51 protein-coding genes and 2 tRNA genes (1 of these 53 running past the window's edge) are annotated in these 56669 nt (G+C 61.2%); 27 read left to right on the top strand and 26 right to left on the bottom strand.

What is annotated here, in order from left to right; all coding sequences use genetic code 11:
* Together AKL28_RS09410 and ppc are read right to left on the bottom strand one after the other, a co-directional pair.
* Positions 1-283 carry the beginning of a dienelactone hydrolase family protein gene (locus AKL28_RS09410; protein ID WP_231602380.1) on the bottom strand. Its footprint begins 599 nt before the window's first position, so only the first 283 of its 882 coding nucleotides appear in the window; it begins with the start codon at positions 281-283; its stop codon lies beyond the left edge, outside the window.
* 495 nt (positions 284-778) lie between these two features.
* A complete protein-coding gene (ppc, locus tag AKL28_RS09405) occupies positions 779-3682 on the bottom strand; it encodes a phosphoenolpyruvate carboxylase (protein WP_050467927.1) in 2904 nt (967 codons plus the stop codon).
* 201 nt (positions 3683-3883) lie between these two features.
* On the opposite strand from ppc, the gene hemC reads away from it, so the two are divergent.
* From hemC to ppa, 5 genes are all read left to right on the top strand, one after another.
* Positions 3884-4840, top strand: coding sequence for a hydroxymethylbilane synthase (hemC, locus tag AKL28_RS09400; protein ID WP_050467866.1), 957 nt, complete (start codon positions 3884-3886; stop codon positions 4838-4840).
* The gene (locus AKL28_RS09395) at positions 4824-5618 is read left to right on the top strand and encodes a uroporphyrinogen-III synthase (protein ID WP_050467865.1); all 795 of its coding nucleotides are present in this window, start codon (positions 4824-4826) and stop codon (positions 5616-5618) included. Before hemC ends, AKL28_RS09395 begins: the two co-directional genes overlap by 17 nt.
* Positions 5615-6808: a uroporphyrinogen-III C-methyltransferase gene (locus tag AKL28_RS09390; RefSeq protein WP_050467864.1), complete on the top strand. Its 1194-nt coding sequence runs from the start codon at positions 5615-5617 to the stop codon at positions 6806-6808. Before AKL28_RS09395 ends, AKL28_RS09390 begins: the two co-directional genes overlap by 4 nt.
* A gap of 20 nt (positions 6809-6828) precedes the next feature.
* Positions 6829-8028 carry a heme biosynthesis protein HemY gene (locus AKL28_RS09385; RefSeq protein WP_050467863.1) on the top strand — a complete coding sequence of 400 codons (1200 nt, stop codon included), beginning with the start codon at positions 6829-6831 and terminating at the stop codon, positions 8026-8028.
* A gap of 299 nt (positions 8029-8327) precedes the next feature.
* Positions 8328-8864 (top strand): inorganic diphosphatase, encoded by a 537-nt coding sequence (gene ppa / locus AKL28_RS09380; protein ID WP_050467862.1) that lies wholly within the window; start codon positions 8328-8330, stop codon positions 8862-8864.
* A 163-nt stretch (positions 8865-9027) separates the two neighbouring features.
* Here the strand turns inward: ppa and AKL28_RS09375 are convergent, their stop codons facing one another.
* On the bottom strand, positions 9028-10704 hold the full coding sequence (locus tag AKL28_RS09375; protein WP_050467861.1) for a peptide chain release factor 3: 1677 nt from the start codon (positions 10702-10704) through the stop codon (positions 9028-9030).
* Between the two features lie 270 nt (positions 10705-10974).
* Positions 10975-12339 (bottom strand): DUF3300 domain-containing protein, encoded by a 1365-nt coding sequence (locus AKL28_RS09370; RefSeq protein ID WP_050467860.1) that lies wholly within the window; start codon positions 12337-12339, stop codon positions 10975-10977.
* Between the two features lie 276 nt (positions 12340-12615).
* On the opposite strand from AKL28_RS09370, the gene AKL28_RS09365 reads away from it, so the two are divergent.
* Together AKL28_RS09365 and AKL28_RS09360 are read left to right on the top strand one after the other, a co-directional pair.
* Positions 12616-13077 carry a GNAT family N-acetyltransferase gene (locus tag AKL28_RS09365; RefSeq protein WP_050467859.1) on the top strand — a complete coding sequence of 154 codons (462 nt, stop codon included), beginning with the start codon at positions 12616-12618 and terminating at the stop codon, positions 13075-13077.
* Positions 13078-13135: 58 nt separating this feature from the next.
* Positions 13136-13534: a DUF3224 domain-containing protein gene (locus AKL28_RS09360; protein WP_050467858.1), complete on the top strand. Its 399-nt coding sequence runs from the start codon at positions 13136-13138 to the stop codon at positions 13532-13534.
* Between the two features lie 164 nt (positions 13535-13698).
* On the opposite strand, the gene AKL28_RS09355 is transcribed toward AKL28_RS09360, so the two are convergent.
* The 11 genes from AKL28_RS09355 to AKL28_RS09305 form a co-directional block, all read right to left on the bottom strand.
* Positions 13699-13775 (bottom strand) — tRNA-Arg (locus tag AKL28_RS09355).
* A 105-nt stretch (positions 13776-13880) separates the two neighbouring features.
* A tRNA-Pro gene (locus tag AKL28_RS09350) sits at positions 13881-13957 on the bottom strand.
* A 53-nt stretch (positions 13958-14010) separates the two neighbouring features.
* Positions 14011-14409 (bottom strand): hypothetical protein, encoded by a 399-nt coding sequence (locus AKL28_RS09345; protein ID WP_050467857.1) that lies wholly within the window; start codon positions 14407-14409, stop codon positions 14011-14013.
* Positions 14410-14482: 73 nt separating this feature from the next.
* Positions 14483-17266, bottom strand: coding sequence for a nitrate reductase (locus tag AKL28_RS09340; RefSeq protein WP_050467856.1), 2784 nt, complete (start codon positions 17264-17266; stop codon positions 14483-14485).
* A 13-nt stretch (positions 17267-17279) separates the two neighbouring features.
* Positions 17280-18518 (bottom strand): NAD(P)/FAD-dependent oxidoreductase, encoded by a 1239-nt coding sequence (locus tag AKL28_RS09335; protein WP_082221429.1) that lies wholly within the window; start codon positions 18516-18518, stop codon positions 17280-17282.
* 1 nt (position 18519) lies between these two features.
* Positions 18520-18882, bottom strand: coding sequence for a nitrite reductase small subunit NirD (nirD, locus tag AKL28_RS09330; RefSeq protein WP_050467855.1), 363 nt, complete (start codon positions 18880-18882; stop codon positions 18520-18522).
* Positions 18883-18905: 23 nt separating this feature from the next.
* Positions 18906-21479 carry a nitrite reductase large subunit NirB gene (nirB, locus tag AKL28_RS09325; protein WP_050467926.1) on the bottom strand — a complete coding sequence of 858 codons (2574 nt, stop codon included), beginning with the start codon at positions 21477-21479 and terminating at the stop codon, positions 18906-18908.
* 19 nt (positions 21480-21498) lie between these two features.
* Positions 21499-22806 (bottom strand): MFS transporter, encoded by a 1308-nt coding sequence (locus AKL28_RS09320; protein ID WP_050467854.1) that lies wholly within the window; start codon positions 22804-22806, stop codon positions 21499-21501.
* 382 nt (positions 22807-23188) lie between these two features.
* Positions 23189-23506: a YnfA family protein gene (locus AKL28_RS09315; protein WP_050467925.1), complete on the bottom strand. Its 318-nt coding sequence runs from the start codon at positions 23504-23506 to the stop codon at positions 23189-23191.
* 39 nt (positions 23507-23545) lie between these two features.
* Complete coding sequence (locus tag AKL28_RS09310) at positions 23546-24037, bottom strand: MgtC/SapB family protein (protein ID WP_050467853.1); 492 nt, start codon at positions 24035-24037, stop codon at positions 23546-23548.
* A 176-nt stretch (positions 24038-24213) separates the two neighbouring features.
* Positions 24214-25137 carry a LysR family transcriptional regulator gene (locus tag AKL28_RS09305; protein WP_050467852.1) on the bottom strand — a complete coding sequence of 308 codons (924 nt, stop codon included), beginning with the start codon at positions 25135-25137 and terminating at the stop codon, positions 24214-24216.
* 211 nt (positions 25138-25348) lie between these two features.
* Here AKL28_RS09305 and AKL28_RS09300 point away from each other — a divergent pair, with 211 nt between their 5' ends.
* The 9 genes from AKL28_RS09300 (at position 25349) to AKL28_RS09260 (ending at position 34937) form a co-directional block, all read left to right on the top strand.
* A complete protein-coding gene (locus AKL28_RS09300; protein WP_050467851.1) occupies positions 25349-26698 on the top strand; it encodes an MFS transporter in 1350 nt (449 codons plus the stop codon).
* A gap of 40 nt (positions 26699-26738) precedes the next feature.
* Positions 26739-27404, top strand: a complete 666-nt coding sequence (locus AKL28_RS09295; RefSeq protein WP_050467850.1) for an RraA family protein — start codon at positions 26739-26741, stop codon at positions 27402-27404.
* A gap of 189 nt (positions 27405-27593) precedes the next feature.
* Positions 27594-28751, top strand: coding sequence for an alpha-hydroxy acid oxidase (locus AKL28_RS09290; protein WP_050467849.1), 1158 nt, complete (start codon positions 27594-27596; stop codon positions 28749-28751).
* Between the two features lie 89 nt (positions 28752-28840).
* Positions 28841-29740, top strand: a complete 900-nt coding sequence (locus tag AKL28_RS09285; RefSeq protein ID WP_050467848.1) for a LysR family transcriptional regulator — start codon at positions 28841-28843, stop codon at positions 29738-29740.
* A gap of 121 nt (positions 29741-29861) precedes the next feature.
* Positions 29862-31052 carry a CaiB/BaiF CoA transferase family protein gene (locus tag AKL28_RS09280; protein ID WP_050467847.1) on the top strand — a complete coding sequence of 397 codons (1191 nt, stop codon included), beginning with the start codon at positions 29862-29864 and terminating at the stop codon, positions 31050-31052.
* Positions 31053-31068: 16 nt separating this feature from the next.
* Positions 31069-32046: a hydroxymethylglutaryl-CoA lyase gene (locus AKL28_RS09275; protein WP_050467846.1), complete on the top strand. Its 978-nt coding sequence runs from the start codon at positions 31069-31071 to the stop codon at positions 32044-32046.
* Positions 32043-32426 carry a VOC family protein gene (locus AKL28_RS09270; RefSeq protein WP_050467845.1) on the top strand — a complete coding sequence of 128 codons (384 nt, stop codon included), beginning with the start codon at positions 32043-32045 and terminating at the stop codon, positions 32424-32426. The genes AKL28_RS09275 and AKL28_RS09270 overlap by 4 nt, the downstream gene beginning before the upstream one ends.
* Positions 32427-32476: 50 nt before the next feature.
* Positions 32477-33499 carry an SMP-30/gluconolactonase/LRE family protein gene (locus AKL28_RS09265; RefSeq protein ID WP_050467844.1) on the top strand — a complete coding sequence of 341 codons (1023 nt, stop codon included), beginning with the start codon at positions 32477-32479 and terminating at the stop codon, positions 33497-33499.
* A 121-nt stretch (positions 33500-33620) separates the two neighbouring features.
* Entirely contained in the window at positions 33621-34937 is a 1317-nt protein-coding gene (locus AKL28_RS09260; protein WP_050467843.1) for an MFS transporter, read from the top strand.
* A 121-nt stretch (positions 34938-35058) separates the two neighbouring features.
* On the opposite strand, the gene AKL28_RS09255 is transcribed toward AKL28_RS09260, so the two are convergent.
* Entirely contained in the window at positions 35059-35262 is a 204-nt protein-coding gene (locus tag AKL28_RS09255; protein WP_050467924.1) for a hypothetical protein, read from the bottom strand.
* A 248-nt stretch (positions 35263-35510) separates the two neighbouring features.
* Here AKL28_RS09255 and AKL28_RS09250 point away from each other — a divergent pair, with 248 nt between their 5' ends.
* The 4 genes from AKL28_RS09250 (at position 35511) to AKL28_RS09235 (ending at position 38828) form a co-directional block, all read left to right on the top strand.
* Entirely contained in the window at positions 35511-35990 is a 480-nt protein-coding gene (locus tag AKL28_RS09250; protein WP_050467842.1) for an SgcJ/EcaC family oxidoreductase, read from the top strand.
* Between the two features lie 196 nt (positions 35991-36186).
* Entirely contained in the window at positions 36187-37089 is a 903-nt protein-coding gene (gcvA, locus tag AKL28_RS09245) for a transcriptional regulator GcvA (RefSeq protein WP_050467841.1), read from the top strand.
* A gap of 86 nt (positions 37090-37175) precedes the next feature.
* A complete protein-coding gene (locus AKL28_RS09240; RefSeq protein WP_050467840.1) occupies positions 37176-38003 on the top strand; it encodes an EamA family transporter in 828 nt (275 codons plus the stop codon).
* A 63-nt stretch (positions 38004-38066) separates the two neighbouring features.
* On the top strand, positions 38067-38828 hold the full coding sequence (locus AKL28_RS09235) for an SDR family oxidoreductase (RefSeq protein ID WP_050467839.1): 762 nt from the start codon (positions 38067-38069) through the stop codon (positions 38826-38828).
* A gap of 191 nt (positions 38829-39019) precedes the next feature.
* Here the strand turns inward: AKL28_RS09235 and AKL28_RS09230 are convergent, their stop codons facing one another.
* Genes AKL28_RS09230 through AKL28_RS09215 form a run of 4 tightly spaced genes read right to left on the bottom strand, consistent with a single transcriptional unit; the run spans position 39020 to position 43157 of the window.
* Positions 39020-40213, bottom strand: a complete 1194-nt coding sequence (locus AKL28_RS09230) for an acetyl-CoA C-acyltransferase (protein WP_050467838.1) — start codon at positions 40211-40213, stop codon at positions 39020-39022.
* 58 nt (positions 40214-40271) lie between these two features.
* On the bottom strand, positions 40272-41036 hold the full coding sequence (locus AKL28_RS09225) for an SDR family NAD(P)-dependent oxidoreductase (protein WP_050467837.1): 765 nt from the start codon (positions 41034-41036) through the stop codon (positions 40272-40274).
* Between the two features lie 9 nt (positions 41037-41045).
* Positions 41046-42404 (bottom strand): MFS transporter, encoded by a 1359-nt coding sequence (locus AKL28_RS09220; protein ID WP_050467836.1) that lies wholly within the window; start codon positions 42402-42404, stop codon positions 41046-41048.
* 27 nt (positions 42405-42431) lie between these two features.
* Positions 42432-43157: a nitroreductase gene (locus tag AKL28_RS09215; RefSeq protein ID WP_050467835.1), complete on the bottom strand. Its 726-nt coding sequence runs from the start codon at positions 43155-43157 to the stop codon at positions 42432-42434.
* 244 nt (positions 43158-43401) lie between these two features.
* Here AKL28_RS09215 and AKL28_RS09210 point away from each other — a divergent pair, with 244 nt between their 5' ends.
* Positions 43402-45060: an acyl-CoA synthetase gene (locus AKL28_RS09210; protein WP_050467834.1), complete on the top strand. Its 1659-nt coding sequence runs from the start codon at positions 43402-43404 to the stop codon at positions 45058-45060.
* A 48-nt stretch (positions 45061-45108) separates the two neighbouring features.
* Here the strand turns inward: AKL28_RS09210 and AKL28_RS09205 are convergent, their stop codons facing one another.
* Positions 45109-45801 (bottom strand): Crp/Fnr family transcriptional regulator, encoded by a 693-nt coding sequence (locus AKL28_RS09205; RefSeq protein WP_050467833.1) that lies wholly within the window; start codon positions 45799-45801, stop codon positions 45109-45111.
* Positions 45802-46295: 494 nt separating this feature from the next.
* Between AKL28_RS09205 and AKL28_RS09200 the strand changes: the two genes are divergently transcribed.
* Positions 46296-46958 carry a dihydrofolate reductase family protein gene (locus tag AKL28_RS09200; protein ID WP_050467832.1) on the top strand — a complete coding sequence of 221 codons (663 nt, stop codon included), beginning with the start codon at positions 46296-46298 and terminating at the stop codon, positions 46956-46958.
* 356 nt (positions 46959-47314) lie between these two features.
* Here AKL28_RS09200 and AKL28_RS09195 read toward each other — a convergent pair whose 3' ends face one another.
* From AKL28_RS09195 to AKL28_RS09180, 4 genes are all read right to left on the bottom strand, one after another.
* A complete protein-coding gene (locus tag AKL28_RS09195) occupies positions 47315-47584 on the bottom strand; it encodes a hypothetical protein (protein WP_050467831.1) in 270 nt (89 codons plus the stop codon).
* A 226-nt stretch (positions 47585-47810) separates the two neighbouring features.
* Positions 47811-48392, bottom strand: coding sequence for an antibiotic biosynthesis monooxygenase (locus AKL28_RS09190; RefSeq protein WP_050467830.1), 582 nt, complete (start codon positions 48390-48392; stop codon positions 47811-47813).
* 90 nt (positions 48393-48482) lie between these two features.
* Positions 48483-49664 carry an FAD binding domain-containing protein gene (locus AKL28_RS09185; RefSeq protein WP_050467829.1) on the bottom strand — a complete coding sequence of 394 codons (1182 nt, stop codon included), beginning with the start codon at positions 49662-49664 and terminating at the stop codon, positions 48483-48485.
* 132 nt (positions 49665-49796) lie between these two features.
* Positions 49797-50729, bottom strand: a complete 933-nt coding sequence (locus AKL28_RS09180; protein WP_050467828.1) for a LysR family transcriptional regulator — start codon at positions 50727-50729, stop codon at positions 49797-49799.
* Positions 50730-50803: 74 nt separating this feature from the next.
* Between AKL28_RS09180 and AKL28_RS09175 the strand changes: the two genes are divergently transcribed.
* The 5 genes from AKL28_RS09175 to AKL28_RS09155 all read left to right on the top strand — a co-directional run bounded on the left by AKL28_RS09175 (position 50804) and on the right by AKL28_RS09155 (position 55214).
* Positions 50804-51517: a DsbA family oxidoreductase gene (locus AKL28_RS09175; protein WP_231602379.1), complete on the top strand. Its 714-nt coding sequence runs from the start codon at positions 50804-50806 to the stop codon at positions 51515-51517.
* Between the two features lie 48 nt (positions 51518-51565).
* The gene (locus tag AKL28_RS09170; RefSeq protein ID WP_050467826.1) at positions 51566-52516 is read left to right on the top strand and encodes a TIGR03571 family LLM class oxidoreductase; all 951 of its coding nucleotides are present in this window, start codon (positions 51566-51568) and stop codon (positions 52514-52516) included.
* 652 nt (positions 52517-53168) lie between these two features.
* Positions 53169-54383 carry a tyrosine-type recombinase/integrase gene (locus AKL28_RS09165; RefSeq protein ID WP_082221428.1) on the top strand — a complete coding sequence of 405 codons (1215 nt, stop codon included), beginning with the start codon at positions 53169-53171 and terminating at the stop codon, positions 54381-54383.
* Between the two features lie 169 nt (positions 54384-54552).
* Positions 54553-54897, top strand: a complete 345-nt coding sequence (locus tag AKL28_RS09160) for a type II toxin-antitoxin system RelE/ParE family toxin (RefSeq protein WP_050467825.1) — start codon at positions 54553-54555, stop codon at positions 54895-54897.
* Positions 54894-55214 carry a helix-turn-helix domain-containing protein gene (locus AKL28_RS09155; protein WP_050467824.1) on the top strand — a complete coding sequence of 107 codons (321 nt, stop codon included), beginning with the start codon at positions 54894-54896 and terminating at the stop codon, positions 55212-55214. Before AKL28_RS09160 ends, AKL28_RS09155 begins: the two co-directional genes overlap by 4 nt.
* Positions 55215-56476: 1262 nt before the next feature.
* Here AKL28_RS09155 and AKL28_RS25025 read toward each other — a convergent pair.
* Positions 56477-56669, bottom strand: a 193-nt coding sequence (locus AKL28_RS25025; RefSeq protein WP_231602378.1) for a hypothetical protein, incomplete at its 5' end; no start/stop codon positions are given.

The following is a 56669-nucleotide window of genomic DNA, read 5'->3' as shown; positions in this document are numbered from 1 at the left end:
TGTAGCCGGCATCGGTCAGCGCGCGCGCCATGGCCAGGTGGCGCGGCGTGAATTCGCCCTTGCCGTCGCGGATCATGCTGTACAGGCCGCCGCAGCCATGCAGGGCGATCACGGTCGGGAACTTGCCCTTCTTGTCCGTGGGCAGCGACTTGCGCGCCTTGATCCACACGCCATACAGCGCGGTGGCTTTGCCGCCTTTGCCATCGACGCTGGTCAGCGAGACGCGTTCGGCGACCAGCGGCGGCGGTGGCGGTGCGGCGTTGGGCGCAGCCTGGACGAGCATGGGCGTGGCCGCAAAAAAGAGAGCGCCGACGCAAAACGAGACGAGAGATTTTCCCGAGATACGCATGTTGTGTAATTCCCCGTATCGATACCCGCGCCGCCGTTCTCGACTTGTCCCCACGGGCCGTGAATGTTGATTTTTCAATAAAACCAGCATCCCGGCTGCGGCAGCTGCGGTTGAAACCTTGATGAGATTCCATTTTACAAAATTGGAGGGCTGCGCAGAGGTTCCGGCCGATTTTTGCAGTGCAAAAAACTGATTCGGCGCATGAAAAAAACTCAGCTGTACGGCAGGCGCAACACAGTTGCCTGATCGTCCAATACAACCCTGACCAAACGTTAACGGCAAGGAAACGGAGTTCTTGAGACGGAGCGTTTCATCTTTTTGAAAAGCCGCTGATGGACGGCACGCGCCGGCCTGTCATGGGGCGGCGTCAAGGGGGAAGGGAGGAACGGTATGGCCGGCGTGGCCATACCGTGGTACGAACAACAACAATCAGCCGGTATTGCGCAAGCCGGCGGCGACGCCGTTGATGGTGAGGTGAATGCCGCGCTGCACGCGCTCTTCCGGCGCCCGGCCTGCGGCGATGGTGGTGCGGTAGCGCTTGATCAGTTCGACCTGCAGGTGGTTGAGCGGGTCGAGATAGGCAAAGCGGTTCTTGATCGAACGCGCCAGCAGCGGGTTGGCGACCAGGCGTTCCTTGCTGCCGGTGATGGTGCTGAGCATGGCGCTGGTGCGTTCATGCTCATCGGCGATGCGTCCAAAGATGGCGTTGCGCAGCTTGCGGTCGGCCACCAGCCCGGCATAGCGCGACGCCACGGCGAGGTCGGTCTTGGACAGCACCATGTCCATGTTGGACAGCAGGGCGGCGAAGAATGGCCATTCCTTGCACATTCCGCGCAGCGTGGCCAGGCGGCGGGCGGTTTCCTTGGCATTGCCGGCATCGGCCAGCCAGCCCGAGACCGCGCTGCCAAAACCATACCAGCCCGGGAACAGCAGGCGGCACTGGCCCCAGGAGAAGCCCCAGGGGATCGCGCGCAGGTCTTCGATGCGCTGGGTTGCTTTGCGCGAGGCCGGGCGCGAGCCGATGTTGAGCTGGGCGATCTCGGCGATCGGCGTGGCTGCGAAGAAGTAGTCGGTGAAGCCCGGCGTTTCGTAGACCAGGTTGCGATAAGCGCGGTAGGCGCGTTCGGAAAGCTCTTCCATCACGCGTTCGTATTCGGCCAGCTTGCGGGTTTCCTTGGCATCGGTGGCCTGCGGCATCAGGCTGGCTTCCAGCGTGGCGGCAACCAGCAGTTCCAGGTTGCGGCGTCCGATTTCCGGATTGGAAAACTTGGAGGCGATGATTTCGCCCTGCTCAGTCAGGCGGATCTGGCCGTTCACGGTACCCGGCGGCTGCGCCAGGATGGCCTGGTAGCTGGGGCCGCCGCCGCGGCCGACGGTACCGCCGCGGCCGTGGAACAGGCGCAGCTTGACGCCGGCCTCATTGAACAGCTCGACCAGTTGGTTCTCGGCCTTGTACAGCTCCCAGTTGGAGGTCAGGAAGCCGCCATCCTTGTTGGAGTCCGAATAGCCCAGCATGACTTCCTGCAGCTTGCCTTGCTTGGCGATGAGCGGCTTGACCTGCGGCAGCGTCAGCCAGCCACGCATGATGTCGGACGCGCAGCGCAGGTCGGGGATGGTCTCGAACAGCGGGATCACCATCAGCTCCAGTTCCTTCAACTGGTTGCCTTCGATGTGCAGCAGGCCGGTTTCCTTTTGCAGCAGCAGCACTTCCAGCAAGTCGGACAGGGTCTCGGTGTGCGAGATGATGTAGTTGCGGATGGCGCGCTCGCCATAACGGCGGCGGATTTCGCGCGCAGTGCGCAGGATGGTCAGCTCGGAATTGGTTTCGTCGGCGTATTCCAGGTAAGGCGAGTACAGCAGGCGCGGCTTGCTTAGCTCGCTCAGCAGCAACGCCACCTTGCGCTCTTCGGCCAGGCCCGCGTAGTCGCTTTCGACCTGGGCCTTGGCGAATAGCTCGGCCAGCACGCGTTCGTGGATGTCCGAGCTCTGGCGCATGTCCAGCGTGGCCAGGTGGAAGCCGAAGATTTCCACCGCACGCTTCAGGCCGGCCAGGCGCGGCTTGACCAGCACGGCGCCGTGGTTGGCCTGCAGCGAGGCGACCAGCACGTCCAGTTCGGCCACGCATTCCTGCGGTGCGCCGTAAGGGGCGGCGGCGCCCACTTCCTGGCGCAGGATGTTGACTACGCCCAGCGCGCGGGCGGTGGCCGCCAGGCGCGCGTACACGCCGATCAGCGCACGGCGGTAGGGTTCGTCGGCGCGGTGGTCGGAATGGTCGGGCGAGGCGGCGGCCAGCGCCAGCAGTTCCGGGCTGGCATCCACCATCAGCGTCGAGATCGACAGCTCGGCGCCCAGCGTGTGCACTTCTTCCAGGTAGTAGTCGAAGATGGTGGTGGACTGGCGCTTCAGCGCATGCTGCATGGTGCCGGCGTTGACGTTGGGATTGCCGTCGCGGTCGCCGCCGATCCAGCTGCCCATCTGCAGGTAAGGCGGCAGTTCGGCGATGGCGCGCGATTTGGTGCGCGAGGGGAACTGGCTGTCGATTTCGCCTTCGATGTCGTCGTACAGCGCGGGCAGTTCGCGCAGGAAGGTGATGCGGTAGTAGGACAGGGCGTTTTCGATTTCATCGGCCACCGTCAGCTTGGTGTAGCGCAGCATGCGCGTCTGCCACAGTGTGGCGATGCGCGCGCGCAGCAGTTCGGTATTGTGGCGCAGCTCCTTGGGCGTGAGCGGGCTGTCGCGTTCGGCCACCAGGCGCGCGATTTCGTGCTCGGCATCGAGGATGCTCTTGCGCTGTACTTCGGTGGGGTGGGCGGTCAGCACCGGCGAGACCAGCGCATCCTTCAGGAAGGAGCGCACCTGCGCGCCGGAAACGCCGGTATCGTCCAGCCGCGAGAGCGCATAGGCCACGCTGCCGGGCTGCGGCGCCGAACCGGCCAGCAAGTGCGCGCGGCGACGGCGGTTGTGGTGCTGGTCTTCGGCAATATTGGCCAGGTGCGAAAAATACGAGAATGCACGCACCACGGAATTGGTCTGGTCGCGTGTGAGCTTCTTGAGCAGCTTGTCGAGCTCGGCGCCGGCCTTGGCGTCGGATTCGCGGCGAAAGCGCACGGCAGTCTGGCGGATGGTTTCGACCACATCGAAGACCTCATCGCCTTCCTGTTCACGCACCACTTCGCCGAGCAGGCGGCCCAGGAGGCGGATGTCCTCTTTCAGCGGCGCGTCTTTGTCGGTGCTGCGGGCGGTTTTGGTGGCGGTGACGGCGTTGGAGTTGCCGGAACGAGCGGTGGATGGGGCGGAGCGGGCACTGCGTTTAGTTTGATTTGTAGTTGCCATGATCAACGATTGCTGCGGTTTTCAAAGGAGAAAGTCGTGCTTGTGGATCGAACTGCCGAAATGCTGCGTGACTGCTGCGTGCTAGAATTTGTCTCGATATTTTTATGTATTTAAATTTAAATTTCAGTCTGGAATCGCCGGTCGCCTGCTTTGCTCTGCCTCCTCTGCCGCGGGTGCCACGACTGAATTGGAAAGCCCGTCTTGAAAGAATCCCTTCCTTCCAGCATCGTCATCGTGTCCCGTGAAAGCCGTCTTGCCATGTGGCAGGCTGAATACGTGCGCGACCGTCTCGCGGCATTATATCCGCAGTGCAGCATCAGTATCCTCGGCACCACCACGCGCGGCGACCAGATTCTCGACCGCACGCTGTCCAAGGTCGGCGGCAAGGGCTTGTTCGTCAAGGAACTGGAGGTGGCAATGGCCGAAGGGCGTGCCGACCTCGCCGTGCATTGCCTGAAGGATATGCCGATGGAGTTGCCGGAAGGATTCGAGCTGGCGGCCATCCTGGAGCGCGAAGACCCGCGCGACGCCTTTGTCTCCAACGACTTTGCCTCGCTGGACGAGCTGCCGGCCGGCGCCGTCGTCGGCACCAGCAGCCTGCGTCGCCAGGCCATGATCGCCGCGCGCTATCCGCAACTGGTGGTCAAGCCGCTGCGCGGCAACCTCGATACACGCCTGTCCAAGCTCGACCGCGGCGACTACGCCGCCATCATCCTGGCCGTGGCCGGCTTGAACCGCCTTGGCCTGAAACAGCGCATCCGCGCCTATCTCGATCCCGAACAAAGTTTGCCTTCACCGGGCCAAGGCACGCTGGCCATCGAAATCCCGGCCGGCCACGACGACATCAAGCGCTGGCTGGCGCCGCTGCATGACGATATCGCTGCCGTGGCTTCGGCCGCCGAGCGCTCGGTGTCGCGCATCTTCGGCGGCAGCTGCCAGATTCCGCTGGCGGCGTACGCCACCGTCGACGGCCAGCGTTTGCATTTGCGCGCCATGATCGCCACGCCCGATGGCAGCCGCATCGCCGCGGCCGAGGCCGAGGGCTCCGTCGACGCGCCCGAGGCATTGGGCGAACAGGTTGCAGGCTTGCTCAAGGCGCAGGATGCCGATGCGATTCTCGCGGCCTGCAAGGCGCAGGCCGATGCCGATCCATCCTGATCCGTCCGCCGTTGCGCCGGTCGTCGTCACGCGGCCGCTGCAGCAGGCGACGGCTTTCGCCGCCCAGGTCGAAGCGCTGGGGCGCCGGGTTGAAATCTTTCCCTTGCTGGCCATCGAGCCGGTAGAAGACACGGCCGAACTGCAGGCCGCGCTTGGCCGGCTGGACGCATTCGCATTGGCGGTGTTCGTCAGCCCCAATGCCATCGATGCGGCATTGCGTCTGCTGCCCAGATGGCCGCAACAAGTGGCGATCGGCATTGTCGGCGAGGGCAGCCGCGTCGCCTTGCGCGCGCATGGCATCGATGGCGGCAATGCCGTCATCTTTGGCCCGCAGCGCACCGACAAGATGGATTCCGAGGAATTGCTCAAGGCGCTGCCGCTGGAACAGTTGCGCGGCAAGCGCGCGCTGATCGTGCGCGGCCAGGCCGGCCGCGATTTCCTTGGCGAGGCGTTGCAGGGGCAGGGCATCGTGGTTGAATACGTCACGGCCTATCGCCGTCTCATGCCACCGCTGGATGCGCGCAATCGGGCGCAATTGCTGGCGCTTGCGGATGCCGGCGCCGACTGGGTCATCACCAGTTCCGAGGCATTGCGCAATTTGCTTGAGTTGGCAAGACTAGCCGGAGGGGATGATCGTGTGGTAAAACTGCAACGACAGAGAATCTTCGTTTCGCACCACAGGATCGCGCAGACCGCCCAGTCATTGGGCTTTTGCAGCGTAATCCTGACCGGTTCGGGCGACGAACGACTACTTGCCGCGTTACAATCCAGCCCATGAACGAACAGCAATCCACACCAGAGCCAAATCTGCCGGAGACTAAGCCGGAGGCGAGTTATACCAGCCCTGCGAGCTCCCCTTATTTTTCATCCGCGCCGGACGGCACTGCGGTATTGCGCAGGAGGATGCGCATCCTGACCGTGCTGCTGTTGCTGGTGATCGCCGCATTGGCTGCGCAATGGTGGGTGTCGCACACCGAACTGCGCAGCTTGCGCAACGAGGTCGCCCAGCGCCTGCAAAGCGGCGACAACACCAATAACGAGGTCAAGGGCGTACTCAAGGCCGTTCAGGAAAACACCAAGGAACTCCAGGCCAAGGTCAGCGTGCTCGACAGCAAGCAGGCCGAGTCGCAAAGCCAGCAACTGGCCCTGGAGCAGATGTACCAGGACCTGAACAAGAACCGCGACGACTGGGCACTCTCCGAGATCGAGGAAGTGCTGTCCACCGCCGACCAGCAGCTGGAGCTCGCCGGCAATGTGCAGGGGGCGCTGATCGCCCTGCAGAATGCCGACAAGAGCCTGTCGCGTTCCGACAAGCCGCAATTCATCGCCATCCGCCGCGCCATCGCGCGCGACATCGACCGCCTGAAGGCATTGCCGACCGTGGACATCGCCGGCATCGCCGTGCGCCTGGACAGCGCCATCGGCCAGGTCGACAACATGCCGCTGCTGGTAGATGAGAAGCCGGTCGAGTCGGCCACCGAACCCAAGCGTTCGCTGCCGGTGAAGCCGGCCAAGGCCGCCAACGGCAAGGCTGCCAAGGACGGCAAGGCGGCAGATACTCCCGTCGAGCCATCGGTCTGGTCGCAATGGCTGGCCAGCGCACAGGGCACATGGCAGAGCATGAGCACCGAGATGTGGGCCGAATTGAAGCAACTGGTGCGCATCCGCGAAGTGCAGACGCCGGATGCGATCCTGCTGTCGCCGGGCCAGGCCTACTTCGTGCGCGAGAACCTGAAGCTGCGCCTGCTCAACGCGCGCCTGGCGCTGCTCTCGCGCAACGAGTTCGCCTTCCGTAACGACTTGTCGGCCGCCCAGGACAATATCGCCAAGTATTTCGACACCCGCGCCAAGCAGGTACAGACGACGCAGGCGCTGCTCAAGCAAGTGCAGGGCAGCAACCTGTCCATCCAGATGCCCTCGCTGGCCGAAAGCCTGAATGCGGTGCGCAACTACAAAGCCCGTCGCTGAGCGGATGACGGAATAGCGATATGAAAATACTGCTCTGGCTTCTTACCCTGTTCGCGTCCGCCATCGGCCTGGCCGTGCTGGCGCGCTTCAATCCGGGCAACGTGGTGCTGTTCTACCCGCCGTACCGCCTGGATCTCTCGCTGAACTTCTTCATCTTCCTGGCGCTGGCGCTGTTCCTGGCGATCTACGTGGTCATCCGCGCCGTGCGCCTGACCCAGAAACTGCCCGGCCGCGTGATCGCCTACCGCCGCGCCAAGCGTGAGAACGAAAGCAACAAGGCCTTGCGCGATGCCCTGAAAGCTTACTTCGAGGGCCGTTTCGGTCAGGCTGAAAAGTCCGCCACCCGCGCCTCCGAGCTGCTTGAAAACGCCGGCATCTCGGCCCTGATCGGCGCCCGCGCCGCGCACCGCATGCGCCAGGGCGACCGCCGCGATATCTGGCTGGCCAGCACCGAGGTCGATCCCACGCTCAAGGCCGCGCGCCTGATGACCGCACTTGAGCTGCAAGTGGACGAACACCAGTTCAAGCAGGCACTGGAAACCGTGGAAGAGCTCAACGCCAACGGCACGCGCCACATCCAGGCCCTGCAATGGGCGCTCAAGGCCAACCAGCAAGCCAAGAACTGGACCGAAGTGCTGCGCCTGGTGCAGACGCTGGACAAGCGCAATGCGCTGCATCCGGCCCTGTCCAACCGCCTGCGCGAAATGTCTTACGACGCGTTGCTGTCGGACCGTTCGCACGATGCCGAGTCGATCCGCCTGCTGTGGGCGGGCGTGCCTAACGCCGACAAGCTGAAACCCTTCATTGCCGCGTGCGCGGCCCATGCCTTCTCCAGCCGCGGCTTGCACGATGAGGCGCGCACCTTGCTGGAGCGCGCCCTGGCCGCCGATTGGGATATCCGCTTGCTGCGCGCCTACCGCGAGTCGACCGCCGAAGCCGGTTCTGCGGCTTTGCTGGCGCAGATCGAGCATTGCGAATCCTGGCTGGCCAAGAACCCGACCGATGCCGAGCTGGCGCTGACGCTGGGCATGTTCTGCCTGCGCCAGAAGCTGTGGGGCAAGGCACAGCGCCATCTGGAGCAGGCGCTGTCGGACGCCATCGAGCCGCGCACCGTGCGCGAATCGCACCTGGCGCTGGCGCAGCTGCACGAGGCACTGGACCAGTTCGAACAGGCAGCGGCGCATTACAAGCAGTGCGCGCTGGCGACGGCGATCCGCTGATCGCGGACGTTACCGGTTGAGAACGAAGGCGGAAGAGGCTGCGGCCCTTCCGCCTTTTTCTTTGGCGTCACGGCATCGTCATGCTGGCGTAAGTTGTTGCCGGCATAGTGTGCCTATGCGTTGGCAATGGCGGCTTGCGGCCGGGTTCTTGGCCGGATTGCACGGCTTTTCCTGTCGGACAGGGCCTGAATTCGAACAGAAAGCCGCTATAATTGCCGTTTTCTGCGTAATTCGGCGGTGTATTCGCCAATCCAGAAGCCTGCTTTCCGTTTTCTTTCCCCTTTAGTGAGAAATCTCCCATGAGCCTGAACAACGTCCCCGCCGGCCGCGACCTGCCGAATGACTTCAACGTGATCATCGAGATCCCGATGAACGCCGATCCGATCAAGTACGAAGTGGACAAGGACACCGGCGCGATCTTCGTCGACCGTTTCATGGGCACCGCCATGCACTACCCGTGCAACTACGGCTACGTCCCGCAGACCCTGTCGCAAGACGGCGACCCGGTGGACGTGCTGGTGATTACCCCGTTCCCGCTGTTCCCAGGCGTGGTGGTGCGCTGCCGCCCGATCGGCGTGTTGAAGATGACCGACGAATCCGGCGTCGACGCCAAGCTGCTGGCCGTGCCGGTCGACAAGATCCTGCCGATCTACACCCACTGGCAAAAGCCGGAAGACATGAACGAACTGCGCCTGAACCAGATCAAGCACTTCTTTGAACACTACAAGGACCTGGAAAAGGGCAAGTGGGTCAAGGTCGACGGCTGGGAAGGTCCGGAAGCGGCGCGCGCCGAGATCCTGGCTGGCGTGGAAGCGTACAAGAACGCTGCCAAGTAAGTTGTTGGTTGAGTCAGTATCCGAATGCCGGCCAGTGGCCGGCTTTTTTTATGCGTAGCTTCTTTGCACACCATGCAAGTACGCTACTGGAGCAGAATGAAAAACGCCCGGTCAGGTATTGCCTGCCGGGCGTTTTTTACTGCATCAGGCCGATAGCCGGTACTCAATCCAGCTTGGCCGCATGCTCCCGTGTCGCATGGAACACGACTTCGGGCCAGCGTTCCTGCGTCAGGCGCAGGTTCACGCCCGAGCTGGCCAGGTAGGCCAGGTTGCCGGCCGCATCGAACGCCAGGTTGGCGCCCGCCGAGGATTTTTCAAAGTCGGCCAGTTTCTTCTTGTCGTCGCAAGTGATCCAGCGCGCACTGCTGATGCTGGTGCCTTCGAACACGGCATCGACGCCGTATTCGTTCAACAGGCGGCTCGCCACCACTTCGAACTGCAGCACGCCGACCGCGCCCAGGATCAGGTCGCTGCCGGTGACCGGCTTGAACACCTGCACCGCGCCTTCTTCACCCAACTGCTGCAGGCCCTTGTGCAATTGCTTGATCTTCAGCGGATTGCGGATACGCGCCACGCGGAAGAAATCCGGCGCGAAGTAGGGGATGCCGGTGAACTGCAGCATCTCGCCTTCGGAGAAGCTGTCGCCGATCTGCATGTTGCCGTGGTTGGGCAGGCCGATGATATCGCCGGCATACGCTTCTTCCACCTGTTCGCGGCTGGAAGCCATGAAGGTCACCACCGACGACACCTTGATGTCGCGGTTCAGGCGCAGGTGCTTCAGTTTCATGCCGCGTTCGAAGCGGCCCGAGCACACGCGCAGGAAGGCGATACGGTCGCGGTGCGCCGGGTCCATATTGGCCTGGATCTTGAACACGAAGCCCGAGAACGGCTCTTCGGTCGGCGTGACGCTGCGCACGGTGGCGTCGCGACCGCCGGGGGCAGGCGCCCAGTCCAGCAGCGCATTGAGGATCTCGCGCACGCCGAAGTTGTTGATGGCGGAACCGAAGAACACCGGAGTCTGGATGCCGGCCAGGAAGTCGTCCAGGTTGAATGGGTGCGATGCGCCATGCACCAGCTCGACTTCCATTTTCAGTTGTTCGATTTCCAGCGGGAACATCTCGACCAGCTTGGGGTTGTCGATGCCCTTAATGATCTCGACATTTCCGTCGGCGCGTTCCTCGCCAGCCTTGAACAGCATGATCTCATCGCGCAGCAGGTGGTACACGCCGCGGAAATTCTTGCCCATGCCGATCGGCCAGGTCACCGGCGCGCACTGGATCTTCAGCACCGATTCCAGCTCATCCAGCAATTCCAGCGGATCGCGCGTTTCGCGGTCCATCTTGTTCATGAAGGTGATGATGGGCGTATTGCGCATGCGGCAGACGTTGAGCAGCTTGATGGTCTGCTCTTCCACGCCCTTGGCCGCGTCGATCACCATCAGCGCCGAGTCGACCGCGGTCAGCACGCGGTAGGTATCTTCCGAAAAGTCCTGGTGGCCCGGGGTGTCGAGCAGGTTCACCACGTGGTCGCGGTATTCGAACTGCATCACCGAGCTGGCTACCGAGATGCCGCGCTGCTTTTCGATCTCCATCCAGTCCGAAGTCGCATGGCGGCCGCTCTTGCGCGCCTTGACGGTGCCCGCCAGCTGGATCGCGCCCGAGAACAGCAGCAGCTTTTCAGTCAGCGTGGTCTTGCCCGCGTCAGGGTGGGAGATGATGCCGAAGGTCCGGCGGCGCTTCACTTCGCGCGCGATCAGTTCGGTCGATACCTTGCGGTTGCCGCCCTCGTTGGCTTCGGCGGCCGCATTGGCGCCGGTGATGTCGTTGCTTGGTTCTTGCATGTCGGATATGTCGGTTCAGGTCGGGACGCCGGAGAAACGAAAAACGGCAGGCCGGCGCCGCGCTTCCCGAGCGGCGGCCAATGAAAAAAGGGCTGGAAAATCCAACCCTTGACTGGCCTTGCGTGCACCGACGTCAATGGCCGGCGCAGCATGTTCGGAAAGCTCTGGAAAGAGCGTGATTATAGCTTATCCGGGATGCCCGGACCTATCTTTGCCAGCTGGAAATGCCGTCCGGCTGGCTTTGTTGCACCATCGGAACGCCACTCCCGGTTACTTATCGTCGCGCCGTTCCTCAATCCGACGTTCCGGCGGGCGCTGTTCGCGCTGCTGTTGCTGCGGCCGGGCTTGTTGTTCCCGATACACCTGCTCCTGTTGCTGGCGGACTTGCTGGACCTGGCGCTGCTGTTCACGTGCCTGTTGCTGCACTTGGTATTGTTGCGCCTGCTGCTCCCGCTGACGCTGCTGGTTATTGGCTTGTTGCTCCCGCTGGCGCTGCTGCTCTTGCACCTGTTGTTCCCGTTGCTGTTGCTGCGCCTGGATTTCCCGCGTCTGGTTGGCTTGCTGTTCGCGCACCTGGCGCTGGCGGGCCTGGTCTTCCTGGATGACGCGCTGCTGCGGATTGGCTGCAGGCGGCATGAAGGGGCGATCCGGGCGGTTGCCAAACTCGGGGCGTGGCTGCTGTTGCGGCTGTGGAACGGGTTGCGCCTGCTGCGGACGGGCGGCATTGGCGGGCAGGGCATTCGGCCGTTGCTGGGCGCGCGGGCTGTCATAGCGGCTATCGTGGCGCCACACCACCGGCCCCTGGTTGGCCCCCGCATTGCGGTTCACCGTCACATTGTTGGTCACATTATTGTTGGTGATATTGGTGATGCGGGTCTGCGTCACCATCATCTGCCGATGGCGCCAGTCCGGACGCGCCTCGCCGAAAGCGGCGCGCATCACGCCAATGCCGATCCCGCCGCCGAACGTGATGCTGGCCGTGACGCCCGGATTGTAGTGGGGCGGGCGATAGCGTGGCGGCGGAGCCCAGTACACCGGCGGGTTCGAAGGCCACCACCAGCTGCCATAGACCACCACCGGATTGTAGTAGGGCACATAGATCACTTGAGGATCGACAGGTTCGATGACGATCACGTTGTCATCCACCAGCACGCGCTGCTGCGGGCTGGTCTGCAACGAGCCGGCTACCTGTGCGCGTTCGCGCAGGTCTTGCACGGTGTCCATCACGGCGGCTTGTTGCGTGAGGAAGGCCTGGCCCAGTTGCTGCATCCAGTCGAGGCGATCGTTCATCATCGCCAGCACGGACGGGAACTGCACCAGCGACTTCACGCTGGGATCCCAGGGCATGGGCGCGACGGCACGCGCCAGGTCATCGCCTTGCAAGCCGGGACGGGCTTCGACGAAGCGCTGCGCCTGCACCACTTCCAGCGGATAGGTGGACGCCATCAGCACCTGCCCCAGCAGGGAGTCGGGATACAGCGCCACCGGCGCCAGCATCTGGTCCAGTTGTTCCTGCGAGTAGCTTGCCGGCCCAGGCGGGTAGGCGGAATAAGCGGATTGCGCTTGTACGGCAGGCATGCCGGATACCAGTGAAAACACCAGGCAGGCAGCCCAGGCCAGAGTTTTCTTGTTCATATCGTCCTCCTGTCTTTTGTACTGTGCGCAGAGACGCCAATCAAACGCCAAGCCTCGCGCATGCACGGTAAGCCTATGGTCGTCCAGGATGGCGCGGGCAGGTGTAACGGGATTGCAAGCGATGTTTCAAGGCCCCCGGCTTGGGCAAAGGTGCATTTCCTTTATGGCAACTGCTGCATCGCAGCTATGTGCTGTGGCATGATGACGGCCAATGTCTCGCACTGGAAGCTCATCCGTTTCCATTGCAAAAACTTAGTGCAAAGGAATATAAATAATATGAGCGAACACCTCATCTGGCGCCGCGACGATCTTGTCATCGATACCGATCCAAACCGCCTGAACATCTCCTTGGTGCACGATGTGCTGACGCATTCGACATGGGCCGGCGGCATCGGCATCGACACCGTGCGCACGTCGATCGCCAACAGTTTGTGCTTCGGCATGTACCGCGGCAGCCAGCAGGTCGGTTTCGCACGCGTCGTGACCGACCATGCGACTTTCGGTTATTTGTGCGACGTGTTCGTCGTCGATGGACAAAGGGGACACGGGCTGGGACGCTGGCTGATCGAATCGTGCAACCAGCATCCCACGCTGCTCAAGCTCAGGCGAGTCATGCTGACGACATCTTCCGCACCGTGGCTATATGCGCGCTGCGGTTTCGAGGCGATTGCCCGTGGCGATTTCGTGTGGCACATCTCGCGGCCGGACATCTATACCAAGGTAGAGAAGGCTGAGTAATGGAGTTGCAGCCTGCTGAATACGATTGAAATAGTTCATTCTTTTTTGAGAACACCCTATGACAAGCACTCAAGCAAACGGCCCTTTTGACGTCAAGCTAAGTCCCGAACCTCTTAGCGGCGTTGCGGAAGGAACAGGCCTCGGACGCATGTCCCTCAACAAGAAGTTCGACGGCGACCTCGTAGCGGCCAGCCAGGGTGAAATGCTTTCTTTCCGTAGCAGCGAGCCGGGTTCGGCAGGCTATGTGGCGATGGAAACGGTAACCGGCACTTTGCATGGCCGTCATGGCAGTTTCGTGTTGCAGCACAGTTCCACAATGACGCGAGGCGTACCCGAGCAGTCTATTAGCGTCGTGCCGGATTCCGGTACCGGGGATCTTGCAGGATTGGCCGGCCGTATGATTATCATCATTGCTGAAGGCCAGCATTCTTATAAGTTTGACTACACGCTTCCCTGAGTCCCATTGTCAATTTGCTCCATACAGAATGTATCGCTTGGGTGCTTGTGGACATGAGAGTACGGCGCGGGAGTTTCAGCCAAAAAACTGCAGGCGATTGGTTTGATGCGCGCTTGGTACGCTTTTCGTACACCGCAGAAGGATTGAGATTGACTGGGGGAAACTGGCCTGCCCTAAGGGAATCGAACCCCTAACCTATGGCTTAGAAGGCCATTGCTCTATCCGGTTGAGCTAAGGGCAGAAACGCAAGCCGTTTCTTTTTCGCGCTTTCGATGAGGCCGGAAAGCTTGTCGAAACGATTGCGGAAATGAAAACGGGCTGTCGCATGACAGCCCGTTTTGATGTGTGGTCGGAGTACAAGGATTCGAACCTTGGACCCCCTGGTCCCAAACCAGGTGCGCTACCGGGCTGCGCTACACTCCGAGAAGCGAGATAATAGCCTGATCACGCATGCAGGTCAACCTGCTGGGACGATTTTATTTTCCGTCGGTGATTATTCGTGCGTTCGATCCTTGCGGTGCGGTGGTGTTCTGTTCCGGCGTCCACGGGCAGATGTAGGTATTGCTGTTTCCATAGTAGTCCCCGGCGGCATGTGCAGTGACGCAGAGGAGTGCGGTTGTCGTCGTCCGCCACAAGGGCTCAACCTGGCGCAACTGCTGCAAAGGCCATTGCTCCGATGGGCCTTGCGTGGCGAGATCGCTCAAGCGTAACTTGCGCGTCCACTCGGAGGCTGCATCAAGAAAAGGAGACGAGTCCAAGCGCTCTCTTGAAGGCTCAGTGTGTGCCGTAGATGCGGCGAAAAATGTAGCGTAGAGCGTAATTGTGCTCAAGAAGCGTACCGCGGACATGATGGATTCTCCATAGAACACGGTCATGGATTGCCAAATGGTCCGTGTGTTCACTGGCACACAGGTGAAAGTCTTGAAAATTATTGAATTTCCAATGTTTTCAATGATTCACCCATCGATCATTCGAGCAAGGTGTTTCTGCCACGCTGATTTCCACCAGCAGTTTCTTGATCTCCGGCACGCATGAGCCGCAGTTGCCGCCGGCTTTCAGGCAGGCGGTGACTTCGCCGACTTCCTTCAGGCCCTTGCTGCGGATGGCGTCGCAGATCGTGTTGCGGCCCACGCCGAAGCAGGAGCACACCGTCGGCCCGGCATCGGCGCCTTTTTCGATCGGTTGCCCTACCAGCAGGCCGACGCGGTCGGCTTCTTCCAATTGTTGCTTAGCGAACAGGCCGGCCAGCCACGAGCGCGAGGGCAGGTCGGGGCGGGCCGACATGAAAATGCACATGTCGATACGGTCGTTCACCACGTGCACCGCGCGGTAGGTGCCGTCGGTCAGGTCTTCGTATTCCAGCCAGTCGGCTTCCGGATCGTCCACGCCCAGCAGCTTGCGCGCCCATGCCGCATGGTCGGTGATGTTGCTGCGGCCGGCCAGCTCAAAGCGGGTGAAGTCGCGGCCCTGCACGCGGGTCCAATGCGTGATGTCGTCCAATGCCAGTTCGTGCCGGGTCAGGATGAAGCCGTGCCATGCAACGCGGAACTCCTCGATCGCCACCGGCGTGTGCTTGAATTCCGGCTCACCCGAGACCGGGTCGACCACCGGGTTGACCAGCGCGCCCACGCGCGCATCCGAGGCCGACTGGTCGTTCCAGTGGATCGGCACGAACACGCTGCCGCGCGGAATGCCGCCGCCGTGCTGCACGCGCGCCACCATCGCGCCCCAGCGGCTGGAAATACGCGCCAGGCCGCCTTCGCGCACGCCATACAGCAGCGCATCCTGCGGGTGGATGTCGATGAAGGATTCGGGGATGTGGTTGGCCAGCGTGGCCGACTTGCCGGTGCGCGTCATGGTGTGCCAATGGTCGCGCACGCGGCCGGTGTTGAGCACCAGCGGGAAGTCGTCGCAAGTCTTGTGGGCCGGGCTGCGCGGCGCGGTCGCCACGAAGCGTGCGCGGCCGTCGGCGTGCGTGAAGCGCAAGTCTTCCAGCACGCGTGCGGTGCCGGCCACGCTGCCGTCGGAGAGGCGCTGCACCGGCCACTGGATCGGCTGCAAGGCGTCGTACTGTGGCTTGCCGATACCGGCCAGGCCTGCCAGGTTGAAGACGCGGCGGCTCTTGGCGGCGCCGCCGACAGCGGCCTCGGGCTCGCCGTTGCGGTGTGCCGACAGGCGTGCGTGTTCATCGAAGATGGCATGCGGGCCATCGAAGTGGAAACCGTCGAAGCCCATGCGTCGGGCCACGTCGCAGATGATTTCCCAGTCCGGGCGCGCCTCGCCCGGCGCCAGCAGGAAACTGCGCTGGCGCGAGATGCGGCGCTCCGAATTGGTGACCGTGCCATCCTTCTCGCCCCAGCCCAGCGCCGGCAGCAGCACATGGGCGAAGGTGTTGGTATCGGTCTTTTCGATGATGTCGGAAGACACCACCAGTTCGCATTTCTCCAGCGCGCGTCGCACCAGGTCGGCGTCCGGCAGGCTGACCATGGGATTGGTGGCCATTACCCAGACCGCCTTCACGCGCCCGTCCTCGATCGCGCGGAACAGGTCGACCGCTTTGTAGCCCGGCTGGTCGGCGATGCGCGGCGAGGCCCAGAAGCCTTGCACGATGTCGCGGTGGACGGCGTTGTCCAGGTCCATGTGCGCGGCCAGCATGTTGGCCAGGCCGCCGACTTCGCGTCCGCCCATCGCGTTGGGCTGGCCGGTGATCGAGAACGGCCCCATGCCCGGTTTGCCGATGCGGCCGGTGATCAGGTGGCAGTTGATGATGCTGTTGACCTTGTCGGTGCCGGCCGAGGACTGGTTCACGCCCATCGAGAAACCGGTGACGACTTTCTCCGTCCCGGCGAAGGCTTCGTAGAAGCCCAGCAAGTCCGCCAGGTCGACCTTGCAGATGCGCGCCACCGTGGCGGGATCGGCGCAGTCGGCGTCGGCCACTGCCAGTGCTTCGTTCAGGCCGTTGGTGTGCGCCTCGATAAAGGCGTTGTCGCGCGCGCCGCGATGCGCCAGGTAGCTCATCAGGCCGTTGAACAGCCACACATCGGTGCCGGCCTTGACCGGCAGGTGCAGGTCGGCCAGCTCGCAAGTGGCGGTGCGGCGCGGGTCGATCACCACCAGCCTGGCGTGCGGTTTGGTTTCCTTGATCCTGGCGATGCGCTGGAACAGGATGGGGTGGCACCACGCCGCGTTGGAGCCGACCAGCACCACCATGTCGGCCAGTTCCAAATCCTCATAGGCCAGCGGCACCAGGTCTTCACCGAAGGCGCGCTTGTGGCCGGCCACCGCCGACGACATGCACAGGCGCGAATTGGTGTCGATGTTGGCGCTGCCGATGTAGCCCTTCATCAGCTTGTTGGCGATGTAGTAGTCCTCGGTCAGCAACTGGCCGGAGACGTACAGCGCCACCGCATCCGGGCCGTGTTCGGCGACGATGGCGGAAAACGTCGACGCCACCGTATCGAGCGCCTCGTCCCAGGCGACGCGGCGCATGTTGCCGTCGGCGCCGCGCATCTTCGGGTACAGCAGGCGGCCATCGAGGTCGACCGTTTCGCCCAGCGCCGAACCCTTCACGCACAGCCGGCCCTGGTTGGCCGGATGCAGCTCGTCGCCCTTGATGCCGATGCTGCCGTCCTGCTTCATCGAGGCCGATACGCCGCAGCCCACGCCGCAGTAAGGGCAGGTGGTCTGGGTCGTGGCGACGGCAATTGCGATCGGGGTTTGGGACAGGTTCACGTAGTCGATCCTCTCATGCTGCCTTCATGCACATCGCCTGCCCGAAGGGAAGCTCGCGCCGGAAGGCGGAAATGTCGCGCCCGCTCTGGATCAGGTCGAAATACCACGGGCCATCCTTGACGTCGCCGTACAGCACCGCACCCACCAGCCGGCTGCCGCGCAGCACCAGGCGCTTGTAGACGCCGCGCCGAGGGTCGCGCAGCACCAGGTCTTCGGTGTCTTCCGCGCCGATGAAGTCGCCCGCCGAATAGAGGTCCACGCCGGTCACCTTGAGTTTGGTGGCGGTGGCTTGCTGCACGTAGCGGCGATGGCCGGCGCCGGCCAGGTGCGCGCCGCAGACGCGCGCCTGGTCCCAGATCGGCGCCACCAACCCGAAGGTCGCCTTGCGATGCTGCACGCACTCGCCCACCGCGTAGATGCGCGGATCGTAAGTCTGCAGCGTATCGTCGACGATGATGGCGCGCTCGCAATGCAGGCCGGCCGATTTGGCCAGCGCGATATTGGGACGAACGCCGGCGGTCATCACCACCAGGTCGGCGGGAATTTCACTGCCGTCCTTGAAACGTACGGCGCTCACCCGATCCGGGCCGACGATCTCGGCGGTGCTGGCATTGAGCAGGAAGCGCAGACCCTTGGCTTCCAGCGCCTTCTTCAGCAGTTCTGCGGCCGGCTTGTCCAGTTGCTGGTTCATCAGCGTATCGGTGACATGCACCACGGTCACTTCCATGCCCTGGCGCATCAGGCCGTTGGCCGCTTCCAGCCCGAGCAGGCCGCCGCCGATCACCACTGCGTGGCGGTGCGTGCGCGCCGCTTCCAGCATGGCATCGACATCCTGGATATCGCGGAAGGCGATCACGCCCGGCAGCGCATGGCCCGGCACCGGGATGATGAACGGGGTGGAACCGGTGGCCAGCAGCAGCCGGTCGTATTGTACTTCGACACCGCTCCTGGAACGCACCGCGCGGCGGCGGCGGTCGATGTGTTCGACCGGGTCGCCGGCGTGCAGCGTGATGCCGTTCTGCGCATACCACTCGCGCGTGTTGAGCATGATGTCGTCGATGCTCTTGTCGCCGGCCAGCACCGGCGAGAGCATGATGCGGTTGTAGTTGCCGTGCGGCTCGGCGCCGAACACGGTGATGTCGTACAGTTCCGGCGCCAGCTTCAGCAATTCCTCCACCGTGCGCATGCCGGCCATGCCGTTGCCGATGACGACCAGCGCGGGTTTGCCATCCTTGTCGGCCGGGGCGTCCATGTCAGGCGCCGATCCAGACGCGGCCGGCTTCGATGCGGGCCGGCCATGCGGTGACCGAATTGGCCGGCTCTTCCAGGCATTCGCCGGTCTGCAGGTCGAAGTGCTGCTTGTAGATCGGCGAAGCCACCACGATGCGCTCGCCCAGGTTGCCGACCAGTCCGCGCGAAAGCACCGACGCTTCCGAGTTGGGATCGTAATTGCCGATGGCGAAGACGCGGGCTTCCTTGCCGCCGCCGGTGGTGTCGATCACGTGGAACACTGCCACCTGCTCGCCGTTCACTAGCGCGCAGACGCCGGTGTTGGGCACGATATCGCCCAGGTCGCAGATGGGCGTCCAGTGCTTGATTTGTTGGTCGCTGTGCATGGATGGCTCCTGTTGCTGTTTGCTTAGGCCGGTTCGGCCACTACCGGGATATCCAGCAGCTTCTTTTCCGCCATCGTGGCCGGCCGGATCTGGCCGCGTTCCTCGACGAACTGGATGTTGCCGTCGGCGGCTTTGCTGTTGACGAAGTGGCGGAAGCGCTTGCGGGTTTCCGGATCGGTCACGGCCTTCTTCCATTCGCATTCGTAGGTGTCGACCACGTGCTGCATCTCGGTTTCCAGCTCGGCGGCGATGCCCAGCTTGTCGTCGATGACCACGCTCTTCAAGTAGTCGATGCCGCCTTCCAGGTTTTCGCGCCAGGTGCTGGTGCGTTGAAGGCGGTCGGCGGTGCGCACGTAGAACATCAGGAAGCGGTCGACGTAGCGCACCAGGGTTTCTTCATCGAGGTCGGAGGCGATCAGTTCGGCATGGCGCGGCTTCATGCCGCCGTTGCCGCATACGTACAGGTTCCAGCCTTTCTCGGTGGCGATGATGCCGACATCCTTGCCCTGGGCCTCGGCGCATTCGCGGGTACAGCCGGAGACGCCGAACTTGATCTTGTGCGGCGAGCGCAGGCCCTTGTAGCGGTTCTCCAGGCGCACCGCGAAGCCCACGCTGTCGCCCACGCCGTAGCGGCACCAGGTCGATCCCACGCAGGACTTCACCGTGCGCAGCGACTTGCCGTAGGCGTGCCCGGTCTCGAAGCCGGCGGCGATCAGTTCTTCCCAGATGTCGGGCAACTGGTCCACGCGCGCGCCGAACAGGTCCACGCGCTGGCCGCCGGTGATCTTGGTGTACAGGCCATACTTCTTGGCAATCTGGCCGACAGCGATCAGGCCATCGGGCGTCACCTCGCCGCCGGCCATGCGCGGCACCACCGAGTAGGTACCGTCCTTCTGGATGTTGCCGAGGAAGTAGTCGTTGGAGTCCTGCAGGCTGGCATGCTCCTTTTTCAGCACGAACTCGTTCCAGACCGATGCCAGCACACTGGCGGCAAGCGGCTTGCAGATGTCGCAGCCGAGTCCCTTGCCATGCTTTTCCAGCAGTTCATCGAAGCTCTGGACCTTGCCCACGCGCACCAGGTGGTAGATCTCCTGGCGCGAGTAGGGGAAGTGTTCGCAGACATGGTTGTTGACGGCCAGGCCTTGCTTCTTCATCTCGGCCTTCATCACCTGCGTCACCAGCGGTACGCAGCCACCGCAGGTGGCGCCGGCCTTGGTGCAGGCCTTCAGTTCGCCGATGGTGGTGGCGCCCGCGGCGACCGCCGCGCACAACTGGCCCTTGGAGACGTTGTTGCAAGAGCAGATCTGTGCCGACTCCGGTAGCGCATCCACGCCAAGGCCCGGCTTGGCCTTGCCGTCGGACTGCGGCAGGATCAGGAACTCCGGCGACTCCGGCAGTTCGATCTTGTTCAGCATCATCTGCAGCAGCGTGCCGTACTCGGCGGCGTCGCCCACCATCACCGCGCCCAGCAGGTGCTTGCCGGATTCGGAAACCACGATCTTCTTGTAGATCTGGCGGCGCTCGTCGGTGAACTGGAAGGAGCGGCTGCCGGCCTCCTTGCCGTGCGCATCGCCGATGCTGGCCACGTCCACGCCCATCAGTTTCAGCTTGGTGCTCATGTCGGCGCCGGTGAACTGCGGCAGTTCGGCCGTTTCATCTAGGTGCGACAGCAGGTGTTTGGCGGCGATGCGGGCCATGTCGTAGCCGGGCGCCACCAGGCCGAAGATGCGGCCATTCCACAGCGCGCACTCACCGATGGCGTAGACGCTCGGGTCGGAGGTCAGGCAACTGTTGTCGATCACCACGCCGCCGCGCTCGCCAACCGAGAGCCCGCAATCGCGCGCCAGTTCATCGCGCGGACGAATGCCGGCGGAGAACACGATCATGTCGGTTTCCAGGTGCGAGCCGTCCTCGAAGTTCATGCGGTGGGTGTGGGTCTTGCCGTCGACGATGTCGACCGTGTTCTTTTGCGTATGCGCGGTCACGCCCAGGTCGGCGATTTTCTGGCGCAGGATGCGGCCGCCGCTGTCGTCGACCTGCACCGCCATCAGGCGCGGCGCGAATTCGACCACGTGGGTATCCAGCTTCATGTCGCGTAGCGCCTTGGCACATTCCAGGCCCAGCAGGCCGCCGCCGATGACCACGCCGCTCTTGGAACGGTTGCCGCATTCCAGCATCGCTTCCAGGTCTTCGATGGTGCGGTAGACGAAGCAATCGCGGCGCTGGTTACCGGCCACCGTCGGCACAAAAGGGTAGGAGCCGGTCGCCAGGATCAGCTTGTCGTAGGCCAGCGTTTCTTCCGCGCCGTTGACATTGACCAGCACGGTCTTGGCCACGCAATCGATATGCTGGGCCTTGGCGTTGAGTTTGAGGTCGAACTGCACCGGGCTTTTGCCGTCGTCGAAGAAGCCCGGCGCCACCAGCGACAGGTCGTCGGCGCTCTTGCCGGCGAAGAATTCGGAGAGGTGGACACGGTCGTAGGCCGGGCGCGGCTCTTCGCACAGGATGGTGACCTTGAGGTTGGGTGTGCCGCTCTCGGCCAGGCATTCCAGGAACTTGTGGCCGACCATGCCGTGGCCGATGACGATGATGTTCATGCTCATGTTGGGTTGCTCCTCAGGCTGCTACCTTGTTGTCGGCCAGTACCGGGCCGTCGCTCTTGTCCGATGCCGTGAAGCGCACCGCCACCGCGCACAGCGCCGAGATGGTGACCAGCACACCCAGCATCGACAGCGTCTGTTGCGTATTGCCGATCCCTTTCATCAGGAAACCCGCGGCTACCGCACCGACGTTGCCGCCGGCGCCGATGATGCCGGCCACGCCGCCGAGTGCCTTGCGGTCGATGAAGGGCACCAGTGCATAGGTGGCGCCACAGGCCATGTGAGTGAACAGGCCGAAGCACAGCATCGCGACTATCGCGCCGGCGACGCTGCCGGAATGGGCGAACCACAGCAGGCCCAGGCCTTCGCCGAGCATCATCACGAACAGCAGCGTGGCGCGGCGATTGAGGCCGCCGGCGGCCGCCACCTTGTCCGAAATAAAGCCGCCCAGCGCGCGGGCGAACAGCGCCAGCAGGCCGAAGCTGGCAGCGGCCATGCCGGCCGCTTCGAATGACAGCTTGAAGTGGTCGACGTAATAGATGGCGGCGATGTTGTGGATGAATATCTCCACGCCGAAGCAGGCGCCGTAGGTGACGAACAGCATCCACACGCGGTAATTGCCGGCGGCGGTACGGAAGCTTGCCCAACCACCTTTCTTGCCGCTTTCGATGTTGACGCCGGTGGCACGCAGCTCGTCGAAATTGCCTTCCGGGCAATCCTGGGTGTAGCGCCAGTAGAGCGCGGCCATGATGAGCATGAGCACGCCCGGTACCAGCAGCGCCACGCGCCAGCCCCAGCCGTGCGAGACGCCCAGCATCATCAGCGCCGCCACCAGCAGCGGCATCACGGCCTGCGCCACGCCGCCGCCGGCATTGCCCCAGCCGGCGGTCGCCGCGTTGGCGGTGCCCACTACGTTGGGGGCGAACATCACCGAGGTGTGGTACTGCGTGATCACGAAGCTGGCGCCCACCGCGCCGATCAAGAGGCGGAAGAACAGGAAGCTTTCGTAGCTTTGCGAGAAGGCCACGCCGATGACCGGCACTGCGCCCGCCAGCAGCAGGCCGGTGTAGGCCTTGCGCGGCCCGAAGCGGTCGCACATCGGGCCGATCACCAGGCGCACCAGGATGGTCACGGCCACGGCGGCGATGTTGATGTTGGCGATCTGGCCGGCGCTGAGATTGAACTCGCCCTTGATTACCGGCATCAGCGGCGCGCAGGCGAACCAGGCAAAAAAGCAGACGAAGAAAGCCATCCAGGTCAGATGGAAGGCGCGCATCTGGGGCGTGCCCAGCGAAAACAACGCGATACGGTTTGCTTTGCTCATGTTTGGTCCCTAAAAGCAAAAAGGCGCCCGCTTAAGCCCGGGCACATTGCCTCGGGTCAAGCGGACGCCATTGTCCTTGTGCGCTGCAGATCCATCGTTAGACCAGCATCAGAAATTGGTGGGATCGCCTTTGATCCTGAGGGGGTTAATGCAAAGCCCGTGCCAGCGATCAAAATCGGCTGAAAAGCGCCGCCGGATGCGGTTTACAGAGCGAGGGGGAGGAAGAAGGTCGGGGACGCAGCAAAACGGATGGAGATGGATATGTATCATTCCATGATGTATTGCAGTGCATGCTGCGCGCAAATGGTGCGGTGCGCTGAATGGTTTTGGACAAGGCGAGCTCGGCTTTCGTGCGCGCTTGCCAGCCGGGCAGGCGCCCGGATCAGCGGGGCTGGAATGCAATGATCCCCATCCCCGCCAGCGCCACGGCCACGCCGGCCACGTCCCAGGCCGATGGGCGGATACCGTCAACCAGCCATAGCCAGGCAATCGCTGCCGCGATGTACATGCCGCCATAGGCGGCATACACGCGCCCGGAGGCTGCATCGTGCAAGGTCAGCAGCCACGCAAACAATGCCAGGCTGACTGCGGCCGGCAGCAGCAGCCATGCGGAACGGCCTTGCTGGAGCCAAAGGTAGGGGAGGTAGCAGCCGACGATTTCGGCCAGGGCGGTGAAAAGGTAGAGCAGCAGGGTTTTTATCACGGTTGTTTTTCTGTAGTCGTATTCAGTCTGTCGCCGTCAGTCATCATCGCGCAAATCGATGTCGTTGCGCTCGCTGTCGCTTTTCCTCATCCAGCGATGGTGGAGGGCGTTCTCGATTTTGCGTCCGGCTGTAAACAGCACCAGGATCAGTGCAGTCGTCATCAACGCCACTTTCCACCAGCCGATACCGCACACGATGCCCACCGCAGCCGTGACCCAGATCGAAGCCGCCGTGGTCAGTCCGCGCACTTTCTCGGTGGCCTTTTCATGAATGATCACGCCGGCGCCGAGAAAGCCGATGCCGGTGATCACGCCCTGGATCGCGCGGCTGGCCGCGTCGTGGCCATAGCCGTCGGCAGTGAGTGCGAAGTTCATGCTGGCCATGGTCGCCAGTGCCGAACCCAGCGCCACCAGGCCAAGCGTCTTGATGCCGCTGGGCTTGCCGCGCAGGTTATGGTCGACGCCGATGGCGCAGCCGATCAGCATGGCAATGAGCAGACGCAGGAAAATTTCGAAGTGGTCGCTCATGGTATCTGCCTGATGAATGTCAGTTAGTCAGTTAAATAAGTTGCGTAATTTTTTACGTGCATACAACAACAGCAAGGCACCTTCCGGCAGTGCCTTGCTGATTTTTGAGCATTCAGATTTTAGTGTCTTTTAACCTTGCCTTGGATTTATCTCTACTTAAGGGCGTATCGGGCGTCTCATTGCGAAACAGGCTCGTTACCCAGATACGGTTGCGTCATCTGCTCACCGAAGATCTGGCGGCATAGGGTGTCGACGATGGCGATGGAGCGGCTGGTGCCGGTGGTCGGCTGCTTGTGCGTGAGCCGGTAGCAGATGTATGGGGGAGGCGGGGCCGTCAGTTCACGGATCATGTAAGGCCCCTTGTCCAGCGCGGTGCGCGCCAGCCACAAGGGCACGATGGCCCACTGGCTGGGATGGTGCAGCATGGAAAGGATCAGGTGCCCGCTATCGAGCTTGATGCGCGACGGCGTCAGGGGATCCCACCACTGGTCGTGCCAGGCATCGAAACGGCGGCCCCAGGGAACGAACAGTTCGTGGTCCGCAGACAAGTCCTGCGGGCGTACCGTCTTGTCTTTCGCCGTTGCCTTGCCCGCCAGGCTCAGGACGACCATGGGGGAAGAGAAGAACACTTCCGCGTCGACGTTGGCCAGGCTGCGCTCGCGCAGGGTAAAGGCCAGATCCAGTTGTCGCTGGTCAATCTTTTCGTACATCTCGTCGGAGTGCAGCGTGCGGATTTCCATCTTCATCGACGGATGCTCGGCATGCAGCGCGCGGTACAGGCGCGGCAGCACGAACACGTTCAGGCTGTCTACTGCACCGATGGTCAGCGACAGCCGTGGGCCTTGCGAACCGAGGATTTTGGCTTCGCGCGAAATCAGGTTCCATTGCTCGGCCAGTGTCGCAAACTCTTCGCCGCTGGGTGTGAGCTTCACCTGCCGCATGCCTTTTCCTCGTTCGATCAGCTGCATGCCGAGTTCATCTTCCAGGGCCTTGATCCGCTTGCTGACCGTGGTTTGCGTCAGGTTGAGTTCTTCCGCGGCGGCGCTCAGGCTACCGCTGCGGATGATGGCGAGGAAGGTCTCGATGGCTTGTGAAAACATGGTTTCCGAAGGGATGGGCAGAGGGCGTTGATGGGAATAATAGTCTTTTTGCGACTATTTTATGGTCATATTTGTCATTTTACTGGCAAAAATATCCTATTTAGAATTCGCCAAAAGACGCGTGAGAGCCATTGCGGCAATCACAAGATACGCGCCCACCACACCAGCCATATCCGCGTGTGGCAACGATAATCACATTTGGAGATACCGGATGAACCAACCCTTGGCCGATGCCGCCGCATCCACTGCTTCGACGACTGCAAGGCCGACCCGTTTTCGCTGGGTCGTGGCGGGACTGATTTTCCTGATCTATACGATCGCCGCGGCCGACCGCGCCAACATCGGCGTGGCGCTGCCTTTCATCCGCAAGGAATTCGCGATGAGCAACACGGAGGCGGGCGCCTTGCTGAGCCTGTTCCTGTTCGCTTATGCGCTGGCGCAGTTGCCGTCGGGTTTTGCCACCAGCCGGTTCGGCGTGCGCCGCATCTTCTCGGGCGCGATGATCCTGACCTCGGTGTTTACCGGCATGATCGGCACCACCACCTCGATCCTCGGCCTGAAGATCTACCGCTTCGCCCTGGGGTTGGCGGAAGGCCCCCTGCCGGTGGGGATCGCCGCCACCATCAACAACTGGTTTCCGCCGCATGAAAAGGGTACGGCCAGCGGGATCTTCCTGTCCGCGGTGAAGTTCGGTCCGGTGATCGTGCCGCCGATCTGCGCGGTCATCATCGCCATGTGGGGCTGGCGCGAGATCTTCATCTTCTTCGCCGTGCCCGGCATCATTTTTTCCATCATCTGGTTTTTCCTGGTCACCAACCATCCTTCGCAAAGCAAGCATGTGTCGGCGGCGGAACTGGATTACATCACCGGTTCGGCCACCCCGGCGCAACAGTCGGCTGCTGCGGTGGCTGCCCATAAGGCCGCGCCCGCCTGGCTGGACAAGTTCGTGCGTGCCCGCAAGCTGGCTCCGCTGACCGACAGCAAGAGCGTGTTCCGCTCGTGGAACGTGCTGGGCTGCGCGCTGGGCTACTGCTTCCAGCTCGGCATTTCGAATGTGCTGCTGGCATGGATTCCGACATACCTGCTGAGCGTGAAGAAATTCTCGGTCATGAATATGGGCTTCGTCGCCGCCGCGCCCTGGGTGGGAGCGGTGATCGGCAATCTGCTGGGCGGCCTGGTATCCGACCGCCTGCTGGCCAAGCGCCGCAAGCCCGGCATGATGCTGTCGGCATTGGCCACGGCGGGCATGATGTATGCGCTGATCAATTCGCCGGCCGATCCGGTGGGCTATGGGCTGCTGCTGTTTGCGACCGGCGTGCTGCTGAGTTTCGGTTTTTCCGCTTACATGGCGTACCCGATGGGCGTGGCCGACAAGAAGACTTTTCCTATCGCCAGTTCCGTGGTCAACATGGGCGGCCAGATCGGCGGCGCCATCGCTCCGCTGGCGACCGGGATGCTGCTCGACAGCTATGGCTGGGACTACGTGTTCGCCTTCATGGCGATCGGCTCGCTGGCCAGTTTCGTGGTGCTGTTGACGATTGCCGAACCGGTCGATGCATGACCGCGAAGCATCTCTTCCGATTCACAACCTGAGGCCAACCATGAGCAACCCGTCTTTCCTCATCCATCCTGCGCCGGCCGTGGCCGAGGCTGGTGTCGTCGATGCCCTGCGCGGTATCGTGGTCTCGCACCTGAGCGATAACCTGCAGCGCCTGTCCGGTGTGACCGGCTTGCAGCGTATTCATCGTTCCACGAAACTGGTCGGCACGGCCTTCACGCTGAAGACGCGGCCGGGCGACAACCTGCTGATCTACAAGGCGCTGACGATGATGCAGCCGGGCCATGTGCTGGTGGTCGATGGCGGCGGCGAGGCCAGCAACGCGCTGGTCGGCGAGCTGATCATGCTCTACGCGCAGCAACGCGGTTGCGCCGGTTTTGTGATCGATGCCGCCGTGCGCGACACGGCAGCTTTTTATGCCGCCGACTTTCCCTGCTACGCACGCGCCACCAGCCATCGTGGCCCGTACAAGAACGGCCCCGGGCAGATCAATGTGCCGGTTTCCATCGATGGCCAGGTGGTTTGCCCGGGCGACCTGATCGTCGGCGATGAAGACGGCATCGTTAGTTTCCCGCAAGCCGGCGCCGCAGGGCTGATCGACGCCGCCCGCAAGACCGCCGACAACGAAGAGGCGATCAAGGCCGAGATCGCCAACGGCAAGGTTGAACAGGCGTGGCTCGACAAGGTGCTCAAGCCCTTCGGTCTTTAAACGCCGCCAACTCCATCAAGGAGGGCAGTTCCTGCCCTCCCGGTATTCCCCCAGCGTATCCCGGATGCCTGGGCCATACTTACGTATGGTCCGGAGGCAGGAACTCATTTCATCAATCGCCGGGAGATGCGTTCCTGAGCCTGTTCAAGGCCTCGGCCGGCACAATCAAAAACTATTCTGACGGAGAACATGTTGAGCAGATCGATGAAACGTTTCCTGTCGCTGCACGATTTCGAAAAGGCCGCCAAAGACCGGCTTCCCGTTCCGCTGTATGCCTATGTCTCGGGCGCGGTCGAAGACGAGCAGTCCATCAACGCCAACCGCAGCGCCTTCCGCCGCTATGCCTTCAGGCCGGATGTGCTGGTCAACGTCTCCCGGATCGATACATCGGTGACGCTGCTGGGCAAGCGCTACGTTTCTCCGGCCGGCATCGCACCGATGGGCTTGTCGTCGATGACCAGTTACCGCGGCGATGTCGCGATGGCCGTGGCGGCGCGCAAGGCCGGCGCCTTGTGCATCATGAGCGGGTCCTCGCTGATCCGGCTGGAAGAGGTCATGGACGCGGCCCCGGGCACCTGGTTCCAGGCGTACCTGCCCGGGCGGCAGGACCAGATCGATGCACTGATCGTCCGGGTTGCCGCAGCAGGCGTGGAAACCCTGGTGCTGACGGTCGATACCCCGGTCGCGGCCAATCGCGAGAACAATATCCGCGCCGGCTTCTCGACGCCGCTGCGTCCGAGCCTCTCGCTGGCATGGCAAGGCGTGTCGCATCCCCGCTGGCTGTTTGGCACCTTCATCAAGACGCTGCTGCGGCACGGCATGCCGCATTTCGAAAACAACTACGCCACGCGCGGCGCGCCCATCATGTCGTCCAATGTGCTGCGCGATTTCTCCGACCGTGGCCACCTGAACTGGACGCATGCTGCCGATGTGCGCAGGCAATGGAAGGGGCCGATGGTGATCAAGGGCATCCTCAACCCGGCCGACGCCAGGCGCGCCAGGGAAATGGGGGCGGACGCGGTCATCGTGTCCAACCACGGCGGACGCCAGCTGGATGGCAGCGTGGCGCCGCTGCTGGTGCTGCCGGAGATCGTCGAGGCCGCCGGCAGCATGCCGGTCATGATCGATAGCGGCGTGCGGCGCGGCACCGATGTCTTGAAGGCGTTGGCGCTGGGCGCCAAGGCCGCCTGGATCGGCCGCCCCTTCAACTATGCGGCCACCGTGGGCGGCGAGGCGGGGGTCAGCCATGCATTGAAGCTGATCCATGACGAGATCAGGCGCGACATGGGGCTGCTGGGCGTGACCAGCCTCGAGGCCATCAGGCGGGACCATCTTGCCGATGCATGATGTCGATACATGAGGCCGGTGCGCCAATGGCTGCCGCCGTATAATCCCCGGCATTTCCCCCCGTTGGTTTTCCTTTTTCCGGTGAACAGATGATCAACCCCGCGCACTTTGACCTTCAATCGTTGCGGATCTTCCTGCTGGTCGCGGATGCCGGCAGCCTGACCCGCGCGGCCGAGCGCGCACACATGACCTTGTCGGCGGTGAGCAAGCGCATCGCCGAGCTGGAAAAGAACATCGATTGCGAATTGCTGGTGCGCCTGCCGCGCGGCATCGAGCTTACGCCTGCGGGCGTGGGCTTGCTGGAGCATGCGCGGCGCGTGGTGGACCAGGTCAACCGCATGGCCGGTGAAATGGGAGATTACGCGGTAGGGGTGCGCGGGCATGTGCGGATGTGGGTCAATACGTCCGCGGTGGTGCAATTCCTGCCGCACGATCTCCCCGCTTTTTTGGCGGACAACCCGGGCGTGCATATCGGCCTGGAAGAAAAACTGAGCAGCGAGATCATCGAAGCCCTGGGGCACGGCCGTACCGATATCGGCGTGTTCGCCGACAACGTCCCGGCGCCGGGCATCGAGAAGCGGCCTTACCGCAGCGACCGGCTGGTGCTGCTGGTGCCGCGCGGGCACGCGCTGGACGGCCGCGATGAAGTGGCCTTCGTCGATACCCTGGAGTACGACTATGTGGGCCTCAACGAAGGCAGCTCGCTGCTGGCCAGGCTGGTCAATGCCGCCGTGGCGGCCGAGAGGACGCTGCGCATCCGCATCCAGGTGAGCAGCTTCGACGGCATCTGCCGCATGATCGAGGCCGGCCTGGGCATCGGTATCTTGCCGCTGGCGGCGGTGCGGCCGGAAATCCTCGGCACCCGCCTGAGCGCCATCAACCTGACCGATGGCTGGGCCAGCCGCAGGCTGTGGGTCGGCAAGTCGGCAGCCGCAGTGCAGCCGGAGGCGGCCCGGCTGTTCGACTTCCTCTCCGCGCAGCAGGCATAGCCGATACCGGCCGGCGCGGCCGATCCTTTCCATTCCGGAAAGGGTCTTTTACCAAATCGACATTTTCCATTGCGGCCGACAGGTCCAACATGCAGGCATGAATCACCATGTTGGAGTAGGCATGTCCAAACCGTTAGACGGCATCCGTGTGCTGGAGCTGGGGCAACTGATCGCCGGCCCGTTCGCGGCGAAGATGCTGGCCGAATTCGGCGCCGATGTCATCAAGGTCGAGCCGCCGGGCACCGGCGACCCGTTGCGCAAATGGCGCCTGATGCATGAAGGCACCTCGGTCTGGTGGGCCGCGCAGTCGCGCAACAAGCGCTCGCTGACGCTGGACCTGCGCCAGCCGCAGGCGCAGGAGGTGATCCGCAAACTGGTGCGCGAGACCGATGTGCTGGTCGAGAATTTCCGTCCCGGCATGCTGGAAGAGTGGGGGCTGGGCTGGGACGAGCTGCATGGCATCAACCCGCGCCTGGTGATGCTGCGCGTGTCCGGCTACGGCCAGACCGGCCCTTACCGCGACCGCCCCGGCTTTGGCGTCATCGGCGAGGCCATGGGCGGCCTGCGCCATCTCAGCGGCGAACCGGGACGCACGCCGGTGCGCGTGGGCGTGTCCATCGGCGACTCGCTGTCGGCGCTGCATGGGGTGATTGGCGTCCTGCTGGCGCTGCGCCAGCGCGACCAGCACGATGGGCAAGGGCAGATGATCGACGTCGCGCTCTACGAGTCGGTGTTCAACATGATGGAAAGCCTGTTGCCCGAGCATTCGGTCTTCGGCGCGGTGCGCCAGCCGGCCGGCAGCAGCCTGCCCGGTATTGCGCCCAGCAATGCCTACCGCTGCGCCGATGGCAAGTACGCGCTGATTGCCGGCAATGGCGACAGCATCTTCCGGCGCCTGATGGAAGCCATCGGCCGCAACGACCTGGCCGACGACCCGGCACTGGCGCATAACGATGGCCGCGTCAGGCAAGTGGCGCGCATCGATGCCGCCATCGGTGAATGGACTGCCCGCCATGGCCTGGATGATGTACTGGACGCGCTGAACCGGGCCCGCATCCCGTCCGGGAAGATTTACGACGTTGCCGATATCGCCGGCGATCCGCACTATCAGGCGCGCGGCATGCTGCTGGATGCGGAGCTGGACGATGGCACCCCGGTCAAGCTGCCGGGCGTGCTGCCCAAGCTCAGCGCCACGCCCGGCAGCGTGGAAAGCCCGGCGCCGCGCCTGGGCCAGCATACCGACGAGATCCTCGACGGCTTGGGCATTTCCGAAAGCACGCGTGCCGAATGGCGCGCGCGCAACATCATCTGACATCAGGAGCGGAGTAATGGCACAGCAACTGAACGGCGCCGCGCGCGGCAAGCGCATCTACATCCAGGAGGTCGCCACGCGCGACGGCTTCCAGAACGAATCCGCCTTCATCGAGACCGATGACAAGGTGGCGTTGATCGACCATCTCTCCGATTGCGGTTTCGCCAAAATCGAAGCCACTTCGTTCACATCGCCGCGCGCCATTCCCGCGTTGCGCGACGCCGAAGCCGTGATGCATCGCATCCGGCGCAAGGCGGGCGTGGTCTACACCGTGCTGGTGCCCAATGTGCGCGGCGCCGAACGCGCCTTGTCGTGCAATGTGGACGAGGTCAACCTGGTGATGTCGACCAGCGAGAACCACAACCGCGCCAACCTGCGCATGAGTCGCGAGCAGTCGTTCGCCCAGTTGAAAGACGTGGTCGCGGCGGTGCGCGGCACCGGCGTGGCGATCAACGTTTCCCTTTCCACCGTCTTCGGCTGCCCGATGGAGGGCGATATCGACGAGGCCGAAGTGCTGCGCTGGATGGCGCGTTTTGCCGAAATGGGGGTGAACGGCTTCACGCTGTGCGATACCACCGGCATGGCCTATCCCAGCCAGGTGGAACAGTTGTGCGGACATGCGCGCCATGTCTTCCCGCACATCGAACTCACGCTGCATTTCCACAATACCCGCGGCATGGCGCTGGCCAATGCGCTGGCGGCGATCGCGGCGGGCATCGACCGTTTCGATTCCTCGCTGGGCGGCCTGGGCGGATGCCCTTATGCGCCCGGCGCCACCGGCAATGTCTGTACCGAAGACCTGGTGCATATGCTGGAACTGATGGGTTACGACACCGGCATCGACTTGCCGGCATTGCTGCAGGCCGCCGGACGCCTGCCGAGGCTGGTCGGGCATGACGTGCCGAGCCAGGTGCTCAAGGCCGGACGCCGGCTGGACCTGCATGCGCGCCCGGCTTATCTGGACGAAGCCGAACGCAGCAAGGAGCTGGCATGAACCTGATCGATCATCTCGACCATCTGGTGCTGACCTGCGTGGACCCGGTGGCTACCGAACGTTTTTACGTCGATGTGCTGGGCATGCAACTGGAAACCTTTGGCGAGGGCCGCAAGGCTTTCCGCTTCGGCAACCAGAAGATCAACCTGCACGTGCGCGGCAAGGAGTTCGAACCGAAGGCGCACCTGCCGGCGCCGGGCGCGCTGGACTTGTGCTTCATGGCGGCGGTGCCGCTGGAACAAGTGATCGAACGCCTGCAGCAACGGCAATGGCCGATCATCGAAGGGCCGGTACTGCGTACCGGCGCCACGCAAAAAATACGCTCGGTCTATGTGCGCGATCCGGACCTGAACCTGATCGAGATATCGGAACCGGCATAAACAATCATGTCGCCCGGTGCGGGCGGCATCGTTCCATCTGGAGGAGACAAATGAAACCATCTTCGGCATATCCGTTGCCGCGGGACTATCGCCTCAATGTTGAAGACCTGAGAGTGGTGGCGCGCGGCATGCAGCGGCCCGAGTGCGTATTGGCGCTGGAAAACGGCGAGCTGCTGGCTTCGCATGGCGGCGGTGGCTATAGCCGCGTGCTGACCGACGGCAATGTGCGCCATGTGCTGCCGGCCGCAGGGCGGGGCGCGCAGGCGGGACGCGCTTATGTTCCCAACGGCATCGCACTGGCGCCGGATGGCCGCGTGCTGTTCGCCGACCTGGGCGCCGGGCAGGGTGGAATTTTCGCGCTGGCCGCCGACGGCGCATTGGAATATGCAGTGGAAAGCATCGAAGGCAAGCCGCTGCCGCCCAGCAATTACGTTACCGTCGATGCCGGCGGCACGTTGTGGCTGACGGTCAGCACACGCCGGCAGCCGCGCAGCGAAGCATGGACACCGACGGTGGCCGACGGCTTCATTGCCGTACTGGACAGTGATGGCGCGCGCATCGTCGCCGATGGCCTGGGCTATACCAATGAAATAGCGTTTTCTCCCGATGGCCGCTGGGTCTATGTGAATGAAACCTATGCACAGTGCGTTAGCCGTTTCGCGCTGCTGCCGGGGCCGGCGCTGGGGCCCAGGGAGGTCGTGGCGCGGCTGGGCGGCGCCAACCTGCCGGACGGCCTGACGTTCGATGCGCATGGCGGACTGTGGCTGACCTGCATCGCCAGCAACCGCCTGTTGGTGGTGCGCCCGGATGGCGAAGTGCAGACCGTGCTGGAAGATACCGATCCCGAACATGAAGCGCTGGTGGCGCAAGGCGTGCAAACCGGCACCCTGCAGCACGCCACCATGCAGACCGCCGGCCGCTCGCGGCTGGGCAACATGTCCAGCCTGGCTTTCGGCGGCAAGGACTTGCGCACGGCTTACCTGGGTTGCCTGCTGGACGATGCGATCCGCGCCTTCGACAGCCCGGTGCCTGGATTGCCGACTGCGCATTGGAGGCGAACCGTTTCAGGCTGAGCATCGAAGAGATAAAAGAAGAGGGCGCAGCGGTCGGCGCCCCGCATTTGCAATGCAAAAAAATGCCGCGCGACGGCAGCAACAACAAGAATAACCAAGACAAACAGGAGAAGGAGACATCATGTCCGACATCGAACGCAGCACCATGCGCAAGGTCATCCGGCGTTTCGCGCCGTTGCTGACCCTTTGCTTCATCGCGGCCTTTCTGGACCGCGTCAACGTCGGTTTCGCGGCCATCACCATGAACAAGGACCTGGGCCTCAGCTCGGCTGCCTTCGGGCTTGGGGCAGGGCTGTTTTTCCTCGGCTACTTCTTTTTTGAAGTGCCGTCCAACATGGCGCTGGAACGTTTTGGCGCGCGCCTGTGGATTGCGCGCATCATGCTGAGCTGGGGCATCCTGTCCGGTGCCACCGCCTTCGTGCAGGGGGAAACCAGTTTCTATATCGTGCGCGTCCTGTTGGGCATTGCCGAGGCAGGTTTCTTTCCCGGTGTGATTTTCTTCCTTACGCTGTGGCTGCCCAAGTCTTACCGCGCGGGCGTGGTGGGTTCCTTCATGGCGGCCATGCCGCTGGCCAGCGTGTTCGGCTCGCCGGTGTCGGGTTTGCTGATGTCGCTTGACGGCATGTTCGGCATGCATGGCTGGCAGCTGATGTTCCTGATCGAGGCGGCGCCGTCCATCGTGCTGGCTTTCGTCGTGCTGAAGGTACTGCGCGATTCGCCGGACGATGCGGAATGGCTGAGCGCGGCCGAGAAGCAGTGGCTCAAGGGCACGCTGGAGCAGGAACGCCGCGAACATCAGGTCGTGGTCAGCCATGGCCTGATGAACATCGTGCGCAGCCCGGTCATTTGGCTGCTGGCGGTGGCGTACTTTGGGGTGACCGGTTTCAACTACGGCATGAGCTTCTTCTTGCCGCAGATCGTCAAAGGCTTCGACCTGACGCTGGTACAGACCGGTTTCGTCAGCGCCTTGCCCTTCGTCGCCGGTGCGGTCGGCATGATCTGGTGGAGCAAGCGTTCCGACCGTTCGGGCGAGCGCCGCTTCCACACGCTGTTCCCGCTGGTGCTTGCCGTGATCGGGCTGGGCGGTTCGACGCTGGTGGCGGCTCCGGTGCTCAAGCTGGCCTTGCTGTGCCTGGCCAGCTTCGGTGTGTTTTCAGCGTTGCCGGTGTTCTGGACGCTGCCGCCAACCATCCTGGGCCCGGCGGCGCTGGCGGCTGGTATTGCGGCGATCAATTCGATCGGTAATTTGTCGGGCTTCGTCAATCCTTACGTGGTGGGCAAGATCAAGGACGCCACGGGGAGCTTTGGCGGCGGCTTGCAGGTGATTGCATTGTTTGGCGTGATCGCCATTGCGATTCTCTTCGTTGTCACAGGCCGCCATCAGCAACGCAAGGATCCGGTGGATGGCAGTGCCGCTACGGCAGGGCATCGCAGCTGAATCGTTGGTGCCGGGCCATGAAAAAAACCGCCGCTACGAATGGCATCGCAGCGGCGGTTTTTCTTGTCTTCACTTAACTTGACGGTATTGCGCGATCAAGCCTTCGTTCTGCTTTGCCAATTCAGCTTCTTGGCCGTGAAGAGGCTACCTTGGACTTGATCTCTTCATTTGCAGCGTCTTCTACGGATTGCCGGTACCGTGCGGCATTTTCACGATTGATCTGGTATTGCTCTTCTGCATGGTCATAGGCCAATTGCTCCGCAGGCGACCTGCCGCAGCCGCAGATTGCCACTGCACAGGCGGCTACGATCAGGAACTGGCGCATTTTTGTCTCCATCATATTTATTGCTTCTTGGAAAAGAATACTCCATTTGTTTCCAAGCGGCAAACATGGCTTGAGCCAAGTCCTTCAGCGTGCGGTTTCGAGCGATGCATTCGGTGTGGGAACTTGTCACTGTTTGGACGTTTGGGAATATCGCCGGGGTGAAATAATCTGGCGACGCTCAGTTAGTCGCAAGAGCGTACGTGCTAAAGAAAATCTCAAAAACCAAATCAGCATTGTCGGAGGAGAAAATGAACAAGTTCTTCTTGGTCTCAGGTGCGGTGCTCTTGCTCTTGTCGGGATGTGCATCAATGAACGGCGCGGAGCCGCCCATTGGCGAAGCGGCCTGCCACAAGACAGACGAGAAGGAAATCGCGGCATTGTTTGATCGCTGGAATGCCTCGCTGCAAACGAACGACCCTAAAGCGGTAGCGGCCAACTATGCGGAAGATGCCATCCTGCTGCCGACGGTATCGAGCAAGCCAAGGCTGACAACGGCCGAGCGCATCGATTACTTCGAGCACTTCCTGCAGAACAAACCGGTCGGCGCCATCGACATGCGCCGCATTTATATCGGTTGCAATACTGCAGTGGATGCCGGCCTATATACCTTCGCGCTGAAAGCAAGGTCGATCGATGTGCATGCGCGCTATACCTATACGTATCGCTGGGATGGCCGGCAATGGCTGATTACCAGCCACCACTCATCGGTGCTGCCGCCGTTGCCGTAACAGGCCGGCAGTCAGTTTTACAGATGCAGAAACGCCCGATGCATCGCATCGGGCGTTTTTATTTCAGGGCATTCTGCTGCCGTCGTTGAGAATAGACGCCCGGCATTTGGATCAATCATCACGGATGATCCAAGGTTGCTATTATGAGGTTTCATTCATATGACGCATCTGATCCAGCGTCCCCGGAGATAAGCCCATGAGAGACCTGCCGCCCACTGCCACGTTACGTGCCTTCGAAGTCGCTACCCGGCATGCCACTTTCACTTCCGCAGCGGACGAACTGCACGTCACCCAAAGCGCGGTCAGTCATCAGCTCAGGCATCTCGAGGAACTCTGGGGAGTGCAGCTGTTCCAGCGCGGCAAGTCGCTGACACTCACACCCGCAGGGGCGGCGCTGGCTCCGGTGGTGCGCGAATTCATCATGAAGCTTGAGGCGACGCTGGCCGACTTGCGCGAGCAAAAGGGACGCGTGCGGCTCAAGGTCAGTACCACCTATTCCTTCGCACTGAAGTGGCTGTTGCCGAGGCTGCCGGGCCTGGCCCGGCAGCATCCGGAAATCCTGGTCACGCTGGAGACCACTGACGCCGCCATCAACTTCACGCCGGCGGAACCCGATGTGGCGATCCGCTTCGGCACCGGGAATTACCCCAGCCTGTATTCCGAGTTCCTGTTCCGGGAGCAGATTTTCCCGGTGGCCAATCCGCCATTGCTGGAACGCCTGGGTATGCCGCGCAAGCCGGCCGACCTGCTGCGCTATCCGCTGCTGACGCGCGCCGGCGCGGACATGGTGCCGAAATGGGACCTGTGGTTCCAGCAGGCCGGCGTAGCCGTATCCGCCTTCAGGGAAAGCGTGCGCTTCGCCGACACCAACATGACCATCGAAGCTGCGTTGCTGGGGCAGGGCGTGGCGCTAGCGCGCAGCGGGCACGTAGAGAATGAACTCGCCGACGGCAGCCTGGTCAGGTTGTTCAACGTTCCGCTGCCATCGCCGCTGGCCTACTACTTCGTCTGCCCGAAAGGGATCGAGGCCCAGCCGCACGTTGTCGCCTTCCGTGAGTGGATCATGGCCGAATCCGTCAGGGCCGGGGAGGGCTACTGACCGTTGGCGCCTCGCATGAGTATTTGCTCATGCCTCGATGAGGAGACTTCGCTTTAGTCCTGGCGCAGGCATGCTTACCATGGCGCATGCCTTTTCACATTGTCTTACTCGTTCTCTTCGCAGCGTCGTTGCATGCCGGCTGGAATGCGCTGCTGCGCGCCGGTGAAGATCGACTGTGGTCGATGACCGTCATGTGCCTGGCGGTCGCCATCACCAGCACCATCGCTGCCTTGTTCCTTGCTCCTCCCGCCAGCGCCAGCTGGAGCTATGCCGCGCTCTCGGCCGTGCTGCACGTCGGCTACAACCTGTTTCTCGTGCGCAGTTACCGGTCCGGCGACCTCGGCCAAACCTATCCGATCGCGCGCGGTTGCTCCCCCATCCTGGTGACCATCGGGGCGTCTCTGTTCGCCGGCGAGAAGGTAGGGGCGGTCGCCATGCTGGGGATCGCGCTGGTGTCGGGCGGGATCATTTTCCTCGCGTTCAAAGGCCGCAAGCTCCAGGTTCCCAGTCTGCCGTATGCCTTGGGCACCGGCTGCTTCATCGCCGCCTACAGCGTGGCGGACGGCATCGGCGTACGCCTTTCGGGGGCGCCGATGGCCTATACCGCGTGGATGTCTGCGCTGTGGGGAATCCTGATGCCGGCGGTCTATGTAGGCCTGCGCGGGACTCGCAGCCTGTTCTCGGTCCGCCCTGGTTTCGGTACGGCCTTCGCCGGCGGCCTGGTGTCGCTGCTGGCCTACGGTATTGTCATCTACGCCATGTCCGGTGCGCCCATGGGGGCCGTATCGGCACTGCGCGAAACCAGCGTGCTGTTCGCGGCGCTGATCGGCTACCTGTTCCTGGGCGAATCCCTGAGCATTCCGCGGCTGCTGGCCTGCGCGGCGATCGCCACCGGCACCGTCATGATCGGCTAGCCATTTTGCCGCTCGGATCCGGATGGGGCATACGGTTTTATTTCACCAAACAAAGGCTCTGCAATGCATACCGATACACAAGCGCCGGTCATCCTCATCACCGGTGGCAGTCGCGGCATGGGCGCGGCAACCGCGCGGCTGGCTGCCATCCAGGGCTACGACGTGGCGCTGAGCTACGTCTCCAGCGCGTCTGCGGCCCAGGCGGTCGCAGCCGATGTGCGCAAGCTCGGGCGGCGCGCCCTGGCCATGCAGGCCGACAGCGCCGACCCGGTGCAGGTAGCACGGCTGTTCGATGCAATCGACGGCGAATTCGGCCGTATCGACGTGCTGGTCAACAACGCCGCCATTCTCGAGCGGCAGTCGCGGCTGGAAGACCTGGGCTTTGCGCGGATGCAGCGTGTCTTCGCGGTCAACGCGATCGGCCCCATCCTGTGTGCGCAGCAAGCGGTCAGGCGCATGGCCTATCGCCACAACGGGCGTGGGGGCGTGGTGATCAACATCTCGTCGGCGTCCGCCCGGCTCGGCAGTCCGAACGAATACGTCGACTATGCGGCTTCCAAGGGCGCACTGGAGACCTTCACCACCGGATTCGCCAAGGAAGTGGCGCGCGAAGGGATACGCGTGAATTGCATCCGCCCCGGGCACATCTACACCGAGATGCACGCGAGCGGCGGCGAGCCGGGCAGGGTAGATCGCGTCAAGGATTCAATTCCTATGGGCCGGGGCGGCCAGCCGGAAGAGGTTGCCCGCGCCGTCCTGTGGCTGGCGAGCGCGGAGGCCTCCTTCATCACTGGTACTTTCCTCGATGTTACCGGCGGCAAGTGATGGATTGCCGTACGTTCTGCCGATTTGAAGATGCCTGCTTCTGGCGGAGGGGGCAGCCAGTGGGCTGAATCGCCCGCGGTTTTATAGACACATCCAGACCCTGCAGTTCGGTTTGACGAAGGCGGCGCCATTAATGACGCCGGCCTTTCCGCAGGTCTCAATCGGCATGCATGTGTATTCCATGAAGTGGCTCACAGCATTTCCAGTGCCAGCGCAGTCGCTTCGCCACCTCCAATACAAAGGCTGGCGACGCCTTTCTTCCCGCCCGTTTTCCTGAGCGCCCCCAGGAGGGTGACCAGGATGCGTGCGCCGGAAGCGCCGATGGGATGCCCCAAGGCACAGGCGCCGCCGTGGATGTTGACCTTTTCCAGATCGAGCCCCAAGTCGCAGGCGGCGGCCATGGGCACGACGGCAAAGGCTTCGTTGATTTCGAACAGGTCGATGTCGTCCACCGCCAGCCCTGTTTTCTGGAACAACTTCCTGATGGCGCCGACGGGCGCCGAGGGGAATTTCTCGGGAGCGCCGGCATAAGCGACGTGGCCCAGGATACGCGCAATCGGCGTCAATCCCAGTTTTTGCGCGGTCGATTCCCGGGTCAGCACCAGGGCTGCGGCGCCATCGGAGATGGAGGACGAATTGGCTGCCGTGACCGTCCCGCCAGCCTTGAACGCCGGCTTGAGGGTAGGGACGCGCTCCAGATTCACGGAAAATGGCCCTTCGTCTTTATCGACGACCGTCGTGCCCTTTTTGCCCTGGATGGTGACCGGCGCCATTTCCCAGTCGAAACTGCCGTCCAGGCTGGCGTTCTTGGCGCGCAAGGTGGAGCGGATGGCATACGCGTCCTGGTCTTCGCGGGAGAACCGATAGTCCGCAGCGCATTCTTCGGCAAAGGTGCCCATGAGGCGGCCGCGGTTCTCATCCGAGTACGCATCTTCCAACCCATCGAGGAACATGTGGTCCAGCAGCTTGTCATGGCCAAGCCGGTAGCCGCGACGGGCTTTCGGCAGGAGATACGGGGCATTCGTCATCGACTCCATGCCGCCGGCGACAACCACGGAAGATGAGCCCGCCAGGATGCTGTCGTGGCCGAACATCACTGCCAGCATTCCCGATCCGCAGACCTTGTGGATGGTCGAGCAGGTGGCACTCTCGGGCAGTCCGGAGCGCAGGGCGGCCTGGCGCGCCGGCGCCTGGCCCAATCCGGCCTGCAGCACGCATCCCATCAAGACTTGCTCGACTGATTCAGGCTGGATGCCGGCACGGGCGACTGCCGCTTCGATGGCATAGCCGCCGAGCTGCGGGGCGGTCAGGTCAGCGAATGCTCCTTGAAGGCCGCCCATCGGCGTCCTGGCTGCGGAAACAATGACGACTGGGTCGTACGACATTTGTATCTCCTGTTGAGTGGAACTTTTATGGGAATGGATAACGAGGCGGCAGATAATTTTACTTGGCTGCCATGCGCAGCGCACCGTCCATGCGAATGACTTCCCCATTCAGATAGCGGTTTTCCAGAATGTGGTTTACCAGTGAGGCAAATTCGGATGGTTTGCCCAGGCGCGGCGGGAACGGAACCATCTTCCCCAGAGATGAAAGAACCTCGGGCGGCATCTCCAGCATCATCGGTGTTTCGATGATGCCGGGGGCAATGGTCATTATCCGGATGCCGTACCGCGCCAGCTCGCGCGCCAGCGGCAAGGTCATCGCGACAACGCCGCCTTTGGACGCAGCATAGGCCGCTTGTCCAACCTGGCCATCAAAGGCGGCAATCGAAGCGGTATTGATGATGACGCCGCGTTCACCGCTCTCATCGGGCTCGCCGCCGCTGATGGCCTCAACCGCCAGTCGAACCATATTGAACGTGCCGATGAGGTTGATGTTCACCGCGCGGATAAAGCTATCCAGTCGGTGAACACCTTCCTTGCCCAATACCTTCTCGGCTGGTGCAATGCCTGCGCAGTTGATAAGGCCTGCGACGTTCCCCATGGACTTGGCCACGGAGAAGGCTTCCAGCGCGCTGCTTTCGTTCGTGACATCTGTTTGGACGAACTTCGCATGGCCGCCCAGTGCCGCTTCTGCTTTGGCGCCCGCCACCGGATTCACGTCTGCCAGCACGACCTTGCCGCCTGCGGCGACAATTGCCCGGGCCGCAGCAGACCCCAATCCGGATGCGCCACCGGTCACGACATACACACCAGCCTTGATACCCATTGCAACTCCTTAAGTCTTATATGAAACGTTTTGTGCCTGTGGGGGCGGCGTTGCGACCGACCGGTCTCCGGACAGGTTATGGTTGATGAGCATCACTGCCACGGCGCCAACCAGGCCGGCGACGGCGATGCCAAAGAAGTTCTGTTCGAGAGGCAGTTGCAAGGCAACCAGGGCGCCAATCAAGACCGGCGCGATGATGGCGCCCAGGCGGCCGACACCGGATGCGAAGCCGACGCCGGTGGAGCGGATGGCTACCGGATAGAACTCGCCGGCGTAGGCATAGGCAAGGAGCTGGGTTCCCAGGGTCGATGCGCCAACGATGAAGACCACCACGAACAGCAGCCAGGTTTCCTTGGTGAAGCCCATCAATGTCAGGGACACGGCGCCGACGATGTAGAAGGCAACGAGCACATGCTTGATGTTGAACTTGTCGCCCAGCCAGCCGCCTCCGACGGCGCCGACCATGGCGCCGAAGTTGAAGACCAGGACGAAGTTCAATGCCGAACCCAGGCTGTAGCCGGCCATGGCCATGAGCTTGGTGAGCCAGGAACTCAGGGAGTAGACCATGAACAGGCCAGTGAAATAGGCCACCCAAATCATCAGGGTGCTGAAGCCGCGGCCGTTGGCGAACAGCATCCTGACCGGGGCGTTGGCGACGCGCTCTGCCATCGGCAGCACGAACTCTTCGTTGCCGCTCAAGCGAAGGCTGGGGTCGATTTTCCTGGCGATCTTTGCCAGCTCGCCCTGGAGGCCCTTACGGTGCAACGTCGCCATGGATTCAGGCATGGTCTTCAGGATGAAGGGGATCAGGAGAACAGGCAGGCCAGCCACAAAGAAAACGGATTGCCAGCCATATGCCTCAATCAGCTGTTTTCCGGTCAGTGCGACCAGAACCCCGCCTACGGAATAGCCCGCGAACACAAGGGTGACGAGACGCGCCCGGACTTTCACCGGAGAAAACTCTCCCATCTGCGCAGTCACTACCGGCAGCACGCCTCCAATGCCCAGGCCCGCCAGGAAGCGAAGCACGCTGAAGGTAATCGGGTCGTGGGCGAGGCCGGCGGCCGCAGTGAAGGCGCTGAAAGTGCCCACACCGACAGCCAGCATGAGCGGACGGCCGATCTTGTCGGCCAGGGTGCCGAAGAACATGGCACCGAACATCATGCCGAACAGTGCGGAGCTCGCCATGAATCCCGCCTTTGATGCATCCACGCCCATTTCCTTCATGATGGATGGAAGGGCGGCGCCGACCACGGCAAGGTCGTAGCCATCAAGGACGAGAATCAACACGCCCCAGAAAAGTATCAAGCGGTGGAACTTATTAAATTTGGCCCCGTTGGCCAACTTGATCACGTCGATTTGTTGCATGTCGTCCTCCTTGTTTTATTGTGGGTACTACTTGCTATAGAACTTCGCGAATGAAGCAACTCCGTCACGTTTGGTGACCAGCGTGTTTTCGATTTTTTCGGGATCCGCATGGCCGAGGCTCATTCCGACCACGAACTTTTCATCGGGGGCGAAGCCGAGCTCGGCGGCAATAATCTTGTGGTACTTCATGAATGCGGCTTGGGGGCAGGTGCTCAAGCCGTGCGCCCGCGCGGCCACCATGATGTTTTGCATGAACATGCCGTAATCCAGTAGGCTTCCTTGCTGCATCACCCTGTCGATGGTGAAGAGCAGGCCCACCGGGGCGCCGAAAAACGAATAGTTCCGCCCGTGCTGCGCATGCATTCGCGCCTTGTCGCCTTTTTCGATGCCAAGCAGGCCATAGAGATTCCAGCCGACATCGCGGCGCCTATCGATGTACGGGGACCTCCATTCGGTTGGGTAGTATTCCCATTCGTCCTGGTGCTGCGCTGCCAATGCTGGGTTGTCATCGACTTCGCGGATGGCGGAGCACAGCCGGTCTTTTGCGCTGCCTGTGACTACATGCACCCGCCATGGCTGCAGATTCACCCCGGTGGCTGCAAACCGGGCGACATCGAGAATCTCCTCGATCTTTTCCCTGGGTACTTCGGTTGGAAGAAAGGCGCGCACACTGCGTCTTGTTGCAATGGCCCATTCAACCGCCTCGCGCAGCATGTCCTCATTCATTACCGGGGGAAGTCCCTCACGGTTCATCTTCGTCTCCTTGTTTTTATGTCGCCGATGGGTATCGGTTTAGTGCCGGAGATTAGTAGCGATGAGGGATATGTGCTGTCCTGTTCAAGACATTGTCTTGAGTAAGACATTTGAAATGGGAGGTGTCACAAATGATGGGTAATGTCTTGTTCAAGACAGTCTGAACTCACACTCCGCAACTACATTTGCTGGTAACGGCAGCCATATGCCACCAAAGAATTCCAATAAATTCAGGAGACGTGAAATGCAAGAATCCATCTATGGGAAGGGGCTGTCCCAAACCGCCGCCAACCATGTTCCGCTGACCCCACTGCACTTTCTGGATCGCAGCGCAGACCAATATGGTGACCGTATTGCGGTTATCCATGGAGGGTTGCGCCAGACCTGGCGCGAGACCCGCGCGCGTTGCCGAAAGCTGGCCAGCGCGCTTGTGAAGCGCGGCGTTCGGCGCGGGGATACGGTGTCAATCCTGGCGCCCAATACGCCAGCCATGCTGGAGTCCCATTTCGGCATCCCGCTTAGCGGCGCCGTGCTGAACAGCATCAACTGCCGCTTGGATGCCGACGGTGTTCGCTTCATCCTGAAGCATGGCGAATGCAAGATTCTCCTGGTCGACCGCGAATTCTCCGACCTGGTGTCTCGTGCGATTGCGGACTTGCCATCGAAGCCTCTCATCGTCGATATCAATGACACCGAGGCGCCGCCGGGGCGGGCAATTGGCGAGCTGGACTATGAAAGCTTGCTCAACGAGGGAGATGCCGGCTTCGAAGGCGTGTGGCCTGCCAACGAATGGGATGCCATCGCATTGAACTACACGTCCGGCACCACTTCTGACCCGAAAGGAGTGGTGCCGAGCCATCGCGGTACCTACGTCATGAGCATGTCGCAGTTGACGGACTGGGGCATGCCGCGCAATCCGACCTATCTCTGGACCCTGCCGATGTTCCACGCCAACGGCTGGTGCTTCACCTGGGCTATCACAGCCGCGGCCGGAACCCATGTCTGCATGCGCAAGGTCACGGCGAAGGCCATTTTCGATTCCATTGCGGACCACGGCGTCGACCACTTCTGTGCGGCGCCGATTGTGCTTTCCTCGATTGCAAACGCACCCGATCCGGAAAGGCGTCCGCTGCCGCGAAGCGTCCGGATCCGTACCGCCGGTTCGCCGCCGCCGGCTGCGGTGCTGAAAGCAGTCCTGGCCTTGGGTTTTGAAGTCGAACATGTGTACGGCATTACGGAGGCATCCGGCACGCCGGTCAGCAGCTACATCAATCCTGAATGGGCGAAGCTCGACAAGGATGAGCAGGCGCGCCTGATGGCGCGGCAAGGTAATCGCTCGGCCGCTCTTGAGGGCCTGATGGTGGCCGACCCGGAAACCTTGGAACCGGTGCCGTTCGATGGCAAGACCCAGGGGGAGCTTCTGCTCAAAGGGAATGTCGTGATGAAGGGCTACCTGAAGAATGAGGAAGCGACGAGAAACGCCTTCTCCGGCGGCTGGTTCCACACGGGCGATGTGGCGGTTGTGCACCCCGATGGGTATGTGCAAATTACCGACCGTTCCAAGGACGTCATCATCTCGGGCGGGGAAAACATTTCTTCTGTCGAGGTCGAAGATGTCCTGCACGGCCATCCTGCCGTGCTAATCGCAGCGGTGGTTTCGCAGCCCGATGCGAAATGGGGGGAGACGCCATGCGCCTTCATCGAGCTGAAGGCAGGTGTTGCTGAGCCTACGGGGGCGGAAATCATCTCGTTCTGCCGCGAACGTTTGGCCCACTTCAAGTGCCCGAAGAAGGTCGTCTTCTGTTCGCTCCCGAAGACGGGTACCGGAAAGATTCAGAAATTCCGCTTGCGGGAGCTTGCCGGAAGCCAGGCTGCCATTACCGAACTTGCAAAAGCCGGATGAAGAAAAGGCGCCTGACCGGCGCCTTTTCTTTAATGGGGGCAAGCCTGCTCATTCATCGTGATGAGCAAACTTTCTTAGCCTGGGCAAATCGAGAATGACTACCGAGCCGTACTCGACCGATAGTAGCTTCATGTCGGCCAATTCACGTAAGGCCTTGTTGGTATTTTGCCGGGAGAGTCCTGACAGCCGGCCAATCTCTTCCTGGGAGAGCGGGAGCGTTTGCTCTGTCGACGGATAGAGCTGCGGATTGAACAGTTCGGACAAACAGAAGGCGACCCTCGCAGAGGCCTCTCTCAAGCGACGATTTTCTACCAGCGCGACGTAGTAGCCGCAACGCCAGTTCAATTGGTCGATGACGAAGCGGCTGAATGATGTGCTTTGCTGCAGCAGCCATTCAAAAGTCTGTTTGGGAACGAAGGCCAGCTTGCTATCGCGAATGGCCACAATCGAATAAGGCCGCGGCTCGTTCTTCAAGACGGCGCCTTCACCAAACCATGAACCGCTGGGAACACCGGCGAAGGTCGTCGATCGTCCATCCTGGGCCACGGTATCGACTTTGATCATGCCCTCGATCAGGCCGAACCAATGGTCTGCCGGCGTGCCGCGCGGATAAATGATGGCTCCGCTGGGAAACGATTTCTCGTAGATGTCGTGCCGCAGGCGGGCCATCTGCTCTGCCGTCAACGTGGCCGGCCAGCGAGATTTTTCCAGAAGGGTAGTGAGTTCAGGTGATAGTGACATTGCCGAAACGGACGATGATATGTGCATACGATATTGACCAATATACCCGGTGAAGTAAATAGCAATATCGAAGTTATTGATGCGCGCTTCAAGCTCTTGGATACGCTGCTGATCCGGCGTATAGCCTTGCTCTGCGACATAACTCCTGGCGTTCCTGTTGAGGCTGATGCATCCACCTGTAGTAACTGAATGGCATGCTTCTACATACCTATCGTTGTTGTCTCAAACCAGACTGCGGCCTCTTGTTTGAACCCGAGGTAAACGATCATCTTTGCTTTGTCATCAAATACCTTTCCATCGAGAGTATTCTTGCCTAAATTGGTGTTCGGGTTAATTCGAATACTAGAGATAAGGATGTGGCCGGATAGGCTATTTGCAAATCTGGAATGATTTCCTGCTTGGAATCTTGGTGTTTGCATTTCGTGTTTTGTTGGGCATTCCTTACTTGGCTACGAAAATGGAAAAGCTAACAGGCATATAAAAGGAGTTAAACGATGACACGAGTTCGCGTTAATGGCTTCACCGTCTCGCTCGATGGCTACGGAGCAGGGCCGAATCAAGACATCAACAATCCGCTCGGCGTTGGCGGGACGGAGCTGCACCAGTGGCTAGTCCCAACACGCACGTTCCAGCGTGCCTTGTTCGGCAAGGACGGCGGTACGGCTGGGGTTGACGATGATTTCGCTGCCCGCAGCTTCCAGAATGTCGGGGCCTGGATTCTGGGAAGAAATATGTTTTCCCCCAATCGTGGGGACTGGCCGGACACAAACTGGAAAGGCTGGTGGGGAGACAATCCACCGTATCACGTTCCAGTCTTCATCTTGACCCACTATGCTCGGCCCTCCATCGAGATGGAGGGCGGAACCACATTCCACTTCGTAACCGGAGGCATTCGTGAAGCGCTCGATCGTGCACGCGAGGCTGCGGCCGGAATGGACGTGCGGATCGGCGGCGGAGCAGACACAATCCGGCAGTATCTCCGCGAGGGCCTCATTGATGAACTGCACATTGCTATCTCGCCGGTCCTGCTTGGCCGGGGAGAGCCGCTGTTCGAAGGGATTGACTTGCGGACTATGGGATACGAATGCGTGGAATTCGTGGCGTCGGAGAAGGCCACGCATGTCGTTCTGCGGCGACAAGGGCATACGGGAGCCTAAGCATGCGTTGTGAAGGTATTGGCCCCTTAAACAAACGCTGTCAGATGTAGAAATTCTCATTGAGAAACAAGTGTCGATTTTCTCGCAGAATTTCCCCTCTCCATTTGACCCAGCTTCCACAGTGGTCCAAATCTCCCGCTCGCTATCTTGAGTAGGATTGTGGTCTAGACATGGGGCAACTTAGGATGCAAAGTTCCTAGGAAAGAGGGGCAGCTTTGAATGCAACTCAACAGATTGGATTGAGGAATTTGAAGTGTATGCGCACAGCTATCATCCTCCTTTGGCTGATCGGCCTCTCAGTATTGACGATTGGATACGGTTAATTCCGGTGCACGCTTATCTATGTAGTGGTTTAACTAGTCCGGACGCCGCCCCAGCTTGCCCAGCGCCATGCGTACCGCGCCGTGCTGGATGGTCAGAGCCGGAGAGTCGTGGAGGGCGCCCAGGTATTTCTCGCGGAATTCGGTATGGCTGGCCGGTGACGGGCCGATCAGTTTTTCCAGCGTGGATTTGAAGACGAACAACTCTTCATCGGTCGGGGCCGTTTTTTCATCCAGCCGTTCGTCGATCTCGACCATGAATTCCGACAGGATGCGCAGCCAGGCGAAGTCGGGATGGGTGGTCACTAGCTGCAGATGGTCGAAAGGCGCGTGACTGGTAGTCGATCAGCAGCTTGTGCAATTTGCGCAGATCCGAAGCCAGTTGGTGGAGGTTCTTACGATTCGAATCGTTCATTCGATGTTCCTTTCTTACGTTCTTGTCTGGCGATTTATGCCGTCACCGGGATGGTGACATAGCAAGATCATGGGTAGCGTATTGCTGCACTGCTGCGTGCGCCAGACCGCCGTATTTCTAACCAAAAAGCCAGCGCTGTACGAGGCGCGTATAGCGAGGCATGATCACATAGACCATCAAAAAGACCATCACTCCTGTCACGGCAAGCGTAGTCAGCGGCGTGATCGGAGGAGCGCCTAGTGCGGCAAGGCATGGCGCAACGATGGACGGTACCAGGAGCGCAAGCGGGTAGATGGCGGACCAGGTAAGCAGGTATTGTTTCCATCGAACCGGCAGCTTGGCTTTCGCTCCCGTAGGTGCGAACCAGAAGTCCAAGCCGCTGCTGACGAAGAAATCGTCCCCGGTGACGAACATGGGCTGGGCCTGCCTGATCAGCCGGGCTCGGTCCTGGGAGTCCAGCCACAGCTTGAGGTGCTCGGTTGTGTCGAAGCGGACCACAACGGTGTAGGCTTCCGAAAGCCCTGGAATCGGCCGGACGATATGCCAATCAAGGTAGCCTGGCGAGGCCTTGCATAGCGGGGCGATCTCTTCCAGCCAGCGTTCGTACTCCGCATGCTTGTGCGTACGCACGCGATGCGTGACGACGACTGTGGCGCCCTGGTCGCCGGTTGGCTGATTTTTTGCCGGTACAGTGTTCATGATAGGTGTTCCGATGTAATTGCACGATGGTGCCCGACCATGCGGATTATGCCCAAAGCGGCCGAAGCGTGGTGACTCCGGCGCTGCGGATCAGCTAGCGGGCGGACGTTGGAACAGCAGGTAGTTGCCGGTCTGTGTCCCTTGTCGGCGCAATGCCTTGCCGAGTGCAATTTGCCGTGGCTCCCAGTTCTTCAGCGCGGCATCGATATTATCCGGCGTAGCCGATAGCGCATCTGCCAGGTCCAGCGCATTGGAAGCTGCCTTCGATGTGCTGGCTGCCGTGTGTGGACGCGGTATTGCGCTTGCATCTCCGAGAATGACGACACGGCCTGCCACCATCTGGTCCGATGCAAGATCGCGGATTGCTTGCGCGAAGGGTTGCCGTGTCGCTTCGACGATGGCGCTAAATCCTGGCGGCAGCAATGCACGGGCTTCTTCGTGGACATGCTTGACCCAGTGTTCGGCGAGCATTCCTTCTGGAATCGAATAGCCGCGCTGCCGGCCGTCCCGGTCGGTCATGATTCGGGCCAGTTGATCCGGATCGGCCACACGGTACCAGACCCAGTTGTAGAACCGGTGACCCGGACGCACGTCATTGTTTCCCCCGGGCACCAGGTAGCCCAGGATGTGCGAGCCGGTGTTGTTGGCAAAACCAAAGTCTCCATGCAGGGATTCCCGCGCGGCTGCGGGCATTTCGTCTTCGGGAACCAGTCCGCGCCAGGCCAGATAGCCGGCATAGGAGGGTACCTGCTGGGGCCAGAGCTGCTGGCGCACCGTCGAATTTCCGCCGTCCGCCCCGATGAGCAGATCGCCTATTTCATCAGTGCCGTCGGCAAAGTGGGCGGTGACTTTGTTGGCGGCGCTATCCTGTTCGATTCGGGTCAGCACTTTGGCTTGGTGGTAGTGCGCATCGCCGAAGGCAGAGCGCAGTGTCGTGTAGATCAGCGACCACGAGGTTTGCGTCTGGGGCGCATATTGCCTGGAACGAATGCTGCCGTCCGGCCGGAATACGACGCGATGCTCCGAAGGCACCCCGAGGCTGATCGCGCTCAAGTCGATGCCCGTGCGGCGGAGCGCTTCGACCACATCCGGTTGCAGCACGATGCCGCCGCCGCGGCTGTCGAGGTCGTGGGCCGAACGCTCGAAGATGTCGACGTCCCAACCGATGCTGCGCAGCAGGTTGCCGGCGAACAGGCCGCCGAGCGAGCCGCCGATGACCAGGGCGCGCGGCCGGGGCGACGGATCGGGAACAGAGTAGGAATGGCTGGACATGGAAGGCTCTCCTTGAGGAAATGCCAGCACTATGCGCCCATTTTATTTTGGTGATAATTCCATCTTTTTCGCGATCTTCTTTGCGTTTTACGCAAAGACTGGCTGGCGCAAGCCGGCTCCCTCCGAGCGGTGTTACGCCTGTGGCTGCGCGTAGCGCTCCCAATAGGGCGGCGAGCCGAAATGCTGCGCCAGGAAATCCAGGAAGGCCGCCAGCTTCCTGGAGCCGCGCCGGTTCTGCTGATACACCGCCCAGACCGCGCCTTCGTCGGCGCCGATGGCCGGCGACCATTCTTCGAGAACCGGTAGCAGGCGTCCCGCGGAGATATCTTCACCGACCAGCCAGGTCGGCATGAGCAACAGGCCGGCGCCGCCGATGGCGGCTTCGCGCAGCAGCTCGGAACCGTTGGCGCGCAAGTTGCCCGAGACCGCTACTTTTTCCGTCTTGCCGGCGCGTGTCAGGGACCAGGTACTGGTGGCCGTGGCATAGTCGAACAGCAGGCAGTTGTGCCTGGACAGATCGCCGGGCTGGGCGGGGGCGCCATGTTCGCCGAGATAATCCTGGCTGGCGCATATCACGCGCCGATGCGGCGCGAGCTTGCGCGCGACCAGGTTCTCGGAGGCCGGCGAACCCAGGCGGATGGCGACGTCGATGCGGTCTTCGACCAGATTGGCGATGGCGTCGCTGAGCCGGATGTCCAGGCGCATGCCCGGGTATTGGCGGAACAAGGCCGGCAAGGCGGGCGCCACGTGCAGCCTGCCGAAAGCGACCGGCAGCGAGACCCGCAGCAGGCCGCTGGGCGGGCCGGCCAGCTCGCTCACGGAGCGGTCGGCGTTGCCGAGCTCTTCCAGGATCCTGCGCGCATCCTCGTAATATTGTTGCCCCGCCTCAGTCAGCGTGACGGTACGGGTGGAGCGGTTCAGCAGGGGCGTGCCCAGGCTGTTTTCCAGCGCGTCCAACTGCCGCGTCAGTGACGATGGCGCCAACCCCAGGCGGCGCGCCGCCGGCGCGAAGCCGCCATGTTCGACAACCGCCAGCAGGGCGTTCAACGCAGCAAATTTGTCCAAGACATTCTCCCCTCAAGCTTTGCGTCAGACGCAAAGAACATGTCGGATTCTAATGGATTATCATCTCGAATCGAATGGCGCAAGATGAAGGCCGTAATTCAATCAACCTGGAGATTGTTATGGAGCTGAACATTAGCATCACGTCCGATTTCATCTGCCCCTGGTGCTTCGTCGCGGAGCGCCGGCTGGCCAAGGCGCTGGCCATGCTGCCCGAAGGCGTTGCTGTCCGCGCACACTGGCGCCCCTTTGAGCTCAATCAGGACATGCCCGCCCAAGGAATGGATCGCAGGACTTACCGGACAATGAAATTTGGCAGCTGGGAGCGCAGCCAGGCCATGGATGAGCATACCGTGCAAGCCGCGCAAGGCGAAGGGATCGCATTCGACTATGCGGCTATCGTGAAGACGCCCAATACTTTCCTCGCACATCGCCTGATGCAACTGGCTGAACGCGAAGGCGTCGCCACAGCTGTGGCCGGTGCGGTGTTTGCCGCTTACTTCGAACAGGGGCGCGACATTGGCGAAGCCAACGTGCTGGTAGACATCGCTGCTGAAAACGGGCTGGATCGCGAAGCGGCTGCCACTTTCCTTGGCAGTGATGACGGTGCGCGCGAGGTGCGTGCCGCGCAACAGGCGATGCGGGCCAGCGGCGTGCGCAGCGTTCCCATGATCGATACCGGGGCGGAGGTGGTGAGTGGCGCGCAAACCATCGAGCATTTCGAGAGAGCTCTACAGCGCGCTGCAGAGTCGTTCAATGCCTGTGAGGACGGGATGTGTTCCCTGGACTGATGGCTTGGCCAGACGCAGGAACCGATCAATGCCAACTGGAGCGAGCTAATGCCGCATTTTAATTCTGCTTACGCCGAGGTGTTCAAAGCGGGTGAGTTGACGCTGGGTTTGATGACGCCATTGGGCGATGACAAGCGCGATCTTGCCGTCATGGACGATCAATTCCGCTTGGCGGCAATGGCCGATGAATTGGGTTTTGGTGCTCTGTGGGTACGCGATGTTCCGCTGATGATTCCGCAGGGGGACGACAACACCGCCAGCAATCTCGACGACCCGTTCATCTGGCTGGCGGGCATGGCCGGCGCGACCAAGAGGATCGCATTGGGTACCGCAGCCGCGGTGCTGACGCTGCGCCACCCGCTTCATCTGGCGAAGACGGCGCTGAGCATGGATCGGCTGAGCAAGGGACGTTTTATTTTGGGGCTTGGTTCGGGCGACCGGCCGGCCGAATTTTCTGCCTTCCGGCAGGATCCGGAAACGAGAGCCGAGGTGTACCGGGAGCGCTGGGCGCTGCTGCGTTCGGCATTGAATTCATCGCCTGAACGGCGCGCAGCGCTCAGATCGGCTACCGGCGGGTTCGACATCATGGGCCCGCCCGCCGGCGACATTCCAATGGTCGTCGTGGGATCGGCGCGCCAATCCTTGCAGTGGATTGCAGGTAATGCCGATGCCTGGGCAACCTATCATCGGGAGCAAGAACGGCAGCAAGGGCGGATCGGGCTATGGCGCCAGTCGCTTGAGCAAAAAGGGGAGAGTTTGGGAAAACCGTTTATCCAGTCGCTCCAGTTGGAGCTGAAGAGCGATCCGGATGCAGTGGCGGAGCCCCTGGAACTGGGATTGCGTACCGGCCGCAATGGATTGCGCAGTTATTTGGCGAGCCTGAAGTCGATGGACGTGAGCCATGCCATCCTTAATCTGACGCTCGGGCAGCGCCATGCGGAAGACGTTATCGAGGAAATCGGCAGGTATGTCCTTCCCGGCTGTTCCCTCTTGGAGTGACCCCCTCGGGTTGGGCCAAGGGTGATCGAGAAACTAGGCTGCTTGCCGCAGGCGCGTGGTGAAGTGCTCAGAGTGAGCACGCCAACGCCAGCACTGAGCAGTGAGGGAGGCATGAACCTTGATGGTATATGTGTGCCTCCGTGGATCAGGGTGTTTCCGGGCGGATGCGGTCCGTCGAGAGAAAATGCGAAGCGCGACACTGGGAGTGCCTCCGGTGGGCGTGCAGCGACAGTGTGCCGAATGGTTGGTCGGCCGACCGGGGGGAGCGTCTTTTACTATCCAGTTGATCGAGATGCAGCCGTGGACCAATCGGCCGTTGCATCAATGGTGACGCGGCGACCGTATTGCCCGGATCTAAAAGGTAGGAACAAGGTGTCGAACAATAGAGCCGTTTTTTAGTAAAACGGCTCTATTTTTATGTGGGATTCTATGTGAGATTCAACGAATATTGTTTTGTAAATCGTTGATTTTACTGTGATCGTGGCGGAGGCTGTGTATTTCGAATCGCTTGTTCGTAGATGTTCGTATCTATTCGAAATTGATTAGTAAGTTATTGAATTAAAATAAAAAATACGCTATCTATTGTGCGCACTTCTTCGCCGATATATGCTCCTATCCAACATTAATTTGTGGGTAAATTTGGGGGTAGAGATTGGGACGCTCAGTTATACGGAGACTTTCTGTATTAGCCGTAAATGCGAAGAAGGAGCCCGGCTACTATGCTGACGGTGATGGGCTCTATTTGCAGGTTTCGGCATCTGGGTCTAAGTCCTGGATTCTGCGATATCGGCTTAACGGCAAGTCGCGTGAAATGGGATTGGGATCACTGACTACATTTTTGCTTGCCGAGGCGCGCGAGCGATGCCGAAATTTCCGCCAGTTGCTTGCGGACGGAATCGATCCCATTGAACATCGCCAGGCCGAGCGGCAGAACAATATAGATGCCGCTGGGCTTCGCCGGACATTTGAAGAATGCGCTATCGATTATCAGCGCCTACATGCTGACGGGTGGAAAAATGCTAAGCACGCGAGCCAATGGATCAATACGCTGACGATGCACGTGTTCCCGGTATTTGGAAAGAAGGACATCTCCGATGTATCGAAGGCTGATGTCCTGAAGGCCCTGGAGCCGATATGGACCACCAAAGCCGAGACTGCGGCACGGGTCCGCCAAAGAATACGGGCCGTCTTAGATTGGGCTGCAGCGAGAGACTACCGAAGGAATCATGATCCGCATTTATGGGACCAAGTGGCGCGCTCGCTACCGAAAACCAAGGATGTGAAAAGGGTGGCTCATTTTGCGTCGTGTCCGTATTCGAGGATCGCCGAGGTAATACAGAATTTTCGGTCATCGACCGCCAGTCTGCGAGTCAAGGACGCCCTGGAGTTCATCATTCTAACCGCCGCTCGCTCAGGAGAAGTCAGGGGCGCCATCTGGTCTGAGGTTGATTTGGACATGAAGCGCTGGACCATTCCTGGGGAAAGAATGAAGGCAGGCAGAGAGCATCGGGTTCCCCTTTCGGCACGCGCGATCGAGATCCTGGAGGCGCAGGAGCGCGGCGGTCCGGCTGACCTTGTTTTTCCAAGCGACAAAGGTAAGGTCTATAGTGACATGACATTCACTATGCTCTTACGGCGCTTAGATTACGATTTTACGGTACACGGCTTTCGCTCGACTTTCCGAGACTGGAGTGCAGAACAGACTGCGTTTCCGCGGGAGGTTTGTGAGGCCGCTCTTGCGCACGTTACAAAGGATGCAACCGAGGCCGCTTATTTTCGGAGCGATCTTTTTGAGAAGCGCAGGAAACTCATGGATGTATGGGCAACTTATGTTCAGGCCGTTTCTGCCGCGGCCAATGAGGATTGAGAGGAGGGCGGCGATTTGCCGCCTCTCTCCAACTTTTGAAGGTTGACTCGCCGCAATTGCTTGCGGGGAGGGGCGTGGGGATACACCGTTTATGTTGTGTGCTTGCCATGTAAAGCAGTTTTAACGCTTTTTTATTGAAAAGTGTACGTTATTTGGGTATAGTTTGTCTATGAAAGCGACTTTCAAAGAAACAAAGTTGTTTGAGGCAACCCGTGGAGATTATTTCACCGATGACGAATACGGGGATTTTCAGCAAGAGCTGATGAAAAATCCCGAGGCCGGTAAGGTTATTCAGGGAACCGGTGGCCTACGCAAGGTGAGGGTGGCTGACCCCCAGCGCGGGAAGGGAAAGCGCGGTGGTCTGAGGGTTATTTACTACTTCTTGGATAGTGCAAGTCAGTTTTGGATGTTTGCTGTCTACGACAAAGACGAGGCAGATGATTTGAGTGCGGATGAGCGCAAGACCTTGAAGAAGTTGTTGGCCGCTGAGTTAGCAAAGAGGAGCAAACCATGAAGAAGCGGAATCTGTTCAATGAATTGGTGGCTGGGTTCCAGGACCTGGCTGATGAGCGTCAGGGTAAAACAACCTTGCGGACGGTTAAGGCCGAGCTGAAGACTCAGCCGGTGGAGATTTCGTCTGGTGAGATTAAGCAGGTTCGGGAGTCTCGGAAGCTGTCCCAGGCGGTGATGGCTGGGCGTCTGCGCGTGAACCTGCGCACTTATCAGAATTGGGAGCAAGGTACTGCTAAGCCGAACACGCAAGCGGCCGTTTTGATCAAGTTAGTTGAAAAGAACCCCAAACTTTTAGAGGATCTGGCTGAGCTGGCTTGATCTGAATAGAGTACTTTCGCAAAGCCACCTTCGGGTGGCTTTTTTATTGAAAAATTCTGTGTGTGTGGGGGGGGGCAGAATCTGCATTGGTTCAGAACTTGCCGGCATTCCCGCATCTGGCTCCAAGAATGCTTAGGAGGGGCAGGATAGCGCGATACCGGAAATCCGGTATCGGTCGTGCCTCCTCAAACTGAGGATGGACAAGAAAGGGGGATTCGTGAGGTGGCCAGTCTGCGCGGTTCATAGTTTTATGAACGGTCATGCCAATGAGCCGAGTTGTATTAGAGAGCTTCACACACCTAAGTTTTTAGGCGAACGACTCATGAGAAATACCGCAGCGAGTTAGGAGGGATCAAGGCGCGATAAGAGGTGTTTGCGCTGTGAGATGGCTGTGCCACGCTGATTGAGCTCCATGAAGAGTCAATCTCCTTAAATTTGAGGCGGTCCGCAACGTCGATCTGTCCCAATTTTCAGGGAGCGGGTGCAAAGGTGCTTGGAGCTGATGCTCCTAACGTTTTAGGATCTCAAAAATACGGCTATAAAACCGCAAATTTCCGAATTGGTTCTGGAACTGGAAACTACAGGAATTCCTGTAGTTAAAAAGGAAGGCTGGGACATTGGCATTCTCGATGCTCTGTCTGAAGGGCGTCGCGTTTCGCTACCCCCTTGCCGTGATTGGTCATCGCCTTGGCTTAGCTAATCCGAGTGGCCGCCGATGAATCGGAGTTGGCGTCTCGCTGAGTACGACGTAATCTCGCTCTCTCAACTTGAGGAAGTGAGGGTTTGGCAGGGGCAGATTTGAAAACCGACCCGTTAATAACTACGAAATTTTCGTAGTGGGCCAGTAGGTGCGAGTTCTTGCTTTGATTGGATACCCGGAATTCCGGTTATCGATTTTTCGTGGGGTATCAGGATTACGAGGTTTTTTCCAAATCCAGAAAAAACCTAAAGAATACCTCACCGAGAATAGTCATGCCCTGATTTCCAAAACCGGCAATCTGCCGGTTTTGGCGCTCATCATCGTCCAGACGCCGCGTCATGATCAGTGAGAAGAGAATGAATATTCTCCGCAGAAGAGCCAGGCAATATGCCTAAGCGGCACCACCTTCGGAATTTAAGAGGCACCACCCAATCTCCCGAAGTGGAGCCTAGTTCACGCTATCGGCGCCACTCTCTATCTCACGGGGTAATCGCTCTTCTCTGCCTCCTGTAGCCTACCCTTGATATTCGTCGCAGCCAGTCGCTGACGACGAAGCGAAGGCTCACGCAGGGTCGTCCTGATGGATTTTCACAGGTGGCGATCGGTGGGGCAGGACCCGTTGCACGAATGCAAGGGCGCCGTCTTCAGTTGGGAACCGGCCGACGATATGCTTCGGAGCCCGTTTCGTTTTCGAGAGTTTAAGCCGCTCCACCAAGCGTTGTAGGCCATCGTCATCGCTACTGATGATGTAGCGG

This window comes from Herbaspirillum chlorophenolicum (assembly GCF_001189955.1).
Lineage (GTDB): Bacteria > Pseudomonadota > Gammaproteobacteria > Burkholderiales > Burkholderiaceae_D > Herbaspirillum > Herbaspirillum chlorophenolicum.
Note: the sequence above shows the minus strand (reverse complement) of the source record. Positions and strands in the feature narration are given on the sequence as shown.

What these genes read in the sequence shown, in the direction of transcription:
- AKL28_RS09310 (WP_050467853.1), bottom strand. Translation starts at nt 24,037, where the DNA reads ATGAGCGACCACTTCGAAATTTTCCTGCGTCTGCTCATTGCCATGCTG.
- AKL28_RS09160 (WP_050467825.1), top strand. Translation starts at nt 54,553, where the DNA reads ATGAAAGCGACTTTCAAAGAAACAAAGTTGTTTGAGGCAACCCGTGGA.
- AKL28_RS09265 (WP_050467844.1), top strand. Translation starts at nt 32,477, where the DNA reads ATGAAACCATCTTCGGCATATCCGTTGCCGCGGGACTATCGCCTCAAT.
- ppc (WP_050467927.1), bottom strand. Translation starts at nt 3,682, where the DNA reads ATGGCAACTACAAATCAAACTAAACGCAGTGCCCGCTCCGCCCCATCC.
- AKL28_RS09320 (WP_050467854.1), bottom strand. Translation starts at nt 22,806, where the DNA reads ATGAGCAAAGCAAACCGTATCGCGTTGTTTTCGCTGGGCACGCCCCAG.
- AKL28_RS09200 (WP_050467832.1), top strand. Translation starts at nt 46,296, where the DNA reads ATGACACGAGTTCGCGTTAATGGCTTCACCGTCTCGCTCGATGGCTAC.
- AKL28_RS09185 (WP_050467829.1), bottom strand. Translation starts at nt 49,664, where the DNA reads ATGTCCAGCCATTCCTACTCTGTTCCCGATCCGTCGCCCCGGCCGCGC.
- AKL28_RS09295 (WP_050467850.1), top strand. Translation starts at nt 26,739, where the DNA reads ATGAGCAACCCGTCTTTCCTCATCCATCCTGCGCCGGCCGTGGCCGAG.
- AKL28_RS09235 (WP_050467839.1), top strand. Translation starts at nt 38,067, where the DNA reads ATGCATACCGATACACAAGCGCCGGTCATCCTCATCACCGGTGGCAGT.
- AKL28_RS09370 (WP_050467860.1), bottom strand. Translation starts at nt 12,339, where the DNA reads ATGAACAAGAAAACTCTGGCCTGGGCTGCCTGCCTGGTGTTTTCACTG.
- AKL28_RS09255 (WP_050467924.1), bottom strand. Translation starts at nt 35,262, where the DNA reads ATGCGCCAGTTCCTGATCGTAGCCGCCTGTGCAGTGGCAATCTGCGGC.
- AKL28_RS09215 (WP_050467835.1), bottom strand. Translation starts at nt 43,157, where the DNA reads ATGAACCGTGAGGGACTTCCCCCGGTAATGAATGAGGACATGCTGCGC.
- AKL28_RS09225 (WP_050467837.1), bottom strand. Translation starts at nt 41,036, where the DNA reads ATGGGTATCAAGGCTGGTGTGTATGTCGTGACCGGTGGCGCATCCGGA.
- AKL28_RS09300 (WP_050467851.1), top strand. Translation starts at nt 25,349, where the DNA reads ATGAACCAACCCTTGGCCGATGCCGCCGCATCCACTGCTTCGACGACT.
- gcvA (WP_050467841.1), top strand. Translation starts at nt 36,187, where the DNA reads ATGAGAGACCTGCCGCCCACTGCCACGTTACGTGCCTTCGAAGTCGCT.
- AKL28_RS09390 (WP_050467864.1), top strand. Translation starts at nt 5,615, where the DNA reads ATGAACGAACAGCAATCCACACCAGAGCCAAATCTGCCGGAGACTAAG.
- AKL28_RS09190 (WP_050467830.1), bottom strand. Translation starts at nt 48,392, where the DNA reads ATGAACACTGTACCGGCAAAAAATCAGCCAACCGGCGACCAGGGCGCC.
- AKL28_RS09240 (WP_050467840.1), top strand. Translation starts at nt 37,176, where the DNA reads ATGCCTTTTCACATTGTCTTACTCGTTCTCTTCGCAGCGTCGTTGCAT.
- AKL28_RS09345 (WP_050467857.1), bottom strand. Translation starts at nt 14,409, where the DNA reads ATGACCGTGTTCTATGGAGAATCCATCATGTCCGCGGTACGCTTCTTG.
- AKL28_RS09290 (WP_050467849.1), top strand. Translation starts at nt 27,594, where the DNA reads ATGTTGAGCAGATCGATGAAACGTTTCCTGTCGCTGCACGATTTCGAA.
- AKL28_RS09210 (WP_050467834.1), top strand. Translation starts at nt 43,402, where the DNA reads ATGCAAGAATCCATCTATGGGAAGGGGCTGTCCCAAACCGCCGCCAAC.
- AKL28_RS09155 (WP_050467824.1), top strand. Translation starts at nt 54,894, where the DNA reads ATGAAGAAGCGGAATCTGTTCAATGAATTGGTGGCTGGGTTCCAGGAC.
- AKL28_RS09175 (WP_231602379.1), top strand. Translation starts at nt 50,804, where the DNA reads ATGGCGCAAGATGAAGGCCGTAATTCAATCAACCTGGAGATTGTTATG.
- AKL28_RS09285 (WP_050467848.1), top strand. Translation starts at nt 28,841, where the DNA reads ATGATCAACCCCGCGCACTTTGACCTTCAATCGTTGCGGATCTTCCTG.
- AKL28_RS09230 (WP_050467838.1), bottom strand. Translation starts at nt 40,213, where the DNA reads ATGTCGTACGACCCAGTCGTCATTGTTTCCGCAGCCAGGACGCCGATG.
- AKL28_RS09365 (WP_050467859.1), top strand. Translation starts at nt 12,616, where the DNA reads ATGAGCGAACACCTCATCTGGCGCCGCGACGATCTTGTCATCGATACC.
- AKL28_RS09280 (WP_050467847.1), top strand. Translation starts at nt 29,862, where the DNA reads ATGTCCAAACCGTTAGACGGCATCCGTGTGCTGGAGCTGGGGCAACTG.
- AKL28_RS09335 (WP_082221429.1), bottom strand. Translation starts at nt 18,518, where the DNA reads ATGGACGCCCCGGCCGACAAGGATGGCAAACCCGCGCTGGTCGTCATC.
- nirB (WP_050467926.1), bottom strand. Translation starts at nt 21,479, where the DNA reads ATGAACATCATCGTCATCGGCCACGGCATGGTCGGCCACAAGTTCCTG.
- AKL28_RS09270 (WP_050467845.1), top strand. Translation starts at nt 32,043, where the DNA reads ATGAACCTGATCGATCATCTCGACCATCTGGTGCTGACCTGCGTGGAC.
- AKL28_RS09275 (WP_050467846.1), top strand. Translation starts at nt 31,069, where the DNA reads ATGGCACAGCAACTGAACGGCGCCGCGCGCGGCAAGCGCATCTACATC.
- AKL28_RS09260 (WP_050467843.1), top strand. Translation starts at nt 33,621, where the DNA reads ATGTCCGACATCGAACGCAGCACCATGCGCAAGGTCATCCGGCGTTTC.
- AKL28_RS09360 (WP_050467858.1), top strand. Translation starts at nt 13,136, where the DNA reads ATGACAAGCACTCAAGCAAACGGCCCTTTTGACGTCAAGCTAAGTCCC.
- AKL28_RS09375 (WP_050467861.1), bottom strand. Translation starts at nt 10,704, where the DNA reads ATGCAAGAACCAAGCAACGACATCACCGGCGCCAATGCGGCCGCCGAA.
- AKL28_RS09395 (WP_050467865.1), top strand. Translation starts at nt 4,824, where the DNA reads ATGCCGATCCATCCTGATCCGTCCGCCGTTGCGCCGGTCGTCGTCACG.
- AKL28_RS09170 (WP_050467826.1), top strand. Translation starts at nt 51,566, where the DNA reads ATGCCGCATTTTAATTCTGCTTACGCCGAGGTGTTCAAAGCGGGTGAG.
- AKL28_RS09220 (WP_050467836.1), bottom strand. Translation starts at nt 42,404, where the DNA reads ATGCAACAAATCGACGTGATCAAGTTGGCCAACGGGGCCAAATTTAAT.
- AKL28_RS09250 (WP_050467842.1), top strand. Translation starts at nt 35,511, where the DNA reads ATGAACAAGTTCTTCTTGGTCTCAGGTGCGGTGCTCTTGCTCTTGTCG.
- AKL28_RS09305 (WP_050467852.1), bottom strand. Translation starts at nt 25,137, where the DNA reads ATGTTTTCACAAGCCATCGAGACCTTCCTCGCCATCATCCGCAGCGGT.
- AKL28_RS09385 (WP_050467863.1), top strand. Translation starts at nt 6,829, where the DNA reads ATGAAAATACTGCTCTGGCTTCTTACCCTGTTCGCGTCCGCCATCGGC.
- nirD (WP_050467855.1), bottom strand. Translation starts at nt 18,882, where the DNA reads ATGCACAGCGACCAACAAATCAAGCACTGGACGCCCATCTGCGACCTG.
- ppa (WP_050467862.1), top strand. Translation starts at nt 8,328, where the DNA reads ATGAGCCTGAACAACGTCCCCGCCGGCCGCGACCTGCCGAATGACTTC.
- AKL28_RS09205 (WP_050467833.1), bottom strand. Translation starts at nt 45,801, where the DNA reads ATGTCACTATCACCTGAACTCACTACCCTTCTGGAAAAATCTCGCTGG.